The organism is Maricaulis sp., assembly GCF_048268525.1.
Classification (GTDB): domain Bacteria; phylum Pseudomonadota; class Alphaproteobacteria; order Caulobacterales; family Maricaulaceae; genus Maricaulis.
Genome location: NZ_JBLWVH010000007.1, coordinates 1 through 57,206, shown reverse-complemented (window position 1 = coordinate 57,206; position 57,206 = coordinate 1). Strand labels below are relative to the sequence as shown.

52 protein-coding genes and 1 tRNA gene (1 of these 53 running past the window's edge) are annotated in these 57,206 nt (G+C 62.8%); 29 read left to right on the top strand and 24 right to left on the bottom strand.

Annotation, left to right across the window (positions count from 1 at the left end; all coding sequences use genetic code 11):
* Together lipA and ACN0X9_RS05680 are read left to right on the top strand one after the other, a co-directional pair.
* Window positions 1-589, top strand: the 3' portion of a protein-coding gene (gene lipA / locus ACN0X9_RS05685; RefSeq protein WP_417486702.1) for a lipoyl synthase. 398 nt of this gene lie to the left of the window's left edge; 589 of the gene's 987 nt are visible here — the last part of the coding sequence; its start codon lies off the left edge, out of view; its stop codon occupies window positions 587-589.
* A 34-nt stretch (window positions 590-623) separates the two neighbouring features.
* A complete protein-coding gene (locus ACN0X9_RS05680) occupies window positions 624-1,124 on the top strand; it encodes a type II toxin-antitoxin system RatA family toxin (protein WP_417486645.1) in 501 nt (166 codons plus the stop codon).
* On the opposite strand, the gene ACN0X9_RS05675 is transcribed toward ACN0X9_RS05680, so the two are convergent.
* Window positions 1,095-1,595, bottom strand: coding sequence for a CinA family protein (locus ACN0X9_RS05675; RefSeq protein WP_417486644.1), 501 nt, complete (start codon window positions 1,593-1,595; stop codon window positions 1,095-1,097). The two genes, ACN0X9_RS05680 and ACN0X9_RS05675, sit on opposite strands and share 30 nt — an antisense overlap.
* Window positions 1,592-2,746, bottom strand: a complete 1,155-nt coding sequence (locus ACN0X9_RS05670) for a bifunctional 2-C-methyl-D-erythritol 4-phosphate cytidylyltransferase/2-C-methyl-D-erythritol 2,4-cyclodiphosphate synthase (RefSeq protein ID WP_417486701.1) — start codon at window positions 2,744-2,746, stop codon at window positions 1,592-1,594. Before ACN0X9_RS05670 ends, ACN0X9_RS05675 begins: the two co-directional genes overlap by 4 nt.
* Window positions 2,747-2,880: 134 nt before the next feature.
* Between ACN0X9_RS05670 and ACN0X9_RS05665 the strand changes: the two genes are divergently transcribed.
* From ACN0X9_RS05665 to hflX, 10 genes are all read left to right on the top strand, one after another.
* Entirely contained in the window at window positions 2,881-3,825 is a 945-nt protein-coding gene (locus tag ACN0X9_RS05665) for a tRNA dihydrouridine synthase (RefSeq protein WP_417486700.1), read from the top strand.
* Window positions 3,822-4,871: a two-component system sensor histidine kinase NtrB gene (locus ACN0X9_RS05660; RefSeq protein ID WP_417486643.1), complete on the top strand. Its 1,050-nt coding sequence runs from the start codon at window positions 3,822-3,824 to the stop codon at window positions 4,869-4,871. The genes ACN0X9_RS05665 and ACN0X9_RS05660 overlap by 4 nt, the downstream gene beginning before the upstream one ends.
* On the top strand, window positions 4,868-6,133 hold the full coding sequence (locus tag ACN0X9_RS05655) for a sigma-54-dependent transcriptional regulator (protein ID WP_417486642.1): 1,266 nt from the start codon (window positions 4,868-4,870) through the stop codon (window positions 6,131-6,133). Before ACN0X9_RS05660 ends, ACN0X9_RS05655 begins: the two co-directional genes overlap by 4 nt.
* A 73-nt stretch (window positions 6,134-6,206) precedes the next feature.
* Complete coding sequence (locus tag ACN0X9_RS05650; protein WP_417486641.1) at window positions 6,207-8,426, top strand: ATP-binding protein; 2,220 nt, start codon at window positions 6,207-6,209, stop codon at window positions 8,424-8,426.
* Between the two features lie 3 nt (window positions 8,427-8,429).
* Window positions 8,430-9,818: a sigma-54-dependent transcriptional regulator gene (locus ACN0X9_RS05645; RefSeq protein WP_417486640.1), complete on the top strand. Its 1,389-nt coding sequence runs from the start codon at window positions 8,430-8,432 to the stop codon at window positions 9,816-9,818.
* 21 nt (window positions 9,819-9,839) lie between these two features.
* Window positions 9,840-11,213, top strand: a complete 1,374-nt coding sequence (gene trkA / locus ACN0X9_RS05640; RefSeq protein WP_417486639.1) for a Trk system potassium transporter TrkA — start codon at window positions 9,840-9,842, stop codon at window positions 11,211-11,213.
* A 3-nt stretch (window positions 11,214-11,216) separates the two neighbouring features.
* Window positions 11,217-12,620 (top strand): TrkH family potassium uptake protein, encoded by a 1,404-nt coding sequence (locus tag ACN0X9_RS05635; protein WP_417486638.1) that lies wholly within the window; start codon window positions 11,217-11,219, stop codon window positions 12,618-12,620.
* Between the two features lie 6 nt (window positions 12,621-12,626).
* A complete protein-coding gene (locus ACN0X9_RS05630) occupies window positions 12,627-13,475 on the top strand; it encodes a D-amino-acid transaminase (protein ID WP_417486699.1) in 849 nt (282 codons plus the stop codon).
* Between the two features lie 106 nt (window positions 13,476-13,581).
* A complete protein-coding gene (hfq, locus tag ACN0X9_RS05625) occupies window positions 13,582-13,854 on the top strand; it encodes an RNA chaperone Hfq (protein ID WP_011643387.1) in 273 nt (90 codons plus the stop codon).
* Window positions 13,851-15,203 carry a GTPase HflX gene (hflX, locus tag ACN0X9_RS05620; protein WP_417486637.1) on the top strand — a complete coding sequence of 451 codons (1,353 nt, stop codon included), beginning with the start codon at window positions 13,851-13,853 and terminating at the stop codon, window positions 15,201-15,203. Before hfq ends, hflX begins: the two co-directional genes overlap by 4 nt.
* Here the strand turns inward: hflX and mazG are convergent, their stop codons facing one another.
* The 7 genes from mazG to ACN0X9_RS05585 all read right to left on the bottom strand — a co-directional run bounded on the left by mazG (window position 15,204) and on the right by ACN0X9_RS05585 (window position 21,921).
* The gene (gene mazG, locus ACN0X9_RS05615) at window positions 15,204-16,025 is read right to left on the bottom strand and encodes a nucleoside triphosphate pyrophosphohydrolase (protein ID WP_417486636.1); all 822 of its coding nucleotides are present in this window, start codon (window positions 16,023-16,025) and stop codon (window positions 15,204-15,206) included. It abuts the gene before it with no gap.
* Between the two features lie 324 nt (window positions 16,026-16,349).
* Complete coding sequence (locus tag ACN0X9_RS05610; protein ID WP_417486635.1) at window positions 16,350-17,204, bottom strand: MBL fold metallo-hydrolase; 855 nt, start codon at window positions 17,202-17,204, stop codon at window positions 16,350-16,352.
* On the bottom strand, window positions 17,201-17,983 hold the full coding sequence (locus ACN0X9_RS05605; RefSeq protein ID WP_417486634.1) for a TatD family hydrolase: 783 nt from the start codon (window positions 17,981-17,983) through the stop codon (window positions 17,201-17,203). Before ACN0X9_RS05605 ends, ACN0X9_RS05610 begins: the two co-directional genes overlap by 4 nt.
* A gap of 2 nt (window positions 17,984-17,985) precedes the next feature.
* Window positions 17,986-19,035 (bottom strand): DNA polymerase III subunit delta', encoded by a 1,050-nt coding sequence (locus ACN0X9_RS05600; RefSeq protein ID WP_417486633.1) that lies wholly within the window; start codon window positions 19,033-19,035, stop codon window positions 17,986-17,988.
* Entirely contained in the window at window positions 19,032-19,667 is a 636-nt protein-coding gene (tmk, locus tag ACN0X9_RS05595; protein ID WP_417486632.1) for a dTMP kinase, read from the bottom strand. The genes ACN0X9_RS05600 and tmk overlap by 4 nt, the downstream gene beginning before the upstream one ends.
* 4 nt (window positions 19,668-19,671) lie before the next feature.
* Window positions 19,672-20,817 carry a D-alanyl-D-alanine carboxypeptidase family protein gene (locus ACN0X9_RS05590; RefSeq protein WP_417486631.1) on the bottom strand — a complete coding sequence of 382 codons (1,146 nt, stop codon included), beginning with the start codon at window positions 20,815-20,817 and terminating at the stop codon, window positions 19,672-19,674.
* A 111-nt stretch (window positions 20,818-20,928) separates the two neighbouring features.
* Entirely contained in the window at window positions 20,929-21,921 is a 993-nt protein-coding gene (locus tag ACN0X9_RS05585; RefSeq protein WP_417486630.1) for a septal ring lytic transglycosylase RlpA family protein, read from the bottom strand.
* Window positions 21,922-22,043: 122 nt separating this feature from the next.
* On the opposite strand from ACN0X9_RS05585, the gene ACN0X9_RS05580 reads away from it, so the two are divergent.
* Both ACN0X9_RS05580 and ACN0X9_RS05575 read left to right on the top strand, forming a co-directional pair.
* Window positions 22,044-22,131 (top strand) — tRNA-Ser (locus tag ACN0X9_RS05580).
* Between the two features lie 143 nt (window positions 22,132-22,274).
* On the top strand, window positions 22,275-22,403 hold the full coding sequence (locus ACN0X9_RS05575; RefSeq protein WP_417486629.1) for an entericidin A/B family lipoprotein: 129 nt from the start codon (window positions 22,275-22,277) through the stop codon (window positions 22,401-22,403).
* Here the strand turns inward: ACN0X9_RS05575 and ACN0X9_RS05570 are convergent, their stop codons facing one another.
* From ACN0X9_RS05570 to ACN0X9_RS05560, 3 genes are read right to left on the bottom strand one after another with little or no spacing between them, the layout of a single operon-like run.
* The gene (locus tag ACN0X9_RS05570; RefSeq protein ID WP_417486628.1) at window positions 22,404-23,924 is read right to left on the bottom strand and encodes a RimK family protein; all 1,521 of its coding nucleotides are present in this window, start codon (window positions 23,922-23,924) and stop codon (window positions 22,404-22,406) included.
* Window positions 23,924-24,409 (bottom strand): GNAT family N-acetyltransferase, encoded by a 486-nt coding sequence (locus ACN0X9_RS05565; RefSeq protein WP_417486627.1) that lies wholly within the window; start codon window positions 24,407-24,409, stop codon window positions 23,924-23,926. Before ACN0X9_RS05565 ends, ACN0X9_RS05570 begins: the two co-directional genes overlap by 1 nt.
* Window positions 24,409-25,953, bottom strand: coding sequence for a GNAT family N-acetyltransferase (locus ACN0X9_RS05560; RefSeq protein ID WP_417486626.1), 1,545 nt, complete (start codon window positions 25,951-25,953; stop codon window positions 24,409-24,411). The genes ACN0X9_RS05565 and ACN0X9_RS05560 overlap by 1 nt, the downstream gene beginning before the upstream one ends.
* A gap of 407 nt (window positions 25,954-26,360) precedes the next feature.
* On the opposite strand from ACN0X9_RS05560, the gene msrP reads away from it, so the two are divergent.
* On the top strand, window positions 26,361-27,347 hold the full coding sequence (gene msrP, locus ACN0X9_RS05555; protein ID WP_417486625.1) for a protein-methionine-sulfoxide reductase catalytic subunit MsrP: 987 nt from the start codon (window positions 26,361-26,363) through the stop codon (window positions 27,345-27,347).
* A 22-nt stretch (window positions 27,348-27,369) separates the two neighbouring features.
* Window positions 27,370-28,047 (top strand): sulfite oxidase heme-binding subunit YedZ, encoded by a 678-nt coding sequence (locus ACN0X9_RS05550; RefSeq protein WP_417486624.1) that lies wholly within the window; start codon window positions 27,370-27,372, stop codon window positions 28,045-28,047.
* Here the strand turns inward: ACN0X9_RS05550 and ACN0X9_RS05545 are convergent.
* Window positions 27,987-28,472, bottom strand: coding sequence for a hypothetical protein (locus tag ACN0X9_RS05545; protein ID WP_417486623.1), 486 nt, complete (start codon window positions 28,470-28,472; stop codon window positions 27,987-27,989). The genes ACN0X9_RS05550 and ACN0X9_RS05545 overlap by 61 nt on opposite strands.
* 107 nt (window positions 28,473-28,579) lie before the next feature.
* Between ACN0X9_RS05545 and ACN0X9_RS05540 the strand changes: the two genes are divergently transcribed.
* From ACN0X9_RS05540 to ACN0X9_RS05530, 3 genes are all read left to right on the top strand, one after another.
* Entirely contained in the window at window positions 28,580-29,710 is a 1,131-nt protein-coding gene (locus tag ACN0X9_RS05540; protein WP_417486622.1) for a M14-type cytosolic carboxypeptidase, read from the top strand.
* A gap of 3 nt (window positions 29,711-29,713) precedes the next feature.
* Window positions 29,714-30,166, top strand: coding sequence for a YaiI/YqxD family protein (locus ACN0X9_RS05535; protein WP_417486621.1), 453 nt, complete (start codon window positions 29,714-29,716; stop codon window positions 30,164-30,166).
* Between the two features lie 114 nt (window positions 30,167-30,280).
* Window positions 30,281-32,134: a M2 family metallopeptidase gene (locus ACN0X9_RS05530; RefSeq protein WP_417486620.1), complete on the top strand. Its 1,854-nt coding sequence runs from the start codon at window positions 30,281-30,283 to the stop codon at window positions 32,132-32,134.
* A 56-nt stretch (window positions 32,135-32,190) separates the two neighbouring features.
* Here the strand turns inward: ACN0X9_RS05530 and ACN0X9_RS05525 are convergent, their stop codons facing one another.
* Window positions 32,191-32,775, bottom strand: coding sequence for a HupE/UreJ family protein (locus tag ACN0X9_RS05525; RefSeq protein ID WP_417486619.1), 585 nt, complete (start codon window positions 32,773-32,775; stop codon window positions 32,191-32,193).
* Between the two features lie 162 nt (window positions 32,776-32,937).
* Here ACN0X9_RS05525 and kynA point away from each other — a divergent pair, with 162 nt between their 5' ends.
* The 5 genes from kynA (at window position 32,938) to ACN0X9_RS05500 (ending at window position 37,415) form a co-directional block, all read left to right on the top strand.
* On the top strand, window positions 32,938-33,786 hold the full coding sequence (gene kynA / locus ACN0X9_RS05520; RefSeq protein ID WP_417486618.1) for a tryptophan 2,3-dioxygenase: 849 nt from the start codon (window positions 32,938-32,940) through the stop codon (window positions 33,784-33,786).
* A 3-nt stretch (window positions 33,787-33,789) separates the two neighbouring features.
* The gene (gene kynB, locus ACN0X9_RS05515; protein WP_417486617.1) at window positions 33,790-34,419 is read left to right on the top strand and encodes an arylformamidase; all 630 of its coding nucleotides are present in this window, start codon (window positions 33,790-33,792) and stop codon (window positions 34,417-34,419) included.
* A complete protein-coding gene (kynU, locus tag ACN0X9_RS05510) occupies window positions 34,416-35,645 on the top strand; it encodes a kynureninase (RefSeq protein WP_417486616.1) in 1,230 nt (409 codons plus the stop codon). The genes kynB and kynU overlap by 4 nt, the downstream gene beginning before the upstream one ends.
* 70 nt (window positions 35,646-35,715) lie before the next feature.
* Window positions 35,716-35,982 (top strand): Lrp/AsnC ligand binding domain-containing protein, encoded by a 267-nt coding sequence (locus ACN0X9_RS05505; protein ID WP_323761223.1) that lies wholly within the window; start codon window positions 35,716-35,718, stop codon window positions 35,980-35,982.
* 47 nt (window positions 35,983-36,029) lie between these two features.
* A complete protein-coding gene (locus tag ACN0X9_RS05500) occupies window positions 36,030-37,415 on the top strand; it encodes an L-serine ammonia-lyase (protein ID WP_417486615.1) in 1,386 nt (461 codons plus the stop codon).
* Window positions 37,416-37,417: 2 nt separating this feature from the next.
* Here ACN0X9_RS05500 and ACN0X9_RS05495 read toward each other — a convergent pair whose 3' ends face one another.
* From ACN0X9_RS05495 to ACN0X9_RS05475, 5 genes are all read right to left on the bottom strand, one after another.
* Window positions 37,418-38,482 carry an efflux RND transporter periplasmic adaptor subunit gene (locus ACN0X9_RS05495; RefSeq protein WP_417486614.1) on the bottom strand — a complete coding sequence of 355 codons (1,065 nt, stop codon included), beginning with the start codon at window positions 38,480-38,482 and terminating at the stop codon, window positions 37,418-37,420.
* Between the two features lie 20 nt (window positions 38,483-38,502).
* Entirely contained in the window at window positions 38,503-41,586 is a 3,084-nt protein-coding gene (locus ACN0X9_RS05490) for an efflux RND transporter permease subunit (protein WP_417479519.1), read from the bottom strand.
* 142 nt (window positions 41,587-41,728) lie between these two features.
* Window positions 41,729-42,388, bottom strand: coding sequence for a CoA transferase subunit B (locus ACN0X9_RS05485; protein ID WP_417486613.1), 660 nt, complete (start codon window positions 42,386-42,388; stop codon window positions 41,729-41,731).
* Complete coding sequence (locus ACN0X9_RS05480) at window positions 42,388-43,092, bottom strand: CoA transferase subunit A (RefSeq protein WP_417486612.1); 705 nt, start codon at window positions 43,090-43,092, stop codon at window positions 42,388-42,390. Before ACN0X9_RS05480 ends, ACN0X9_RS05485 begins: the two co-directional genes overlap by 1 nt.
* A gap of 60 nt (window positions 43,093-43,152) precedes the next feature.
* Window positions 43,153-44,067 carry a YihY/virulence factor BrkB family protein gene (locus tag ACN0X9_RS05475; RefSeq protein WP_417479522.1) on the bottom strand — a complete coding sequence of 305 codons (915 nt, stop codon included), beginning with the start codon at window positions 44,065-44,067 and terminating at the stop codon, window positions 43,153-43,155.
* Window positions 44,068-44,146: 79 nt separating this feature from the next.
* Here ACN0X9_RS05475 and ACN0X9_RS05470 point away from each other — a divergent pair, with 79 nt between their 5' ends.
* Complete coding sequence (locus ACN0X9_RS05470; protein ID WP_417486611.1) at window positions 44,147-45,139, top strand: helix-turn-helix transcriptional regulator; 993 nt, start codon at window positions 44,147-44,149, stop codon at window positions 45,137-45,139.
* Window positions 45,140-45,164: 25 nt separating this feature from the next.
* Here the strand turns inward: ACN0X9_RS05470 and ACN0X9_RS05465 are convergent, their stop codons facing one another.
* A complete protein-coding gene (locus ACN0X9_RS05465; RefSeq protein WP_417486610.1) occupies window positions 45,165-45,413 on the bottom strand; it encodes a hypothetical protein in 249 nt (82 codons plus the stop codon).
* Between the two features lie 331 nt (window positions 45,414-45,744).
* Here ACN0X9_RS05465 and ACN0X9_RS05460 point away from each other — a divergent pair, with 331 nt between their 5' ends.
* The gene (locus ACN0X9_RS05460; RefSeq protein ID WP_417486609.1) at window positions 45,745-46,920 is read left to right on the top strand and encodes a pentapeptide repeat-containing protein; all 1,176 of its coding nucleotides are present in this window, start codon (window positions 45,745-45,747) and stop codon (window positions 46,918-46,920) included.
* On the opposite strand, the gene ACN0X9_RS05455 is transcribed toward ACN0X9_RS05460, so the two are convergent.
* Complete coding sequence (locus tag ACN0X9_RS05455; RefSeq protein WP_417486608.1) at window positions 46,921-48,015, bottom strand: CaiB/BaiF CoA transferase family protein; 1,095 nt, start codon at window positions 48,013-48,015, stop codon at window positions 46,921-46,923. It lies immediately after the preceding gene.
* Window positions 48,016-48,110: 95 nt separating this feature from the next.
* Here ACN0X9_RS05455 and ACN0X9_RS05450 point away from each other — a divergent pair, with 95 nt between their 5' ends.
* Window positions 48,111-49,427 (top strand): hypothetical protein, encoded by a 1,317-nt coding sequence (locus ACN0X9_RS05450; protein WP_417486607.1) that lies wholly within the window; start codon window positions 48,111-48,113, stop codon window positions 49,425-49,427.
* Between the two features lie 45 nt (window positions 49,428-49,472).
* Here ACN0X9_RS05450 and mfd read toward each other — a convergent pair whose 3' ends face one another.
* Window positions 49,473-52,952, bottom strand: a complete 3,480-nt coding sequence (gene mfd / locus ACN0X9_RS05445; protein WP_417486698.1) for a transcription-repair coupling factor — start codon at window positions 52,950-52,952, stop codon at window positions 49,473-49,475.
* A 44-nt stretch (window positions 52,953-52,996) separates the two neighbouring features.
* Window positions 52,997-53,290: a succinate dehydrogenase assembly factor 2 gene (locus ACN0X9_RS05440; RefSeq protein WP_417486606.1), complete on the bottom strand. Its 294-nt coding sequence runs from the start codon at window positions 53,288-53,290 to the stop codon at window positions 52,997-52,999.
* Window positions 53,291-53,365: 75 nt separating this feature from the next.
* Between ACN0X9_RS05440 and recG the strand changes: the two genes are divergently transcribed.
* Window positions 53,366-55,450 (top strand): ATP-dependent DNA helicase RecG, encoded by a 2,085-nt coding sequence (recG, locus tag ACN0X9_RS05435; protein ID WP_417486605.1) that lies wholly within the window; start codon window positions 53,366-53,368, stop codon window positions 55,448-55,450.
* Here the strand turns inward: recG and ACN0X9_RS05430 are convergent.
* Window positions 55,447-56,118, bottom strand: coding sequence for a DUF502 domain-containing protein (locus tag ACN0X9_RS05430; RefSeq protein ID WP_417486604.1), 672 nt, complete (start codon window positions 56,116-56,118; stop codon window positions 55,447-55,449). The genes recG and ACN0X9_RS05430 overlap by 4 nt on opposite strands.
* 142 nt (window positions 56,119-56,260) lie before the next feature.
* Between ACN0X9_RS05430 and ACN0X9_RS05425 the strand changes: the two genes are divergently transcribed.
* A partial coding sequence (locus ACN0X9_RS05425; protein ID WP_417486603.1) for a DUF3089 domain-containing protein occupies window positions 56,261-57,206 on the top strand: 946 nt, incomplete at its 3' end.

Below are 57,206 nucleotides of genomic sequence, written 5' to 3'. Positions count from 1 at the left end.
CACCTCGGTGGACCGGGATGATCTCGATGATGGAGGGGCGCAGCATTTTGTTGATGTGATCGAGGCGATCCGCGCCGCGACGCCGACCACGACGATTGAAATTCTCACGCCGGACTTCCTGCGCAAGCCGGGCGCCGCCGAAGCCGTGATCGATGCCAGGCCGGACGTGTTCAACCACAATCTGGAAACCGTGCCGCGCTTGTATCTGTCGATCCGCCCGGGCGCGCGCTATTTCCATTCCCTGCGATTGCTGGAGAGCGTGAAGGATCGCGATCCGGCGCAATTCACCAAGTCGGGCATCATGGTCGGGCTGGGCGAGAGCAAGGAAGAAGTCATGCAGGTGATGGACGATATGCGTTCTGCCGGCATCGATTTTCTCACCATCGGCCAGTATCTGCAGCCGACCCGCAAGCATGCCGCCGTTGACCGCTTCGTGCACCCTGACGAGTTCAAGGCCTATGAGACGATCGCCCGCGCCAAGGGTTTCCTGATGGTCTCGGCGACGCCGCTGACCCGCTCGAGCCACCATGCCGGTGATGATTTCGCCAAGCTGCGCGCGGCGCGTGAGCAGATGATGGCACGCGGTTAGACCCGGCGGGCAGGATCAGGGGCAGGGGGCTAAGATGGTTGTTGAAGTCCGCGAACGCCTGCGCCTCTTTCATGCCGCCGATGATCTTTATGACCTGGTCAGCGATGTCCGTCGCTACCCCGAATTCATCCCCCAGATCACGGCCATGCGGGTGATCCGCGAAGACCGGGATGGTGAACGGCTGGACATGACCGCCGAAGCGCGCGTGCGCTATAAATTCGTCACCGAGCGTTTCACCTCCAGGGTCGAGGCCGACCGGGCCGAGCGGCGGATCGATGTCGGCTTTGTCGCCGGGCCCTTCCGGGTGCTGGAAAACCATTGGCGCTTTCACGCCCTGACCGACGGGTCCTGCCTGGTCGATTTTTCGATCCGTGCTGCCTTTAAGAATGCCATCCTGCAAATGCTGCTGGAGAGCAATCGCGAGCGTGCCGGCCGGGTCCTGATCGGGAAATTCTCGGCCGAGGCCGAGCGTCGCTATCAAACCTGCGGTGATCCCGCCCTCGACCTAGCCGAAGAGATCAACGCCATCGGCTAGCAGGTCCAGCGCCATGGCCACGCTGGCCAGGCGGACCGCGTCACGGCCCCGGTCGCCGAAGCGGCAGACCTCGGTACGGGTCGGCTTGTCGCGGCAGGCGAGGCCGAAATGCACCAGGCCAGCCGGTTTGTGCTCGGAGCCACCCGGTCCGGCAATGCCGGTGATCGAGACGGCGATGTCGGCGTTCGAGCGCAAAAGGGCTTCATCGGCCATCCGCCGGGCGACTTCGCTGGAGACCGCGCCATTGGCCGTGATCACCCGCGCCGGAATGCCCAGCATCTCGGTCTTGGCTGCGTCGGAATAGGTGACGAATCCGCGGTCGACCACGTCTGACGAGCCGGGGATTTCGGTCAAAAGGCCGGCGACCAGCCCGCCGGTGCAGCTTTCCGCTGTGGCGACCATCACGCCGGCGGTGCGGGCGCGGTCAATCAGGGTTTCGGCCTGCTCGATCAGGGCGTGGTTGAACATCATGATGTCAGTCTCGCTGTCACAATGGCCTGGGCAGCCAGGCCTTCGCCGCGCCCCGTAAAGCCGAGTTTTTCCGTCGTGGTCGCCTTTATATTGACTCGCGCCTCCGGCAGGCCGGTCAGCTCCGCGACCCGTGCCCGCATGGCGTCGCGATGGGGGCCGATCTTGGGCCGTTCGGCGATCAGGGTGATGTCGGCATGGACGAGCTCGCCGCCCGCGGCTTGCAGGAGTTTGATGGCGTGCAAGAGGAAGGCGTCTGACGCTGCGCCCTTCCATTGCGGATCCGAAGGCGGGAAATGCTGACCGATATCGCCCGCGCCTGCCGCGCCCAGTATGGCGTCGGTAAGCGCATGCAAGCCGGCATCGGCGTCGGAATGCCCGACAAGGCCCAGCCCGGCCCGGATCTCGATCCCGCACAGCCACATCACGTCGGCGGGCTCGAGCCGGTGTACGTCATAGCCCTGGCCAGTGACGGTGATCGTCTCGCTCATGATCTGTCTTTCTGCGCGGATGAAATCCTCCGGCGTGGTGAGTTTGAAATTCTCCGCCTCACCGGCCACCAGCGCCACCTCACCCCCCGCCGCGCGGATCACCGCGGCATCATCGGGCAGGGCAGTGTCACCCAGTTGCGCATAGGCTTTGAGTAACGGCGCGAGATGGAAGGCTTGCGGCGTTTGAGCGGCGTAGAGACCATCGCGGGAGACCGGCTCACCCATGGTCACGTCTTCGCCACGAAACAGGGCATCGGCAACCGGCAGGGCCGGGATCACGGCCGGATGCTCGTCGAGGGCCTTCACGAGACGGTCGATCAGCGCGTCGCCGAGGAATGGCCGGGCCGCATCATGGATCATCACCGCGTCGAGACACAGATCACGGGCCCGGTCCAGACCGGCGCGGACCGAGGCGGTCCGGGTCGCGCCGCCGGGCACTGTGTCCAATTTAATGCCGAGTTCGGTCTCAACGGCGGCGATGTGGTCGGCATCGGCCGGATTGACCACCACGATGATGCTGTCGAACACCTCACGATGAAGCAGACGAAGAAGCGTATGGGTGAGAATGAAGAAGCCACCCAGTCGCCGATACTGTTTGGGCACCCCGCCACCGGCCCGCTCACCGCGTCCGGCGGCCACAATCACAGCACCGATCTTCATCAACAGGCCTCGTGCATTGCCGCAGCGCAGCATAATCGCTAGCCTTTGGCCTTACGACGCACACCGAGGATTTGTCCAGCCGCATGCGCTTTTCAATCGACAGCCACGCCATTGAAATACCGACGGTCCTGGCGCCGATGTCGGGTGTGACAGACTTGCCGTTCCGGCGCCAGGCGCAGCGTTTCGGAGCCGGCATGGTGGTCTCCGAAATGGTCGCTTCGGACGCGCTGGCCGCCGGTCGCCGCGACATGATCCGCAAGGCGGCACTCGACGCCTCGTTGAAGCCTTGCGTTATCCAGCTCGCCGGACGGCAGGCCCACTGGATGTCGGAAGGGGCCCGGATTGCCGAGGATGCAGGCGCAGAAATCATTGATATCAATATGGGTTGCCCGGCTCGCCAGGTAACAAAGGGCCTGTCCGGCTCGGCCCTGATGCGCGATCTCGACCACGCCCTGACCCTGATCGAAGCCACCGTCGGCGCGACCAGCAAGCCGGTCACCTTGAAGATGCGGCTCGGCTGGGACCATGCCAGTCTCAACGCGCCCGACCTCGCCAGACGGGCCCGCGATGCCGGTGTGAAACTGTTCACCGTGCATGGGCGGACCCGGCAGCAATTCTACAAGGGTGAGGCCGATTGGGCTGCCGTGCGAAAGGTGGTCGAGGCCGTCGACCTGCCGGTCATCGTCAATGGCGATATTCACACCACCGCCGATGCCCGCACAGCGTTGAGCCAGTCCGGAGCGGCGGCTGTCATGGTCGGCCGCGCCGCCCAGGGGCGGCCCTGGCTGCTGGGCGAGATTGGCCGCGAACTACTGGGACAGCCATCGGTCGAAACGCCCTGGAACGACAAGATCGACGCGCTGGGCCAGCAGTTCGAGGACAGTCTTGTGCACTATGGCGAAGGACTGGGTATCCGCATGATGCGCAAGCATTTCGCCAGTTTTTGCGATGTCGAGTGCGTCAGCGAGGATGTTGACTGGGTTCGCGCCCAGCGGGCCAGCCTGTGCCGGTCGGATGTGCCGCGCGATGTGCACGCCGCGCTCAACGCCCTGCGCAATCTCAAGGGCCGGTTGGTCGCATGACGACGGTCAGCGCACCCAGCCCGGCCAGCTTGGGCGCCGACCAGGCTGCGATCCCGATACTGGTTTTTTCCGCCGGCGCGCAGTGTGAATGGGCCAATACCCGGGCCGAGGAATGGTTGGGGCTGTCGATCCGGCACATGCGCAAGGGGCGGTTCGGTGGTCTGTCGGCCACCTGTTCGCACCTGGCCGACATTATCGATCAGGCCTGCGGCGCCCGCCGTACACTGGTTGCGCTCGGGCGCATGCTCGGCGGGACAGGTCCCTATGATGTACACGCCCGCTGGTCGGACCAACATGATCAACTGGTCCTGTCCGTCCTGCCACATCAGTCCATGGGAGCGAAGGCGTCCGAAGCGCCGGCGCTCGGTTTCGGCCGCATGCTCGCACACGAGTTGAAAAACCCGCTCGCCAGCGTTCGTGGAGCCGCGCAGCTGATCCGGCGTGAAAACGAGATCGATGGAGCCCGCGACCTGGCCCGGCTGATCATCCAGGATGTCGACCGGATCACCCGGCTTGCCGATCATTGGAGCCGGGTCGGCGATATTCGCCTGGGTGACAGGTCCGAGATAAACCTCAACCTGCTGGCCGTCAGCGCGATGGAAAGCCTCAATCGTGCGGATCCGGACACGGTGGGCGTGCTGCGCGAAAACTTCGACCCGTCCTTGCCAACCATTGATGGCGATCCGGACCTGTTGATGCAGGCTGTCCTGAACCTGCTGCAAAACGCCCATGATGCCGTCCGATCAGACAGCGCCGCCGCGATTATTGTGGAAACCCGGTTCGATGCCGGCCCCAAAAGCCGGTCCAGCGGGCATCCGACGCCCCTGGTCCTGTCGGTTCGCGACAATGGTCCGGGCATTCCCGAAGCGCTTGGTCCGGGCATTTTCACGCCCTTCGTGACAACCAAGCCGGCAGGCGAGGGGTTGGGTCTGGCTTTCGCTGCCCGTATCGCCGCCTTGCATGATGGCCAGATCGACTTCGAGAGCCGCCCGGGCTCGACCACATTCAATATCCGCCTGCCGATTTCCACGAAGGACATGCCGTGACCGCCCGCATCCTGTTGCTTGAAGATGATGAAAGCCTGAAACTGATCCTGTCCCGCGCGCTCGGGTCGGCGGGATACCAGGTCCGGGCCACGGCTTCGCCGGACACCGCCTTGTCGTGGATTCGCAATGGTGAGGGCGATCTGCTGCTTGCCGATGTCCTGTTGGACGGCACCAATTTCCTCGAAAACCTCGGCCTTGTTTCACGCCTGCGGCCACAAATGCCGGTCATTGTCATGAGCGCCCAGGCGACCGCGTCGACGGCCATCAACGCCGCAAAGGGCGGGGTCTTCGAATACCTGCCCAAGCCATTTGACCTCGACGACATGATCGCCGCTGTCGCCGCCGCCCTGGGCGAGGAGGCCAGGACCGGCAGCCGCAAGACATCGGAGGAGCCGACGGGCTTCATCGGCCAGTCGACGGCCATGCAATCGGCGTTCAAGGCCATTGCCCGGGCAGCGACCAGCCAGGCCCACGTCATGATCATGGGAGAGCCCGGTGTCGGCAAGCGCCAGGCCGCCGAGGCGTTGTTGCGGGCGCGCGGGATTTCGTCTGACGATGCAGTCGTGATCACACCGTCCAACCCCGTCGCCGAGATATTCGGATCGACCCAGTCCGCCAAGCAGGTCGTGTGGTTGCGCTTGGAGGAATGGAGTTCCGGGCAACAGCGTGCGGCCCGGGACGCACTGGACGCCGGTGTCGGGCGGGTGATCGCCACGGCCTCCCAATCGCCCGATGTGGGCCTGGATCCGCGACTGCTCGGACGTTTGTCAGAGTGCGTCATCGCGGTCCCGCCACTGCGTGAGAGGCGCAGCGACATTCCGGCTTTGTGCGACGCCTTCCTCGGCCAGTTCGCGCGTCGTGACAATCAGGACCGCGTCCGGCTCGACAAGGATGCGGTGAAGTATCTGGAAGGTTCCGCCTGGACCGGCAATGTCGTGGAGCTCCGTTCGGTCCTGTCTCGGATATCACTGGCGACTCGCGGCCGGGTGGCCGGGCTGGACGACGTGATGGCGGCCATCATGGCGGATGCCGGTGACACCCGGGAATCACTCGATGTCCACGCCAATGCCATCGCCGCCCTGTCGCTTGGCTTTGACAATGCTCGAACGGTTGCGCTCAACGCGGTCGACACGGCGTTGTTCAGGCAAGCGCTCGACCGCTGCAGCGGCAATCGTTCGCGGGCTGCAGACCTGCTCGGGCTGAACCGGAATACACTGGCACGCCGGTTGGCAGAACTGGATCCTGACAACGACGACATGTGACCTGTGCGGCACGGGTGTTGATTGTGTGCAACAACAGAGTAATGATGCGCTTCTGCAACACGCGAGATCACACTTGCCGAACGCCGACACGAAGCCATTGATCCGCAACATCTCCCCGCGCTCTGCGGCGCTGTTCGGGATTGGCTTTGTCGCGTCCGCGATATTCCTGACTATCGCCGCAACCGGGCTGCTGGGTGATAATGGCCTGATGCGCCTGAGCGATCGCACCGCCATGGCGATGCTGATCGGCAATGCTGTCCTGATCGCAGGACTGGCGTGCGTTGTCATCGTGCGGTTTGTCCGGCGGGTACGGGCACGCCGTTTCGGTGAACCGACGCCACGTCTACACCTGCGCTTCGTCGCGCTTTTTTCCCTGGCCGCCGCGGCGCCGGCCGTTCTTGCGGCTCTGTTCCTCGGCGCAGTCCTCAATCGCGGCGTCGATTACTGGTTCGGTGAGCGCATCGCCACCGTGGTCGACGGCACCGCCATTGTTGCCGGCGAAATCTATGAGCGAGAAACGCACGCGGCCGGCAACCGCTTGAGCACAATGGTTGAGGCCCTGAACCAGCCCGACGCGGTTGAAGCCTTCAGCGCCAGCCGCATCCAGTATGTCTGGGGCCTGAGCGCCCTTGCCGCGCAGCAGAGCTTCTCGGCGGCCTATGTCGTCGATGGACGTGGCAACTTGTTGGCACGCACACGGTTCCAGGAAAATGAGCCCTATGTCGCGCCGTCAACACGGCTCTATGAGCTGGCCGATGAAGGTGAGGGCGGGGTCGCGGTGTCGACACCGGAGTTTTCCCCGGTCGGAACCGATGTTGTCCGCTTGCTGACCCAGCTGACAGCCTATGAAGACGCCTATCTCTATGCCTCCATTCCGATGAATGTCGACCTGTTCCGGCAAATGGAAGAGGCTCGCGTGGCGTTGCGCCGGGCCGATGAACAGGAAAGCTCGATCCGCCAGACATTTTTCCTGCTTTATTTTGAAGTCGCGTCGCTGATCCTGATCGGCTCGGTCTGGCTTGGGCTGAGCGCCGCGACCCGCGTCGTCACGCCGATCTCCCGTCTCGTCGCGGCTGCCGAGCGTGTGCGGCGCGGCGATCTTGAAGCCCGAGTGCAGATGGGCCGGGATGATGACGAGATCGCTGCCCTGGCCCGGGCTTTCAACCGGATGACCCGGCAGTTGCGCAGCCAGCGGCGCGAGCTGATCGAGAGTCATGCCGAAAGTGAACAGAGGCGCGCTTTCATCGAGGCCATCCTGGCAGGCGTGCGCGCTGGCGTTATCGGTCTGGATCGGGATGACCGGGTGACGCTGATCAATCGCTCGGCCATCGGCATGTTGTCACCCGGCTCGGAAGATCGGATCGGCGCCAAGCTGGACGACATCACCCCGGCGCTCAATGGCCTTGTTGCCGATGCGCGGCGACGTCCCGGTGCCGTCGCCGAAGCGCAGATCGACCTGGAGACCCCCGACGAGCAGATCCGCTACATCACCGCGCGCGCGTCGATGGACGAAGAAGCCGGATTGGTCATCACATTCGACGATGTCACCCGTCTGGTCACCGCGCAGCGCAATGCCGCCTGGCGCGAAGTCGCACGCCGGATCGCGCACGAGATCAAGAACCCACTGACACCGATCCAACTGTCCGCAGAGCGGATCAAGCGCAAGTACCGGGCGGAGATATCCAGCGATCTTGAGACCTTTGACCGCTGCACTGAAACCATCATCCGGCAGGTCAGTGATATCGGTCGCATGGTGGACGAATTCTCGTCATTCGCCCGCATGCCGCAGCCGAAAGTGGAAGTGGTCGAGCTTGGCGAACTGACCAAGTCGGCAGTGTTCGCCCGCCGCGTGGCTTCCGCGGCGATCGAGGTGACCTTTGACAAGCCCGAGCATCCGGTCCTCGGACTGTGCGACTCCCGCCTGTCCGGCCAAGCGCTTGCCAACATCCTCAAGAATGCGTCGGAAAGCGTTGAAAGCCGGATGGAAAAAGACGGTGAGAGTGGTCAGATTTCTGTCCAGCTGACCGAGCAGGACGGGTTTGCCGTCATCCAGGTGACGGATAATGGCCTGGGATGGCCGACGCCGAACCGGGAGCGCCTGACCGAGCCCTATATGACGACGCGGGAAAAAGGCACCGGCCTTGGCCTCGCCATCGTCAAGCGGGTGATGGAAGACCACAAGGGCCGGCTCGAACTGGACCTGCCGGCGACCGGCACCGGAGCGGTGGTCCGATTGATCTTCCCGCTCGCAGAACCAACAGACCAAGAACTTCAAAGCATACAGGAGGCCTGATCAATGGCTCGCGACATACTGATCGTGGATGATGAGGCGGATATCCGTGAGTTGATCGGCGGCTTGCTGGAAGACGATGGATACGAGACCCGGGAAGCCGCCGACGCGGATGGGGCATTGGCCGAAATCCGGGCCCGCAAGCCATCGTTGGTGATCCTCGACGTGTGGCTGCAAGGCAGCCGCCTGGACGGGATCGAGTTGCTGGACGAGTTCCGGTCGATCGACGCCAACATGCCGGTCATCGTGATTTCGGGTCATGGCACGATCGAGACGGCGGTCGCGGCGATCCGCAAGGGTGCCTATGACTTCCTCGAAAAGCCATTCAAGAGCGACAAGCTGCTTTTGACCGTGACCCGTGCCCTGGAGACCAGCCGCCTGCGCCAGGAAAACGCGCAATTGCGCGCAAGGAGCGAGGCGCAAAGCTCCCTGATCGGCGAATCGAGCGGAATTGTGCAGGTCCGCCAATTGATTGACCGCGTCGCCCCGACCAACAGCCGGGTCCTCATTCGTGGCCCATCGGGCGCCGGCAAGGAGCTGGTCGCCCGCCTCATCCATGAGAGTTCACCGCGGGCACAGGCCGACTTTGTGGCCGTCAGCGCGCCGGGCATGTCGCCGGATGGTGTCGAGGAGGAGTTGTTCGGTCGCGAAAACGAGGATGGCAGCGTCAAGCATATCGGCCTGCTCGAGCGGGCGCATGGCGGCACCCTCTATCTCGACGAAATCGCCGATATGCCACGCGATACCCAGAGCAAGCTCTTGCGCTTGCTGGTGGAACAGCGCTTTCGCCGGATCGGCGGGGCAGCCGATGTCCAGGTCAATGTCCGGGTGATTTCATCGACGGCCCAGGATCTGGCAAGCCGGATCCAGGGAGGGCTGTTCCGGGAGGACCTCTACCATCGCCTCGCTGTTGTTCCCGTTCAGGTGCCACCACTGGCTGACCGCCGTGAGGATATTCCGCCGCTGGTCGCACACTTTGTCGAGCGCCTGACAGCCTCGGCCGGATTGCCGCGTCGCAAGTTTGGTGAAGACGTGATGGCGGCGCTCCAGGCCCATGGCTGGCCCGGCAATGTCCGGCAATTGCGTAACAATATCGAGCGCTTGCTGATTCTTGCCACCGGCGCTCTGGACGAGCCGATTACGCTGGACTCCCTGCCGTCTGAAGTGGTGACCCGCGATAATCAGGATGTTGGCTATGATGCCGAGAAAATGATTGCCTTGTCCTTGCGCGAAGCGCGTGAAAACTTCGAGCGTGAATATCTGAAGGCACAGATTGACCGGTTCGGTGGCAATATCTCGCGCACGGCGGCCTTCATCGGAATGGAACGCTCCGCCCTGCATCGCAAACTCAAATCGCTAGGGGTCGGCAGTCCCCAACGCGAAGGCGCCGCCTAACGCTGAACGGATGGATCGAAGATGAAAGCGATAGTCTGCGGAGCAGGGCAGGTCGGCGTCGGAATCGCACGCGCATTGGCACGCGAGGGCAATGCGGTCACGGTCGTCGACTGGTCGACCGAGCTGATCGACAATGTTGTGACCGATCTCGACGTTCAGGGCGTTGTCGGCCACGGCTCGCATCCAGACGTGCTGGAACGCGCCGGCGCGCGGCAGGCTGACCTGCTGGTCGCGGTGACGCATTCGGACGAGACCAACATGGTCGCCTGCCAGGTCGCCCATTCGCTGTTCCACACGCCGACCCGGATCGCGCGGGTGAGGGCGCAGAACTATCTTGATCCGGCCTGGGGCGACCTCTTTTCGACCGGAAACATGCCGGTCGATGTCGTGATTTCACCGGAACTCGAGGTCGGACGCGCCATCCTGCAAAGGGTCGAGACGCCGGGCGCTTTCAATACCGCAGTGTTCTCCGGCGGGCGGGTCCAGCTGCTGGGCCTGCGGCTCGACGAGAATTCGCCGGTCGCCGGCTCGACAACCGAGCAGGTGATGGAGTTGTTTCCTGACCTGAGACTGGCCGTGGTGGGTGTCCAGCGCGAACAGACGCTCTTCATACCGAAAATGCATGATCCGCTGCTGGCCGGGGATGACGTCTATGTCGTCACCGAGAGCCGGCAGGTCCGGCGTATCCTCGATATTTTCGGGCGGAGCTCGGAGCAGATCCGTCGCGTTGTCGTGGTCGGAGCCGGCAATATCGGTGTCTATGTCGCACGGGCGCTGGAACGCGCTGGCGGGGTCAAGGTGCGCCTGATCGAGGCCGACAAGGCCCGGGCGGAGGCCGCCGCTGAAAGCCTGAAGAAGACGGTTGTCCTGCATGGTGACGGGCTCGATGCCAAATTGATGCACGAGGCTGGCGTCCGCGAGGCGGAGCTCGTCGTCTGCGTGACCAATGACGACAAGGTCAACATGCTGTCCGCGGTCATGGCCAAGCGGGAAGGGGCGGAACGCGCGCTTTCGCTGATCAATGACCGTGGCTTTGAAGGCCTGCGGGATGCCTTGGGCATCGATGTCCTGATCGATCCCCGGGCCACCACGGTCTCCACGATCCTCCAGCACATACGCCGTGGCCGCATCACCGGGTTGCAAAGCCTGGGGGGCGGGCAGGCCGAAGCCCTGGAGGGTATCGCGCTTTCCACATCGCCGCTGGTCGGCAAGACGCTCGATGAACTGGAGCTGCCCGATGGTGTCGCTCTGGGTGCGGTGGTGCGTGGGGACAAGGTGATCCTGCCCTGCGACGAGGGTCGCATTCGGGAGAATGATCGCGTCCTGTTATTCTGCAACACCGCTCTGATACCGAAGGTGGAACACCTCTTCCGGGTCAGTCTTGAATACTTCTGATCGATGACGCCTGTCGCCTTCCTCCGGCCGCTTGGCGCCTTGTGGGTCCTTCTGGCCGGCGTCGCCTTGATCGCCGCCCTGGTCGCGGCCGCGCTCGGTGAGCCCCATCTGGCGCCTTTATTCGGTACAACGGCTCTTGTCGCCTTCATTCCGGGCATATTCATTCTCGCCGCCACCCGGAGCTTGCGCTCGAAGGCGAGTGCCCTGGACGCGCTCGGCCTCGCCCTGCTGTCCTGGATCACGGCGCCGGCAATGGCCGCGATGCCATTCTGGCTGACCGGCTATTTCGACCCCATGGATGCTGTGTTCGAAGCTTATTCCGCCGTTACAACGACCGGCGCGACCCTGCTGCGGGCCGATGACCTGCCGCGCTCATTGATCTTCTGGCGTGCCAGCCTCGCCTGGCTGGGCGGATACGCGACTCTGCTACTGGCCATTGGCATTTTTGCGGCACTGGACCGGGACGTGCCGGCAATCCGCAAATCGGCGCTTTTGACCCTTCAGTCCGACGATGTGTTTTCCCACCTGCCCCTGGCGGCCAGACGGGTCGGGATCATCTACGCGACACTCACCTCGCTGATCTGGCTTGGACTCCTGTTCGCCGGCAACGGACTGTTCGCGTCAACTGTCCTGTCGATGAGTGCGATTTCGACCAGTGGCTACACGGTGACCGATGGCGGTCTGCTCGAGACCGTCGGACCGATTTCCACGCTCTGGATCGTCGTGGGTTGCCTGATCGGTTCACTGAATATCGCATTGTTCTGGGACGTGCTGCGGGATCGGTCAGTGTTCCGGGACCCCGACATCGCCGGGATTGGCGCACTGATCGTCGGACTGACCGCTTTTTTTGTCCTGGGACGTCCCGGCACACCGTTCTCGGATGCGATCGACGCCGTCTTCATCGTTTCGACCAGCGGGTTTTCGGCGGGCGGCGGCGTGATCCCGGCTCTGGCAGCAACCATCTTTGTCGCCCTGATCGGCGGCTCGGCCGCATCCACCACCGGCGGGATCAAGGTGTCCCGGATCCTGTTGCTGTGGAAACGCATGGGCGCGGAACTGGCAGTCCTCTCGGATCCCCGTAGCGTGGTTCCGGTCAGTTTTCGTGGCCGCCGAGTTCGCGAGTCCGCATTGGTGGGCGTCTGGTCCTACGTCCTGGCCTTCGTCGCGGCTATCGGATTTGGAACCATGGCCCTGACGGCTACCGGGCTGGACTTTGAAACGGCGTTTCTGGCGATGGCAGCCTCGCTGGCCAATATCGGCCCCTTGCTGGACCAGTCAGCGCCGCTGGCCAGCTGGACCCAAATGCCCGACCAGTCGAAGCCCATTCTTATTTCGGCCATGATATTGGGGCGATTGGAGGTCCTGGCGGCGGTCGCGGCCGTCTGGGCTCTCTTTATCAGGAAGTAACCAGCCATCATGCGCTATGCCTATGTAAACGGTCAGTATTGCCGGCACGGTGACGCCACCATCCATGTCGAGGATCGCGGCTTCCAGTTTGCCGACGCGGTCTATGAAGTCTGGAGTGTGCGGAACGGAGTCCTGCTGGACGCGGATGGCCATTTCCAACGCCTTTCCCGCTCTCTCGGCGAGTTGCGTATCCCCATGCCACGCTCGCGAGCGGCACTGATGCGCGTGATCAAGGAGCTGCTGCGCCGTAACCGGGTGCGCGACGGCCTTGTCTACCTCCAGGTCTCCCGAGGGCAGGCGAAGCGCGATCATGCCTTTCCCAGACATCCGATTGAACCGACCATCGTGCTGACCTGCAAGCGACTCGATTTCACCGCCGCAGACGCTCGTGCCGAGGACGGAATCGCGGTCATCACCGTTCCGGACCAGCGTTGGGCGCGCTGTGATATCAAAACCGTCAACCTGTTGCCCAATGTCCTCGCCAAGCAGGCCGCCCACGAGGCGGGCGCGACAGAGGCCTGGCTGGTTGATGGCGCCGGCCATGTCACAGAAGGCAGCTCAACCAATGCCTGGATCGTCACCAAAGCCGGCAAACTGATTACCAGGCAAGCCGATAACGGCATCCTGCACGGCATCACGCGGTCCAGAATTTTGCAGTGTGCACAGACACTTGGCTTCGATGTGGAACAGCGTTCCTTCACGCCGCAGGAGGCGATTGACGCGCGTGAGGCCTTCCTGACCTCCGCCACCTCTTTTGTCACCCCGGTTGTCTCCATTGACAACCACCCGATCGCCAACGGCAAGCCGGGATCACTCGCGCTGGCCCTGCGACAGGCCTACCTCTCGGAGGCCTGAGTACCCGGACCAGCTTCCGACGCAAAATGAAGAGGTTGCAGGGCGTGGCCGGGCCTGTATACCCTACCGACGAATCGCTGATCAAAGCGACGCATGCGGAGCCAACATGTCGCACGATAAAAAACAAAATCTCCAGGATGTCTTCCTGAACTCTGTGCGTAAGACCAAGACGCCCCTGACCATCTTCCTCGTCAACGGGGTCAAGCTGCAGGGCGTTGTGACCTGGTTCGACAATTTCTGTGTCCTGCTACGCCGCGACGGGCTGTCCCAGCTCGTCTACAAACATGCCATCTCGACCATCATGCCGGCCGCGCCGGTTTCGCTGTTCGAAGATGACAAGGCGGATGACGACGCAGCGGAAGAGAGCGCCACCGATTGATCGAGCGCGAGGCGCCGGTATCGCGCGCCCTTGTCATTCATCCCGCCAGTCGTTCCGAACTGAGCCGCGCTGACGCACGTCTCGAGGAAGCGGCAGGTCTGGCCGAGGCCCTCGACCTTGAGGTCGCGGACGCCTTTATCCTGCAAACCCGCAAGATCGACAGCGGTCGCTATTTCGGCCGCGGAAAGCTGGACGAGCTGGGCGCGCTGATGGGTGAGCTGGAGGTCAATGTCGCCGTGGTCGACACCTCCTTGTCACCGATCCAGCAACGCAATCTGGAAAAAGCCTGGAATGTGAAGGTGATCGACCGGACCGGTCTGATCCTGGAGATTTTCGGGCAGCGGGCACGAACCAAGGAAGGCGTATTGCAGGTCGAACTCGCCCGGCTCGCCTATGAGCGCTCACGACTCGTGCGAACCTGGACCCACCTCGAGCGTCAGCGCGGCGGTGGTGGCTTTCTGGCCGGTCCGGGCGAGACCCAGATCGAGACCGACCGCCGCCTGCTCAACGAAAAAATGTCCAAGCTGCGCCGCCAGCTCGACGAAGTCCGCCGGACCAGGGCGCTGCATCGCTCCCAGCGCCAGGATGTCCCGTTTCCGACGGTCGCCCTCGTTGGCTACACCAATGCCGGAAAGTCTACGCTGTTCAACAAGTTGACAGGCGCCGGCGTGTTCGCCCAGGACATGCCGTTCGCGACGCTTGATCCGACGGTGAGGGCAGTCGACCTGCCTGGTGGCACGCGCATCCTATTGTCTGACACGGTCGGCTTCATAACCGACCTGCCGACCGAGCTCATCGCCGCCTTCCGGGCCACGCTCGAGGAAGTCCGCGAGGCCGACTTGCTGGTCCATGTCATCGACGCGTCAGATCCGGACCGTGAGGGCCGCATCCAGGACGTTGAAAGCGTCCTGGACGCGATCGAGGCCGGTCCGTCCCACGAGCAGGCCATGATCGAGGCCTGGAACAAGTCGGACCGGTTGGACGAGGAGGGCGCCGAAGACCTCGCAATCACCGTCCAGATGGCCAATCTGAAAGCCGGAAAGCCGGTCAAGCTGACGGTCTCCGCGGTAACCGGGCAGGGCGTTGATATCCTGATCGACGCCGTTGAACGGGCGCTGTCGAGCGAAAATGAGCGCCTGGAGATCAATGTACCGCCGCAGGATGCGCGGGCATTGGCCTGGTTGCACGCTCATGGTGACGTCCTCGCCAGCAATATCGATACGGAAACCGGCGCGACAACGATGCAGGTCCGGCTTCACCCCGTCGAAGCGGGTCGATTCCGGTCCCAGTTTCCCGAGCTTGCCATCCCGCAGGGGATTGGCGAGGTCGACGATCCGGACGATTTCTGATCAGACCGGGGCGCGTCCCGCTTTTTCAAGCGTCTTGGCTTCGGTCCACAAGGCTTCCATCTCCTCGAGCGAGCTATCCTCGAATTTGCGTCCACTGGACGCGAGCGCGTCCTCTATATGTCTGAACCGGCGTTCGAATTTGGCGTTGGCACTGCGCGTCGCTGCCTCGACATCAACTTTCATCTTGCGTCCAAGATTGGTGCAGACAAACACGAGATCACCAATCTCCTCGGCCACAGCCTCCGGATCTCCAGCCGCCATGGCTTCGCGAACCTCGGCCAGCTCTTCATCCACTTTCTCGAGCACGCGCTCGGCTGTTGGCCAGTCGAAACCGACCGTCGCAGCGCGTTTTTGAAGCTTCTGGGCGCGTTTGACGGCGGGCAGGGCGACCGGGACATCGTCCAGCAGGCTCTCGCCCTTGTCAGACGCCTTTCGCTCAGCGGCCTTGATCGCTTCCCACTCGACTGTCTGCGTGTCCGCATCGCGGGTTGATGCCCCACCGAAAACGTGGGGATGACGCCGGATCATCTTGTCATTGATCGACCTGACCACATCATCGAAGTCGAACAGATCCTGTTCTTCCGCCATCCGGCTGTGAAAGATCACCTGGAGCAAGAGGTCGCCGAGTTCGTCCTTCAGCTCGTCATAGCGGTCGCGCTCGATCGCATCGGCGACCTCATAGGCTTCCTCGATCGTGTACGGCGCGATGCTTCGGAAATCCTGCTCAAGGTCCCACGGACAGCCGCCATCAGGATTGCGGAGCTGCGCCATGATCGCGCGCAGTCGCTCGATCGGGGCGGCATTTTCGGACGGAACAGACATGACAACTCCACGAGATCGGTAAAACGGATTCGCTGCGACCATAATCCAATTTTTTGGACCAGGAGGCGCGCTCCGATACTTAAAGCAGGAAGAAATCCGGAGCCTCTCATACCACGCGAACTAAACTCGCATTGTGATGATACTTGAAGGGGGCATCGCAACGAATTGAAACTGAAGAACTTAATGGATAGGCGGGTTTGAGGGGGCCTCATCGAGATCGCCGACTGACCGCATCAGATTCGCGCATAATAAATATTATGAGAAATAAAATTGATCGGACAAGACAAGGGAACGGGTCGGGCCAATCCGCCAAAACAAGCAGTTTCAGCCGAACAGCTCGACCGCCCCGTCGCCGGACGCGATGATTTGAAGACCGTCATGTCCCGCCCGGACGCCGTCCGGCAATCGTGCGGACAATTCGGCATGATCGAGCGTGATGTGGAGATTGGTCAAAACACCGCTGACGGCCCCGACCCTCTCAATGGCTTCGAGCGCGTCGTCAACATTGTAGTGAGTTGGATGCGGTTCATCCCGCAACGCATCGACGACCCAGCACGTCACACCGGCCAGGATCTCGGCGCTGTGGTCCGGCAAACCGTTGATGTCCGCCGAGTACGCCAGATCGCCAATCCGGAAGCCGACTGACCGGATTCGGCCATGCTCCTGGTCGAAGGGCGTGATGGCGACACAACCGCCTGGTCCATCGATCCTGATCGCGTCACCAAATTGCGGTATCGCCCGTTGATCAAGGATCGGCGGGTAACCCGATCCCGGCGGAGCCGCAAAGGTGTAGCCAAAGCGAACCGTCAGGGTTTCCCGCGTGGCATCATCCATCCAGACCGGTATCCGCTGCCGCTGGAGATAGGCAAACGCCCTGAGATCATCAATTCCGTGGGTCTGGTCAGCATGATCATGCGTGAGCAGGACAGCGTCGATCCGCCGGACTTCGGCGGCCAGCATCTGTTCGCGAAAATCAGGCGATGTATCAATCACGACGCGCGTTACGGCATCACCGTCATTCAGCGCCTCCTGCGACTGCGCATGCTCGATCAGCGCCGAACAGCGACGACGGCGGTTCTTCGGATTTTCCGGATCGCAATCACCCCAATCGCCATTGGCCCTGGGGACTCCGCCGGAGGACCCGGTTCCCAACAAGGTCAAACGGGTGACACCGGTCACGGCTGCGGAACCTTGTCGAACAGGCGGAAGAAGTTCCGCGTGGTGATTTGCGCGCATTCCTCATCGGTCCAGCCTTTGACCGTCGCCAGGCCTCGCGCGACATCTGGCAGGAAGGATGGCTCACAGCGGCGGCCGCGGTGCGGAACCGGCGCCAGATAAGGACAATCTGTCTCCACAATGACGCGGTCGTCGGCCACGTCATCGCGAAAGACGGCGCGAACCTCTTCGGCTTTCTTGAAGGTGATGATGCCGGACGCCGCGAAATAGGCACCGAGTTTCGAAGCGCGACGCGCCAACGTCGAACCGCCCGTATAGCAATGCAAAAGCGGGCGAAATGCCCCCTTCCCCATTTCCTCCTCGAGCAGGTCCGCCATCGCCTCATCGGCGTCCCGTGTGTGAAGGATCAACGGCAAATCGGTCCGGCGAGCAGCTTCGACATGCGAGGCCAGTGATTGAAACTGCTCTTCTTTCGGGGAGTATCCGTAGTGAAAATCGAGTCCCGTTTCACCGATGCCGACGACTTTGGGGTGACGGGCAATCTCCACCAGTTCATCGGCGGTGATGTCCGGACGGTCCTTGGCGTGGTGCGGATGGGCTCCGATCGTGCACCAGATGTCGTCATGACGCTCAGCGATCGCGGAAACGGCTTCAAAATCAGATAGCTGGCAGCATATCGTGATCATGCGACCAACCCCGGCATCGCGGGCACGCTGGATAACCTGGTCGAGATCTTCGGCGAATTGTTCGCCATGCAGATTGACGTGACTGTCGACGAACATGATCAGGCAGTCGCCTTTTCCCTGCGAGCCACATCCCGGACCTGTCCGAGCGCACTCAAGATGGTTTGCTTGGGATCGAGGTAAAGCCCGTTGGCATCACGGACAAGGGCGTTGATGCTGTGCCAGCAGTCGATCCAGCCGGTGGTCTCGCGACCCGACTCGGCACGGTCACGCGCCTGGAGGCGGATCGCGTTCGACAGGACCTCGTAAAAGAGGTCGCGCATTTCTTCCTGGCCCTTCAGGCTCAACCGGTCGGCCAGCTTTCGAATGTCGGCATCGCTGGCCGAGGCACCTCGATCGACAAGCAGATTGACGTCGGCGGCCAGATCGACCCCGCCACCGGCGATCAGCGCCAGCGCACGTCCCGGCGCACCGGCCGCCAAACGGGCCGCGGCCATGGCGGCCCCGGCATCAGGCGCTCCGCCAGTTTGTTCGAGCCAGCCGGCCGTCGCCTCAATCCCCGGCGCGCGCAGGGCAAGGCGCCGGCAGCGCGAGCGGATGGTGGCGGGCAGACGCCCCGGTGTATGGGTGACCAGGAACAGGACGCCTCGCCGGGGTGGTTCCTCGAGCGTCTTGAGCAGGGCATTGGCGGCATTGTTATTCATGTCGTCGGCGCAATCGACAATGCAGACCCGCCAGCCGCCACCGCCCGAACTCATTTCAAAGAAATGGGGGGCGCGCCGTGCCTCGTCGACCGTGATCTCGCCGCGCCAGCGCTTGCGCTTGTCATTCCATGGACGGCGCAGGAGCAGAAGATCCGGCGTGGCCTGGGCCTCGATCACCTTGCAAACCGGGTCCTGCGCCGAAGTCCCCAATGGGCCGGCTTCCGGCATTGGCCGAGCACCCAGCACCCGCCGCGCTGCCCGCCAGGCGAAGGTCGCCTTGCCGACGCCGCGCGGGCCGGTAATCATCCAGGCGTGGTGCAGACGACCCGAGTCCCAGGCTGAGGCGAAAGCGGATTCAGCGGCACTGTGTCCAAACAGGTCGTAACGCTCGCGCGGCGGTAGGCAGCCCGGTTGGACATCAGAGCCAATATCCGGGTCAGTGCTCATGCGGCGTGGGCCAGGCGTTCATCAACCGCCTCGATTGCGGCACGCAGCACTTGCTCTTGCGACTGCGATCCATCGAGGATGACGCAACGCTCCGGCTCCTCGAGCGCAATCTCCAGAAAGGCCCGCCGCAATCGCTTGTGGTAGTCGATATCGAACTTCTCGAAACGGGTGATCTTCTCGCCTCGCTCGATGGTCCGTTGACGCCCGGCCACAGGATCAAGATCGACGATGAGCGTCATGTCCGCCCGGAAGTCGCCCAGCGCAAAGCTTTCGAGCTTCGCCAGTTCGGGCCCGCTCAAACCACCCGCCACGCCCTGATAGGCGCGCGTGGAATCGGCAAACCTGTCACACAGAACCCAAGCGCCCCGCTCCAGCGCCGGCTTGATACAACGCTCCACATGATCGACCCGGGCCGCATACATCAGCAAGGCCTCCGTTCGCGCAGACCAGCGTTCCACTTCGCCGTTCAACAGCAAATCGCGCAGCAATTCCGCGCCGGCTGTCCCTCCAGGTTCGCGCGTGACGACGACATCAATATTGCGGTCGGCGAGTTCATGGGTCAGTCCCTGGACCAGCGTGGTCTTGCCAACCCCCTCGCCGCCTTCCAGCGTAATGAATTTCCCCCTCGCCATCGGCTCACCCCCTCAACATGTGCGCGAGCGCTGCGCCGATCCGGCCCATCAGGCCCTTCTCGGCAACAGATTCAGCTGCAACCAGGTCATAGGATCGCGGCTCATAATCCGGCGCTTCGACAATCAGGCTGCCGACGACATCGCCCTCCTGGATCGGGGCGACCAATGGGCCGTCATAACTGACGATGACGGTCAGGTCACGACGGGCGCGCCGGTGCAATCCGGCCGTGACGTCAGAGCCGACACGCAAGGCGACGGTCTCGTTCTCGCCCATGAAGACTTCGGCGCGGTGATCGACTTCGTCACCGGCTTCGAACAGGCGGTAGAGGCTGTAATCACTCAAGGCGGAGCGCATCATGCGTTCAGCTTCGCTGGCACGGTCGGCATTCGATTCCATACCGTTGAACACGATGATCCGGCGTTCGCCATCACGTTCGGCCGAACCAACCAGCCCGTAGCCGCTTTCTTCGGTATGTCCGGTCTTGAGACCGTCAGCTCCACTGAACACACCCAGAAGCGGATTCCGGTTGTACTGGCGGATGCCGTTATAGGTGAACTCACGCTCGGCCCAGATGCCGTAATAATCGGGATACTCCTCGATCAGGATCCGCGCCAGGCGGGCCAGGTCGAGAGCGCTGATGCGATGATCAGGGTGCGGCCAGCCGGTGGCATTCGCAAAGCTGGCACTTGTCAGTCCAAGTTCATGGGCCCGGTCAGTCATCATGTCGGCAAAGGCGGCTTCACTTCCACCAATGGCCTCGGCAACCACGATACAGGCATCATTGCCCGACTGGATCACGATACCCCGCAGCAGGTCTTCAACCCGTGCGCGGGAATTGACCTCGAGAAACATGGTCGACGAGCCTGATGCGGCGCCACCGGTACGCCAGGCATGTTCCGATACCGGCAGTTCGTCATCCAGCGACAGCGAGCCGGCCTCGATGGCCTCGATCAGCATGAGCACGGTCATCATCTTGCTCATCGACGCAGGGGGCATTGGCTCGTCGGCATTCCGGGAGAACAGGACTTCACCCGTTTCCGCATCAAGGATGACCGCATGGCTGGCATCGGTCTGATAGCTGGTTTGCGCCAGTCCCGGCGCACAGATCACAAGCGAAAAAAGAAAGGCTATTGCTGGATAAACGCGCACGTCGATACGCTCCCTGGCCGGAATCGGTACTGCTTCGAGGCGAGATAGGCATTGAAGCGCGGCAGGACGATGGCGTCCAGCGTTCCGATCACGACCGCGACAGCGGCTTGCTCAGCGAGTGGAGACAATCCGGGAGTCGTAGACCCCCCAATCGGCCAGCGAATTGCGCGCGGCCTGGGCAGCGGTCCGGTCGGCCCAGCGACCAAAGAAGACCCGCCATACCTGGCCCCGTTGAGACTGGCCTGCCTCAACCCAGACATCCCCGGCTCCGTCGAGACGACTGGCGAACGCTTGTGCATTGCCCGCGTCGGAGAACGCCCCAAGCTGGAGCGAGTATTGGCCGGACACCGGCACCCCGGAAGGTGTCGGAGCCGATGCAACGGGCAGGACGCGCGTTTGCATCACCGGATCGGCAATTACGGGGGCTGGCACAGGCGCTGGCACGCGCGTCGATTCCGCAACCTGCACCGGTGCAGGACGTTGCGCTGGCGCCCGATCGGTATTGGCATGGTAGACCCGGTTCGGTGGCGCGCCGTTTTCGTGCGCCGGACCGAGATAGCGCACCCGCACATGCGCCAGGCCGGTACCGATATAGTCGAGCTCAGTCGCGGCCGCCCGGCTCAGATCAATAAGCCGGTTATCGACAAAGGGACCGCGATCATTCAGACGCACAATCACCGACCGACCGTTTTCCAGATTGGTGACTTCCACTATCGAGGGAATTGGCAGCGTTGTATGCGCTGCCGTCATTGCGTGTTGGTCAAAGGTCTCACCATTGGCGGTCGGGCGACCATGAAAGTTGGGACCGTACCAGGACGCAATTCCGGTTTCGTCATAGCCATCATTGCGTTGCGGCCGATAGGTGCGACCGGCTACCGTGTAGGCGCGCCCGACTTTCTGGTGGGCGCTTGACGCCGCGATCAGCCCTGACGGGTCGGTTGCGCCCGAGGCCCGCGTTGCTCCGCCGGACGACGGTGTCCAGCCGGATCCGGCGCTGCCGCCTGACCGGCCATCGGAATAGTGCCGAAGATTGCCCGGGGTCGACGAGCAGGCTGCGACCAAACTCAGCGCTGCCGCCAGAACGAAAAACCGCCAGATGAGCATGTCCGGAGCACTCCATTGCCGAAAACCGGTCCTTGCCCTGTTTAACGCAGAATGGTGAAAGGAGCGTAAGCTGCATCTGGAGAGTTGCGCACCACCGGCCAAGGCGTCTAATTGAAGCGACCGGAGGGGTGGCAGAGTGGTCGATTGCGGCGGTCTTGAAAACCGTTGAACCGCGAGGTTCCGGGGGTTCGAATCCCTCCCCCTCCGCCACTGGGCGCCAGCAAAGCCATCATCTGCGCTGCGGAAATATGTCGGTTTTCGGCGCTGGCGTGGTTCATCCTGAAAACTTGGCCCCATTGCTAGCAACCGCACGCCGATGCATGCTGGTGTTTTCAAACAAGAAAGGCTCAGCCATGAAACGAACAGTCTCATATGCCGTGATCGCTCTTGTTGGCATCAGCCTTGCCGGCTGCAACACGATCCGTGGTGCCGGTCAGGATATCGAGCGGGCCGGCGAGGCCGTCCAGGACTCGACCAACTGATCAATCCGCCGCGTCGCGTCGGTTGCCGGCTGGGCTGGCGCTCACCGCAACCGGCGTGGCCGGTGAACTGATGCGGGCCTCCAGTCGGCGCGCGAACCATCCGATGATCGCTTCCCACAGACCGTCTTTCAGCACCAGACCTTCCACATCGCTCTCCAGATTGGGATTGTCGTTGATCTCGATGACGAAGACACCGTCCGGGGTTTCCTTCAGGTCGATGCCGTAGAGCCCGCGGCCGATCAGGCGGGCGGCGGCCAGCGCGGTCTCGATCACGGCCACCGGTGCCTCCTCAACCGCAAAGCTGGCAAAACCGCCTTCGCGCGACTTGCCACCCTCCACATGCTTGATGATCTGCCAATGGCCCCTGGCCATCTTGTACTGGCAGGCGAACAGCGCTTCGCCATCAAGAACGCCGACCCGCCAGTCAAAACTGGTGGGCAGATATTCCTGCGCGATGATCAGTGCCGTGTCGTCAAACAATTGCCGGGCCCGGTCGCGCAATTCGGGGTCGGTCGACACCTTGTGGACCGAGCGGGAAAACGAGCCATCGGGTGCCTTCAGCACCACCGGCGTTCCCAACCGCTCTATCAAGCCCTCGAGCGACTGGGTCTCGTCGATGATCTCGGTTTTCGGAGCCGGAACGCCGCCCAGTTCCAGCAATTCCTTCAGGAACACCTTGTTGGTGCAGCGGATCATCGAAGCCGTATCGTCGATGACCGGCATGCCCTCCTGCTCGGCGCGGCGGGCGAAACGATAGCTGACATTGTCGATCGCCGTGGTCATCCGGATGAACAGTGCATCGTACTCGGCCAGGCTGGCGAGATCGTTCGGACCGATCGGGGTCACCTCAACGCCCATCCGCGCCGCGACTGTCGCCAATCGCTTCAACGAGGATGGTTTGGAGGGTGGCATCTCTTCGGCAGGATCAGTCAGCACTGCCAGCGACCAGCGAGCCGGTGCCTTCTCCTTGCGATCCGCCCAACCGCGCTGGGTGTGACGCGCCATCGCGTCGAGAAAGAAGGCCCTCGCCTCACCCTTGAGCGCGTTGGGCGCCAGCGGGCGGATCCGGTCAATGGTCAGTCCGGATTTGGTCAGCGTGACTTCCAGAACCGGCACACGGAACCAGTCAAACAGCAGCTTTCCAAATCGCCCGAGCCCGAACTGATCCACTCGGCCGAAAGCGACGGTCATCGGGCTGGGCATCGACGCCCCGTCCGCATGCGCCCGCGCCAGGGCGGCGTTCAACTCGGGCAGGGCCTGAGCGTAGAGGGATTTGCGCGACAGCTCGACCATCGTCTGCGCCGTCGGTGCGATCCGGTGGCCCCGGGCTTCGGCCAGCAAAGAGGCATAATAGCCTTCTGTCTGATAGCCGTAGGACCGGGCCAGATTGAGAATATTCGGCCGCCGCTGCGTAAAAAGCCCCGGATTGGCGAGATAGTCGCGAATGCGCAGGACCTTGTGAGGGGTCTCGTGTTGGGCGAGGTCGTTGGGAAATTCAACGAGGATGAGCCAGTCGCTCACTAGGGGTCATGCTCCGCGATGACAGGACAGGACGGCAACTCGAGAAGGGCCTCCAGAACCAAGCCTGTTTCACCGTCCTCGTAATAGGCAATTCGCGTGTCATGCAAGCGAAATCCGTAACGGTCATAAAGTTTGCGGGCGGCGCCGTTCGAGGCGCGAACTTCCAGTCTGAGCACATGGCAATTCCGTGCCGTTGCGAGCTCTACCGCCGCTTCGAGCAGGGCCTCCGCGAGACCCTGTCGCCGCGATGCCGGATCGACCGCGACGGAATAGATCCGGGCGACCCGGCTGCCCGTCCTGAAACTCAATGCGAGATAACCGCCCTGCCCGGTCGAGGCTTCAGCAAGCAGGAAACGGGTTCGCCGTCCCGCCAGCATCCGCGCAAGATTCCGACGCGGAAACCGGTCCGCGTCGAAGCTCGCCGCCTCGATCCGGTCGATACGGTCAAGGTCATCCGGGTCCGCCAGGCGGATGGATGGTTTCATCACCCCTTCCAGTCGACCTTGTACAGGTCGAAGCGACGATCGCGCAGATTGCGGACCGTGCCTTCCTGGCGGGCCCAGTCCAGATCGGTCAGATCGAGATCGGCGATGGCGACGGTCTCCACATTCTCGGTGCATTCGGCGGCGATGCCGTCGCGGGCGAAGCGAAAGTCACAGGGCGTCAGGATGCAGGACTGGGCATACTGGATGTCCATGTTTTCCACGCCTGGCAGGTTTCCGACATTGCCGGACATCACGACATAGCACTGGTTCTCGATGGCCCGCGCCTGGGCGCAATATCGTACCCGCAGATAGCCCTGGCGATTGTCGGTACAGAACGGCACGAACAGGAGCTTCGCGCCGGCATCGACCAGCTTGCGCGCCAGCTCCGGGAATTCGCTGTCATAGCAGATCAGCACTCCGATCGGACCGCAATCGGTCGGGATGGTGATGATCTCGTCGCCGCCCAGAATATTCCACCAATGGCGTTCTGACGGGGTCGGGTGAATCTTCTCCTGGGCATGAACCGAGCCGTCCCGCAGGAAGACATAGGCGACATTCTGGATGTCGCCATCATCCGTGCGTGTGGGATGGGAGCCGCCGATGATGTTGATGTTGTAGCTGATCGCCAGCTCACGCATTTTCTCGACGAAGTGGGGCGTGTACTCGGTCAGGCGTTCAATCGACTGCGCCGGCGTCAGGCGCGTTTCCTCAAGCGCGAGGAGCTGCAGGGTGAACAGCTCGGGGAAGACCACGAAATCACAGCGATAGTCCGACGTCACATCGACGAAGTACTCGATATTGCTGATGAATTCGTCAAAACTCTCGACCCGGCGCTGCTGGAACTGGACCGTGGCGACACGCACGATCTCTTTCTGCCCCGGAGGCGCATTGGCGCTGAGCTTCTGTTCCACAGCATAGGGGTTGCGCCAGACCATGTGACTGGCCCATCCGCGCGATGCCGCGTCGGACGGAAGATAATCCTTGAGAACACCGATCGGCTCAAACCCCATTCGTGACTGGAAGCGGATGACCGGGTCGGCCACTTCCTGCGCCATGACGGCATCGAGATAGGATTTCGCCGTCGGATATTGCTTGCGTTTGCGCTGCCAGTTCGGCATCCGTCCGCCAAACACAATGCCTTCCAGTTCATAGCGTTCGGCCAGTTCCTTGCGGGCGTCATAGAGGCGCTGACCGATCCGCAGGCGACGGCGGTCCGGGTCAACACAGACTTCCATCCCGTAGAGCCATTCGCCCTTGGGGTTGTGCCGCGAGGCGTATCCGCCACCGGTGATCGAGTCCCAAGTGTGAGGCTTGAGCGCCGTTTCACCATCAATGATGAAGCTCGCGGCATAGCCGACGATCTCGCCATCATACTCAACCACGACCTGACCATCGGAAAAAATGGTGATCTGTCCCTGCAGCATGGCCACAGAGTATGTGTCCATCGAGGGATAGACCTTGCCGACCAGCGCATTGATGCGTGGAATGTCCTCAATCGTGGCATTGCGGACATTGAGGGAGGAGCGACCGGGTTGGCTGGGCAAGGATGACCTCTGTGAACTGGCTGCTTGGTGATCCTTGTGGAGCACCGATTTCAATTGGAGTCGGGGCACGGATTCAGTGACGCCGTCCACGCCGAACTTGTTGTGCCGCTACTGCTATTCAAGGCCCGGATGGACGCGGCCTGCAGCACCGTGGTGCGCGCCTATATCCCACAATAATCGGGGAACCAATAACTGATTTGGAGCGCGATTGCCTTCGACTCCGGGCGCGCGGGTGATGATGAGGAACTCACTCAGACAGGACAGGCGCATACGCGACATGGTGACCGCCTCGACGACCTGACGAATGGTAACAAGCTCTCCCGCAATCATCACGAAACCGTTGAGGGGGAAGACGCAGGCGTGAAATGCCCTAGGTTCTGTATGATCACAGGCACGGATACGAGACCATGTTCATTCGCAAACACCGCCGCTGGCAAAGCCCGGAGGCCGACGTCACACCCAAAAAGCTGTACCTGGACCGACGCGCCATCATGGCCGGTGGCGGTGCGCTGGCCCTGACCGGCCTCACCGGCTGCGAGGCCCAGTCAGGTCAAGTGGCGGCGAGACAGACGGGCGCCGGGCAACGCCCGGTCAGCGGTGCGCTCGACTTTGCTGCCACCGATTACACCGTCGCGGATCCGCAAACGCCCTATCCGGCCGTCACCGGCTACAATAATTTCTACGAGTTCGGCATCGGCAAGGACGACCCCGCCCGCCATGCCGGCGCGATGACCACCGATCCCTGGTCGATCGACATCGAGGGCCATGCCGGCCGCACCGGCCGTTTCGCGCTGGAGGATGTCGTCGACTTCTCAACGCTGGAAGAACGCATCTATCGCCTGCGATGTGTCGAGGCCTGGTCGATGGTCATTCCCTGGGTCGGTGTCCCGCTGTCACAGGTACTGGCCGCCTTCGAACCGACCAGCGACGCCCGCTATGTCCAGTTCGAAACCCATCTCGACCGTGAAGAGATGCGCGGAACCCGTTTCCCGGTGCTGGACTGGCCCTATGTGGAAGGCCTGCGCATGGACGAGGCGATGAACGAGCTCGCCTTCCTCGCCGTCGGTCTCTACGGCGAGGTCCTCCCCAACCAGAACGGTGCGCCGGTGCGCCTCGTCGTTCCGTGGAAATACGGCTACAAGTCAATCAAGTCGATTTCGGCGATCCGCTTTGTCAGCGAGCAGCCGGAAACCAGCTGGAACCGCTCGGCTCCGCGCGAGTACGGCTTTTATTCCAACGTCAATCCGAACCGGGCCCATCCACGCTGGAGCCAGAGTTCGGAACGGGTCATCGGCGGCAATGTCTTTGCCCGTCGCGACACGGAAATGTTCAATGGTTATGCCGAACAGGTCGCCCACATGTATGCGGGCATGGACCTGATCGAGAACCACTAGGCCGTCGGACACCCATCAGACCATGGTACGCAACCCACTTCTCAGGACGTTCAGCCGTCATTGGCTGAAGCCCCTTGCCTTCTGGCTGCTGGCCCTGCCCGGCCTGTGGCTGGGCTGGCAATGGATTTTGCTGCTGGGCGGCCAGGCGCATGGTCTGGGCTTCAATCCGATCGAGACCACGCACCGCTTTCTGGGCGACACTGCGATCCGTATCCTCCTCGCCTCGCTCGCAGTCACGCCGATCCGTGACCTGACGCGATGGGGACCGATCATGATGATCCGGCGCCGGATCGGCCTCGCGGCCTTCTGGTATGCTCTCCTCCACATCCTCGCCTATCTCGGCTTGGACCTCTTCCTGGCTGCCGGGATGAGCGCCTCCGGTGCGCTCGCCGGCCTGTGGCGGGATGTCGCCGAGCGAATTTACATCACGCTCGGCATGAGCGCCTTCATCCTGCTCATCCCGCTCGCCCTCACCTCATTCAATCGCGTGCAGCGCCGGTTGGGCGCTCGCCGCTGGCAGGGCCTGCACCGGCTGGTCTATCCACTCGCCATCCTCGCCGTCCTGCATCACGGCTATATGGTCAAGGGGCAGCAATTGGGCCCGTGGATCCATGGAGGCATCCTGGCACTGCTGCTGGCCTATCGCCTGCTCGGAACAATCGCCCGCAAGAAGTCGCAGGCCAAAGCCAGCGCTTCCTGACGCTTTATGACCAAGAGGGTCACGCAGGACAGCCAAACGAGACAAGCCGCGACGAAGAGGCCACCGCCATCGGCATTGGGATCAATGCCAAGCGGTGTGAACAGGTGAAAGCTGATGGCGCCGCTCATGATGGCCACGCCGAGGGCACTGCCCAGAACCTGAAAGCGCGACAAGGCGGGTATAAATCCAATCAATAGCAGCGCAGAAGCAATGAGTTCTGCTGATCCGATCACGTACTGGCTGAAGAGCCCGCTGTGATCGAACAGGCCCGCCGCGCCCAGGCTGGCGGCCCAGCCATCGAGCCGACCGAAGATTTCCTGCGTTTCCGGGGCATCCGTAAACTTGTAGCGAAGCGAATCGAGAAAGATCGCTGCGATGAAAAGCGGCAGTCCAAAGCGAACCACGCGTGAAAGCCAGACCATCATGTCGTCATCTCCCGGACAGGACGCAGGCGCGCCGTCGATTGACCGTGCGATATGGTCTATCACGCTCACAAGCGAGTCACCCTTTTGCGAGAATAGCGGAGCGAACCATGGGCCTTAACATCACCGACGCCTTTGACAGCGGCAATATCGAGGTCCTCGACGCGGCCGACCCGGGTCGTATCCGATTGGAAATCCGCAAGGATAACGGCTCGGACTTCTACCAATGGTTCCATTTCCGGGTTACCGGCGCGATGGGCGAACAGCTTTCCATGGCGATCGAGAATGCCGGTGGCGCGGCCTATCTTGAAGGCTGGCCCGGCTATCAGGCCTGCGCCTCCTATGACCGCGAGACCTGGTTCCGCGTCGACACCGAGTATGCAGACGGCACACTGACCATCCACCACATGCCGGAAGCCGACACAGTCTGGTTTGCCTATTTCGCGCCCTTCTCGATGGAGCGCCACCAGGACCTGATCGCCTGGGCCCAGCTGCACCACGCGGTCGAGCTGGAAGTGCTCGGCGAGACCCTGGACGGGCAGACGATGGACCTTCTCACCATTGGTGAGCAGGACAGCGCCACGCGCACCATCTGGGTCACCGCCCGCCAGCATCCTGGTGAGACCATGGCGGAATGGTGGATGGAGGGTTTTCTCGGCCGGCTGCTCGATGATGATGATCCCGTCGCCCGCAAGCTGCGCGAAAAGGCCGTTTTCCATATCGTGCCGAACATGAACCCGGATGGCTCAAAGCGCGGCCATCTGCGCACCAATGCCAACGGCGTCAATCTCAACCGCGAATGGGACAAGGCCACACCGGAGAACTCCCCGGAAGTCTTCCATGTCCTGACCCGCATGCGCGAAACCGGGATCGATCTCGCCCTCGATGTGCATGGCGATGAGGCCCTTCCTTATAATTTCATCGCCGGCGGCGAAGGCGCGCCCAATTTCGATGAGCGCGGCCAGGCATTGCTGGATGGCTACAAGGACGCGCTCTGCCTCGCCAGCCCGGACTTCCAGACCGAGCACGGCTATGATGTCGATGCACCGGGCACCGCCAATCTCTCGGTCTGCACCAATTACCTCGCCAATGAATTCAAATGCCTGGCGATGACGCTGGAAATGCCCTTCAAGGACAATGCCGACCTGCCCGATCCGGAATTCGGCTGGTCGCCGGAGCGTTGCCGCAAGCTGGGCGCCGCCAATCTCGACGCCATGCTGGCCATGGTCAGCGAGCTCTAGACGATGACCATCTATGTCGATGCCGATGCCTGCCCGGTGAAGGATGAGATCATCCGCGTTGGTGAGCGTCATCAATGGGAAATGCTGTTCGTTTGCGATGGCGGGCTGAGACGTCCGAACTCGCAATGGGCGCGGCTGGTCATCGTTGAGGGCAAGCTGGATGCGGCCGATGACTGGATCGCGGACCATATCGGCGCTGGCGACGTCTTCGTGACGGCCGATATTCCGCTCGCCGACCGGTGCATCAAGGCTGGCGCGATCGGCATTGATCCGCGCGGCAAGCTGTGGACCCAGGACAATATCGGCGCCTCTCTCGCGACCCGTAACCTGATGACCGACTTGCGGGAAACCGGGGCGGTCACCTCAGGCGCCAAGCCGTTTGGTCCCAAGGACCGCTCGGCCTTCCTCGATGGCATGGAGCGGGTGATGCGCGCCGCGGCAGCGAAAAAGGCCTGATTGCGAACGGTACCAGAACGAAATCACGCAATGTCGTCTTGACGCGCACGACGAGCGCATCAGGATGGAGACAGTTAGCCAATCCTGCCCTGTGGGCAGACGGGGAGAATGACCATGAAACGTTTGATGACCGGGGTTGCTTCGGGTGCCCTTCTGGCAGTTCTTGCGGGCTGTAGCGCCCCCGAAGAGCCTTCTGCTGGCACACAAGCCGCCACAAACCAAGCCGAAGCACCGGTCACGGTGGCCGATGCCGAACAATTCCTTGCTGATGCAACCGCCGAGCTGCGTGAGTTCAGCGAGTTTGGCGCCCGCACGGCCTGGGTCCAGAACAACTTCATCACCTATGACACCAATTGGCTGCTCGAGCGCATGTCGACTCAAGGCACCGAGATGGCTGTCCGTCTGGCGACCGAAACAGCGCGCTACAACGATCTTGAGATGACCACCGAAATGGCGCGGCAGATGAACGTGCTGCGCGCCGGCATCACCCTGCCCGCCCCGGCTGATAGCGCCGCTGCGGCGCGCCTGTCCGAACTGACGACCCGCATGGGCTCGGCCTATTCGACCGGTCTGATGGAGATCGACGGCGAGATGGTCGACCATAACGAGCTGGAAAACATCATGCGGACCAGCCGTGACCCGGAATTCCTGGCGCATGTCTGGGCCGGCTGGCGAGACAGCTACAACCCCGAGCAGATGTCGGCGGACTATGCCGAGATGGTCGAGATCGCCAATGCCGGCGCCCGCGATCTCGGTTTCTCCGATCTCGCCGAGATGTGGCTGTCCAATTACGACATGCCGGCCGACGAGATGGAAGCCGAAGTCGAACGCCTTTGGGGCCAGGTCGAGCCGCTGTATGAGCAACTCCACTGCTATGTTCGCGATGACCTGAACGACCTTTATGGCGATGAGGTCCAGGCTGCGGAAGGTCCGATCCGGGCCGACTTGCTGGGCAATATGTGGGCCCAGTCCTGGGCCGCGCTCAGCGATGTGGCTTCGGTCAGCGATGCCGGCCCGGCCTATGACCTGACCCAGCTTCTGGTCGATGCGGATTATGATCCGATCCGGATGACGGAGACCGCGGAAAGCTTCTTCACCTCCCTGGGCATGGAAGAACTGCCGGATACGTTCTGGGAGCGCTCCCTGATCACGCAGCCGCGTGACCGCCAGGTTGCCTGTCACGCCTCGGCTTGGAATCTCGACAGTGTCGATGATTTGCGGATCAAGATGTGTACCCGCGTCAATGCCGATGACTTCGTCACCGTGCACCACGAGCTGGGCCACAATTTCTACCAGCGCGCCTACAACCAGCAGGACTTCCTGTTCCAGGGCGGCGCCCATGACGGCTTCCACGAGGCGATCGGTGATTTCATCGCCCTCTCGGTGACGCCGGACTATCTGGTCCAGATCGGCTTGCTCGACCAAGCCGACGTGCCGGACGCCTCGGCTGACCTTGGCTTGCTGATGGATACCGCCCTCGACAAGATTTCCTTCCTGCCCTTCGCCATCATGATGGATCAATGGCGCTGGCGCGTGCTGCGCGGCGAGATCCAGCCGGAAAATTACAATGACGCCTGGTGGGAGCTGCGCGAGAGCTACCAGGGCATTGTGCCGCCGGTCGAGCGCGGTGAAAACGCCTTCGATCCAGGCTCGAAATACCACATCGCCAACAACGTCCCCTATCTGCGCTATTTCCTCAGCTTCATCATGCAGTTCCAATTCCATGAAGCGGCCTGCGAGATGGCTGGCTGGGAAGGTCCGCTGCACCGTTGCTCGATCTACGGCAATGAGGAAGTCGGTGCCCGCTTCAACGCGATGATGGAAATGGGCGCCTCGCAGCCCTGGCCGGACGCGCTGGAAGCCTTCACCGGTACCCGCGAAATGGATGGCTCAGCCATCATCGCCTATTTCCAGCCGCTGATGACGCATCTGGAAGCAGAAAACGCCGACCGCGATTGCGGCTGGTAATCAGTCCATCGGATTGAATGAAGGGCGGCTCCACACCGGGGCCGCCTTTTTCATGTCTACCCGCCAAGGAAAATGCGCTCGAAAGTCCACCACAGGGCCATCAGGGCAATGGCGCCGGAGGCAAACCGGACCAGCCATGGATACCAGTTCGCCTCGGCGAAGCGGTGCAGCACCAGCCAGCAGGCCGCCACGATGGTCAGCTGCCCGGCTTCAACACCGATATTGAAGCTCAACAACGAGGCCAGCAATTGGTCCTCCGGCAGGCCGTAATCGCTGAGCACGCCGGCAAATCCCAGACCGTGGAACAGACCGAAGGCAAACACGATCGCCGGACGCCAGCGGGTCATGTCCCTGAAGATCAGGTTCTCGATGGCCACGAAGGCAATCGACAGTGCGATGATTGGTTCGACGATGGCCGGATCCAGATCGACATAGCCCAGCACCGCGAGCGCCAGCGTCAGCGTGTGGGCCAGGGTGAAGGCAGAGATCTGCCAGATCAGTGGCTTGAGACGCGTGGAAGCGAAAAACAACGCCAGCACAAACAGGATGTGATCCAGGCCGCGCGGCAGGATGTGGATATAACCCTGCTGGAGATAAAGACCGATCACGTCCCAGACGCTTTGTTCTACGGCTGCTTCCATGGTCCACTCCCCTGACTGGCGGCGAAAACTAGGCAAGGCGCGGCTTGCCATCAAGCGTCCGCTACGGTTGCCAGTCGACCCGCTTAACCCCTACACCTCAACGCAACGACGACGGTGATTGTGAGTCGCTCGGCTCACGACCGGAGAACGGGGAGTGACAGGATGAGCGAGACATTCTCATCCCGTGTGGATGTGTCCGGCGAGGACATCCACTGGGACTTCAAGGACGAGATGTCCTATGGCGGCTATCTGGCCCTGGACGTCCTGCTTGCCGCGCAAAAACCGTTGACCGACGAGCATGACGAAATGCTGTTCGTCGTCATCCATCACGTCGCCGAATTGTGGATGAAGCTTCTCCTGCACGAGACCGATGCCGCACTGGCGGATCTCCGCTCCGACAATGCCGGTCCGGCACTGAAGAAATTCGCCCGCGTCAGCCGTATCCAGGAACAATTGATCCAGGCCTGGGAAGTGCTCGCCACGATGACGCCGGCCGATTATCTGGCCTTCCGCGACAAGCTCGGCGCCTCGTCCGGCTTCCAGTCTTTCCAGTACCGGACGCTTGAATACCGGCTCGGCAACAAGAATGCCGCTCTCGCCCGGGTCCATGCCAGCAATCCGCCCGCTTTCAAGATGGTCGACGAGGCGTTGCAAAATCCCAGCCTGTGGGACGAGACGCTGCGCTGGTTGGCCCGCAAGGGCTATGACATTCCCGCCGACCGCCTCGATCGCGACTGGTCGCAATCCTATGAAGCCAGCCCCGCCGTGGAAGATGTCTGGCGGGCTATCTATCGCGATAGCGAGACCCATTGGGAAGCCTATGAGTTGGGCGAGAAACTGGTCGATCTCGAGCACAAATTCCAGCAATGGCGCTTCAACCACATGAAGACCGTTGAGCGGATCATCGGCTTTCGTCGCGGCACCGGTGGAACCGGCGGCGTGTCCTATCTGGTGAAGGCGCTGGACCTGCGCTTCTTCCCGGAAATCTGGACCGTGCGGACCTCGCTCTGAGCCATGGCGAAGATGTGGGACATATCGCAGACCCTGCGCCCGGATTTGCCGGTCTGGCCTGGCGACACCGCCTTTGCCTGCGACGAGGTCTGGACCATCGGGCCGGACTGTCCGGTCAAGGTGTCGCGCCTGACCCTGTCCACCCATAGCGGTGCCCATGCCGACGCGCCCAGTCATTACGATCGGGCCGGCGATGACATCGCCGCAACGCCCCTGGATCTGTATATCGGCCCTTGCACCCTCGTGACGGCTACCGGCTCCGATCCGCACGTGACGCCAGCCGATCTGGACTGGTCGGTGATTGACGGGGCAAGCCGCGTTCTGGTCCGCACCTATGCCTCATTTCCAACCGACACCTGGGATCCGGACTTCCGCGCGCTACACGCAGACACCATCGACCGCCTGGCGGCGTCCGGTTGCCGGTTGATCGGGGTCGACGCGGCGTCACTGGACCCGCAGACATCCAAGACCATGGACGCCCATCACGCGGTGCAGCGGCACGATATGCGAATCCTCGAAGGCCTCGTGTTCGATGGCATTCCCGATGGGCGCTACGAACTCATTGCCCTGCCGCTCAAGATTGCCGGCGCCGATGCCGCACCACTGCGCGCCGTACTGAGAGAACTGCCATGACAACACGCGATGACGTTCGCCGTCTCGACGCAGCCGACCCGCTGGCCGGGTTTCGCGAGCGTTTTTCCATCCCTGACGGGGTGATCTATCTCGACGGCAACTCGCTCGGCGCCCTGCCCAAATCCACGCCCGACCGTGTCGAGTCAGTTGTGAAGCGCGAATGGGGTGAAGACCTCATCCGTGCCTGGAACAGCCATGACTGGATCAGCGCCCCGCGGCGATTGGGCGACAAGATTGCCCGACTGATCGGCGCAGACCCGGGTGAAGTGATCGCGGGCGAGTCAACATCGGTCAATATTTTCAAAGGCCTGTGCGCCTGTCTGCAATTGGCACCTGAGCGCTCCGTGATCCTGTCGGAAACCGGAAACTTTCCAACCGACGCGTATATGATGGAGGGCCTGGCGGCCCTCTCCGGCGGGCGCATCCGGCAGGTCCTGGTCGACCGGGACGCCATTGATGCGTCGCTGACCGAAGACGTTGCGGCGCTGCTCCTCACCCATACCCACTACAAGTCCGGCCAATTGCACGACATGAAGGCGGTGACGGCCCGCGCCCAGGCCCTGGGCATTCCTGTGATCTGGGACCTCAGTCACAGCGCCGGTGCCATGCCGGTGACGCTCAATGACTGCAAAGCCGATTTCGCGGTGGGCTGTGGCTATAAATATCTCAATGGCGGTCCCGGTGCTCCGGCCTTCCTGTTCGTCGCCAAACGTCATCACGACAGGGTGTTTCCGGTCCTGTCCGGGTGGCTGGGTCATGCCCGGCCCTTTGACTTTGATGACCGGTACGAACCGGCTCCCGGCATTGACCGCTTCCAGTGCGGGACCCCGGCCATCATTGGCATGGCGGCGCTGGAATGCGGCCTCGACATCATGCTCGACGCCGACATGTCGGCGATCCGGGCGAAGTCGGAGGCTCTGGGTGATCTGTTCATCGACCTGGTCGAGGACCGGCTCGACGGGTTCGAACTGCGCAGCCCCCGCGATGCCGGCATACGTGGCTCACAGGTCTCCTTCGCCCACAAGCACGGCTATGCCATCATGCAGGCCCTGATCGAGCGGGGCGTGATCGGGGATTTCCGTGCGCCGGATATCCTGCGCTTCGGCTTCACGCCGCTCTATGTCGGGTATGAGGATGTCTGGAACGCCGTCGACATCCTCGCCGATGTCATGCAAAGCGGCGTCTGGCAGGAGCCGCGGTTCAACATCCGGTCGGCCGTGACCTGACACCCACATTGCACGCCGGGTAGCCGGCAGTCCCCCCCGCCGGGTAGCCGGCAGTCCCAAGGAGTTTGCCATGCGTCAATTCTACGTCTTCATCAAATGCGAGCTGGGCCACACCTATGACGTGGCTGCCAAGCTGGTCGACAATCTCGACGAGGCGCCGATGGTGCATTCGATCTCCGGCGCCTTCGACCTGCTGGCCCGCTTCACCCTGCAGGACGACACCGATATCGGCCGTTTCGTGAACCAGAAGGTCCAGACGATTGCCGGGATCAAGGACACGCAGACCATCATCTGTTTCAATGCCTTCACCCGTGACCAGGGCCTTGGCGACGGCTGAGCCTGACCCATCGCCACCTGACCACCTCCGACCAGCGAGCCTGATCCATGCATTTCGGTGTTTTCGACCTTTTCAAGATCGGCGTCGGCCCGTCCAGCTCCCACACCGTGGGGCCAATGAAGGCGGCCAAGGTGTTCGTCGAGCGCGTGCTCGAGGACAAGACCGGCACAAGGGTCGCGCAGTTGCAGACCGAATTGTACGGCTCGCTCGCCCTGACCGGACTGGGTCACGGCACAGATACGGCGGTACTCCTCGGCCTGGAGGGCAGCGATCCCGCGCGCATCAATCCGGACACGATACCGACCCGCCTCGCCCGGATACGCGAGGCGCAGACGCTGAAGCTGGCCAACGGCCGTGAAATTCCATTCGACGAGCGCCGGGACCTGGACTTCCGGGGGGATATCCGCCTGCCCTTCCACTCCAACGCACTGAAATTCCGCGCACTGGACGAAAGCGGCGACATCATTCGCGAGGAAATCTGGTATTCGATCGGCGGCGGCTTCGTGATCGATGAACACGAGGCAGGCCGCAATTCCGCCGCCGATGTGAAGGACGGTGAACCCTATCCCTTCAACTCGGCCGCCGAACTGCTTGAGATTGGCGAACGCACGGGCCTGTCCATCTATCGCATCATGCTGGCCAATGAGCGCACCTTCCTTCCCGACGACACGATCCGGGCGGGTATCGAGGGCCTGTGGCGCGCCATGGAGGATTGCATCGATCGCGGCCTGAAGCAGGATGGTGTCCTGCCTGGTGGTCTCAATGTGAAGCGCCGCGCGCCCAAAATGAATCGCGACCTGATCGCCGAGCCCGTCGATCCCAAGAAAGACCCGCTCGCCGCGATGGACTGGATCAATCTGTGGGCGATGGCGGTCAATGAGGAGAATGCCGCCGGTGGCCGCGTCGTGACCGCGCCAACCAATGGCGCCGCCGGCATCATCCCGGCGGTGGCGCGCTATTTCGACAAATACCATCGCGACCAGGATGACGAGGAAGCCCTGCAACGCTTCTTTCTGACAGCGGCGGCGATCGGCTCCCTGTACAAGAAAAACGCCTCGATTTCCGGCGCCGAGGCTGGATGTCAGGGTGAAGTCGGGGTCGCCTGTTCCATGGCCGCCGCCGCCCTCGCCGCCGCCATGGGCGCCAATAACGCCCAGATCGAGGACGCCGCCGAGATCGGCATGGAACACAATCTGGGCCTGACCTGCGACCCGGTCGGCGGGCTGGTTCAGATCCCCTGCATCGAGCGCAATGCCATCGGCGCCATCAAGGCGATCGACGCGGCCCGCCTGGCACTGCGCGCGACGTCGGTCGACATGAAGGTCTCACTGGATCAGGTGATCGAAACCATGCGTCAGACCGGCGTCGACATGCAGGAAAAATACAAGGAAACCAGCCAGGGTGGCCTGGCTGTCAATGTGGTCGCCTGCTGAGATCAGGCGTCTTCGCCCAGCTCGGTGACCGAGCGCCCGTCAGACAGGGTTTCGGCACCGGAAACGACAACCCGCTGACCGGGCTCGATCTCGCCGGAAATAGCGACATAGCCATCGGTCCGCACCCCTGGCACGACCGCGACCTGGTGGGCCACGTCTTCGTCATCGACAACGAAGACGAAATTGCCGTTGGCGCGCAAGATCACGGCGTCATAGGGCGCAGCGAGCTGGGTCCGCGGTGTTTCGGTGGGCAAGGCCACACGTGCCGCCGAGCCGACAATCCAGTCCGACCCCTCCAGATCGATGCGAACTTCGAAGGTGCGGGAGACAGCGTCGCCGACCGGAATGATGGCACGGATCGGCGCGCGCACGGTCTGCTCATTGCCGAGTGACAGCGACACGTCCATGCCGACACGCAGGAAAGGCGCGACAGCCACGGGGACCTGGGCCACCGCTTCCTTGTGCTCGATATCAACCAGCCGGGCGATGTCACGCCCCGGTGAAGACAGCTCCCCGACCTGGATCAGTCGCACGGCAACGCGCCCGGAAAAGGGGGCACGGATCTGGGTCCGCTCGAGCGCCAGTTCCGCGCGGTCGAGCGCCGAGCGGGCCTCTCGCGCGTCCTGCACCGCAAGATCACGGGCGAGTTCCACTTCCCGGCGGCGCGTCGCCGGGACCGTGCCGTTTTCTGCCAGCTGTTGATAACGGGTCGCCTCGGCATTCTGGTAGCTGGCATTGGCGGCTGCGCGCGCATGACGGGCGCGGGCCTCTTCCAGCTGGATGCGGGCCTGCCGGTCATCCATTTGCGCAATCAGCCCGCCCTCGGCGATCTCGTCCCCCGGCTCGGCGATGAAGGTGATGCGACCGGACGCTTCAGCGGCAATCTGGGCATCATTGCGGGACATCACACTGGCCGGTGTCGTCAGCGTCCGGGCCATGTCGAGCGAAATGATCTCGGACGTCCTGACAACGGCAGGCGGCGGAGGCCCCGGTTGCACGGCCAGAGCCGCTCCTGTCAGGCCGGGGAGGATGAAGGCAGTCGCCAGTTTGAAAAGTCGAGCCAGCATGAGGGTCTCCGAAGTCAGGTCTATTCGGCCGAAACGGCTGAGGATGTGTGCGCAATACGCTGACGGGCTCCCTCGCCCAGCCGCAGCAGGCAGGGAATGAGGACGAGGGTGAAGACCAGGCTGATGCTCATGCCCCCAACGATCGCCGCCGCGAGGCCGCGATAGATCGCACTGCCCACACCCGGAACAAGCAGGAGCGGCAACATGCCCAGCAGGCTGGTCATGGTCGACATGAAAATCGGCCGGAGACGCATGTGCAGCGCCTGCTCCACCGCTTCGCGGCGACCCAGGCCCTCGCGCTCGCCCTGACGGGTCTGGTCGACCAGCAGGATAGCGTTGTTGATGACCAGGCCGAGCAGGATGACGAAGCCCATCATGGTCAAGAGGTCGAGCGGCTGGGTCACGAACAGGTTGAGAATCTGCAACATGGCGACCCCGCCGACCCCGGCCAGCGGGATCGAGACCAGCACCAGCACCGCATCACGCAGCGAGCGGAACATGCCGGCGAGGATCAGGAACAGGATTACCATCGCCATGCCCATATTCATCAGCATGGTGTTGACCGCCCGGTCGAGACTGTCGGCGCTGCCGCCATAGACCACTGTCCCGTCCGGCGGGAGTTCCGCGCGGATGGCCGGCTCGACCTCGTCCTGGACGACGGTCAGGATCTCTTCCAGAGATACGCCTTCAGGCTGGTTGATATTGATGGTCACCGTGCGGCGGCGGTTGAGACGCTGGATGCCCCCGACACCGACCTCTTCGCGCACCTGGACAAGATCGCCAAGGGGCACGACAGCGCCACTCGGCGTGGCGATGGGAAGCCCGGCCAGTTGGTCGGGTGTATCCCAGCCCTCCGACCTGAGGATGATGTTCATCCGGCTTTCGCCGTCGAAATACTCGCCAATGAACTGGCCATCGCCCAGCATGGCGATCATGCCGGCCACATTGCGGCGGGCCCAGCCGGCTTCCTGGATGCGCCGGTCATTGGGCACAAGAGTCAACCGCGGCTGGGTCGATTGCGGCGGCGGATTGGCATTGATGTTCACGCCCGGGAAGCGCTCGCGCAACATCTGCAGGCCGACCTGGGTGGCGCGCGCCCGTGCGCCCTCGTCAGAGGACTGGATATTGACCTGGATATTGCCGCCCTGGGCAAAGCCGCCGAACAAATTGCCCTGTTGGGCAAAGCCGACCACATCGGGAATACCGGTGATGATCTCCTCTCGGACGATCCGTTCCAGCTCGCCCACGCGTGACTGGTCCTGCACCCGGATGCCCGCCGTTGCGCCGCCACCGCCCGGGAAAGTCCCGAAATAATAATTACGCAGGGCCGGCTCGCGTTCGCCGCTCATATAGGGTTCGAGCCGCTCGACAATGGTCGCCGCGACCTCCTCTTCGATCCAGTCGAGATTGGATCCCGGCGGGAACATGAAGAAGGCATCCACCGCATCGCGCTTGACGGGCGGCAGGTAGTCCATCGCCGGACGCGAGAACCAGGTGAAGGCCAGTGGCAGGGCAATCAACAGGGCTGCAACACCGATCCGTCGGCGCGGGCTGTCGCTGACCGTCATCACCCAACCGGCGATACGGTTGAGGACGGGTTGTCGGGTGACGGTCGACCGGTCGCGGATCCAGTACTTTGCAGCGACCGGCAGGATGGTCACCGCCACGATCATCGAGATCGCCACCCCGACCGCGATGGTCACGGCAAGGTCAGCGAATATCTGCCCCTCGGCATTCCGCGTGAAGATGATCGGCAGGAAGATGGCGACAGTGGTTGTCGTCGAGGCCAGGAGCGCGCCCCAGACCTGTTGCGCGCCCTTGTCGGAGGCGGTGTCGGCGTCCTCGCCCGCCTCCCTTCGTCGGATGATATTCTCCAGCACGATAATCGCCGCGTCCATCACCATGCCGGTGGCAAAGGCCAAGCCCGCGAGGGAGATCACGTTCAGCGAGCGGCCCAGCAGGAACAGCACGATCAGGGTCGATAGCAAGGACACCGGAATGGCGAGCGAGATGATCAGCGTCGCCCGCGCCCGGCGCAGGAAGAGCCACAGGCCGAAGATCGCCAGGGCCACGCCCAACAGCAGATTGGTCCGAAGCAGGTCGATCGCCCGCATGATGAAGACCGACGCGTCGAAGGATGGCGCCATGATGAGCTGGCGCTCTTCCAGCAGCGTGGCATTGATCTCCGCGACCTCCGCCTTCACGGCGTCCAGGGCCGACAGGACATTGGCGCCCGGCTGGCGACGCACTTCGATGCCCATGGCCGGATTGCCGTTCTGATAGGTGAAGTTGTTGCGCTCGCCATAATTGACCGAGACCGTGGCAACATCGCCCAGCCGCACCGGCGTACCGTCGCGCCAGACAATCACCAGCTCGTCCAGTTCTTCCGGCTCGAACTCGCCCTCGAAGCGCATCTGGTAGGAACGCCGACCTATCTCGGCATTGCCGCCGGAGACGTCGGAATTATTGACGATGGCGCCGGATATCTGCGGCAGGGTGACGCCCAGCGCAGCAGCGCGATAGGGGTCAATGGTGACCTGCAATTCTTCCGGCCTCTGACCCCAGCCGATCTGCACGCTGGCAACGCCCGGGATCGCTTCCAGGCGCGGTATCACCGTATCTTCCACAAAGGCCGAGTAGTCGTGGATTTCGTTCGGATTATCCGGCAGGGCCTGCAAGAAGAACCAGATCAGGCTTTGCTGCGCATCACCGCCAAAACCGCCGATATTCGGACCGACCGCATCGCGGGGCAGAGGCGGCAATTGGGACAGGCGGTTCGATATGTCGATCGCCGTCTGGGTCATGTCGGTTTCGAGCGCGAAGGTCAGATTGATAAAGGCCGAGCCCTCACCCACAAACACCCGCATTTCCTCGAGACCGGGCAGACCCGTGAGCAATTGCTCCTGCGGCTCGATAATCTCGCTTTCCATTTCCAGCGGCGAGGCCGAGCGCCAGAATGTGGCGATATTGACCTGTGGTCGCTCGGTATCCGGGAATAGCTGGATCGGCAGACGCGTGAAGGCGACCACACCCATCAGCACGATCAACGCAATGCCGACAAAAACGGCAGCCGGATTGTTCAATGACAGACGTGTCAGTGGCATGTGAATCTCCCTCGCCCGCCTGTCTTAACCGGACACGCCCGTGTGCGAAGGTGAAACCCGGATTAAACAATGCTAAGGCGGCTCACGCTTTGGTGAACCGCCCTTGCCATTTCCGGTAATCGTGCTGGGTCAAACTGCGGTGTCAGGCCGCTTCGTGCTCAACCAGCTTGGCCGCAACCGTGTATTTCGCTTCGGTCTGCTCGGCGACCAGATCGAGCGAAACGCCCGGGGCCAACTCGATCAGTTCCAGACCGTCCTCGACCACATCGAACACGCCCAGCGTGGTGATGATGCGGTGGACACAGGCCTGACCGGTCAGCGGAAGGGTGCATTCCTTGAGCAGCTTCGGCTCACCCTTCTTGTTGGCGTGATCCATGATCACCACGACGCGCTTGACGCCGGCGACCAGATCCATCGCGCCGCCCATACCCTTGACCAGCTTGCCGGGGATCATCCAGTTGGCGATATCGCCGCGCTCGGAGATTTCCATCGCGCCCAGGATCGACAGGTCGATATGGCCGCCACGGATCATGCCAAAACTGTCGGCTGAAGAGAAATAGGAGGTCCGGCGCAGCTCGGTGATGGTCTGCTTGCCGGCATTGATCAGGTCCGGATCAACCTCGTCGTCATAGGGAAAGGGCCCCATGCCCAGCATGCCGTTTTCCGACTGCAGGGTGACGTCGATATCCTCGGCGATGTGGTTGGCGACCAGGGTCGGGATGCCGATGCCGAGATTGACGTAGAAACCGTCTTCCAGTTCCTGTGCGGCACGGGCCGCCATATCATCACGTGTCCAGGCCATTATGCGACCTCCCTTTCACGAATGGTGCGTTGTTCGATCCGCTTTTCGAAACTGCCGACGAACAGGCGCTGGACGAAGATGCCCGGCGTGTGAATTTCGTCGGGATCGAGCGAGCCGAGCTCGACGATTTCCTCGACCTCGGCCACGGTGACCTTTCCGGCCGTTGCCATCATCGGATTGAAGTTACGGGCGGTCTTGCGGAAGACCAGATTGCCCTGCGGGTCGGCCTTCCAGGCTTTCACGATCGAGACATCAGCCTTCAGACCGGTTTCCATGATGAAGGTCTCGCCGTCGAACTCGCGATGTTCCTTGCCCTCGGCGATCAGCGTGCCGACCCCGGTCTTGGTGAAGAAGCCGGGAATGCCGGCGCCGCCGGCGCGGATGCGCTCGGCGAGTGTGCCTTGCGGGTTGAATTCCAGTTCCAGCTCGCCGGACAGGAATTGGCGCTCGAACTCCTTGTTCTCACCGACATAGGAGGAGACCATTTTCTTGATCTGCTTGGCGTCCAGAAGGACACCGAGACCAAAGCCGTCGACGCCGCAATTGTTGGATATCACGGTCAGATCGCGGACGCCGGACTTGTGCAGGGCGGCGATCGAATTTTCCGGAATGCCACACAGGCCGAACCCGCCGGCCATGATCGTCATCCCGTCGAAGACCAGCCCGTCAAGCGCGGCCTGGGCGTCGGCAAATATCTTTTTCATGCGAACCCCGTCTCGAAGTTGATATTCGGTTCATGTTTATATCGCAGTCGCAGCAAATAGCTAGCCCGAGCCTGCCATCGTCTCACCTTCATCGCGCGATGCACGCACCCGATTGTCGACTTCCATGGCCAGGGCACCACCAAAAAACACGGCATAGGCTGACCAATAAATCCACAGCAGGAAGACGACAAGTGCACCAAGTGAGCCATAGACGCTAAAATCGATCACTTCGCCGACATAGGTCGAAAATCCCTTCGAAAGCCCCAGCCACAGTGCGGTAGCGACAAGCGCGGCGGCAGTCGAGGCACGCCAGCTGACCGCCTCCTTCCGCTTCTTCATTGTCACCCGGTAGAGGAGCTCCAGGGCAATGAACATGAAACCGCCCGCCACGGTCCATTCATTGACGATAGCCCCCAGATCAAGCGCCTCCACACCCAACGCCTGGGCGAGGCGGGCCAGCAGAACCGGGATCAGAAGCACGGCGAGATTGGCAGCCGTCAGCAAGGCTCCGCCGACCAGAACACTCATCATTGCGAGGATGTTGAACTGGACGATATTGCGAATATCGCGATCTTCCGCGAGATGATTGAGCCCGGCGATGATCGCCTTGACGCCGCGGGATGCCGCAAACAGGGCAATCATCAGGGCGATGAAGCCGTTCAGCGACAGGGCGGCAATCGGGGCGTCGGCCAGCCGGCCCATCTGGCCGAGCACAAAATCCTGGGCGCCAGGCGGCATGATCTCGGCGAAACGCGCGATCTGCTGCTCGGCATCCGAAACCGAGAAGATGAGACCATAGACCGACATCGCCAGGGCGATGGCCGGAAACAAAGCCAGCATGCCGAAGAAGGAGGCACCGCCGGCAAACAGCATCACATCGCGCGCCATCGAGCGGCTGATCGCCGCAATGATGACGCTGAGAACGCGGACCAGCAGATGAGACTGGCGCGGGGTCGGGTTGAGTGGTTCGTCCATGTCCTGTCGAATGCAATTCACACGCCGGTGAGTCTATCAGATCGCCCGGCAATACAGCAGCGCAATTCAGGAAGACACCATGTCCTTTGGCAAAGCGGTTGATCTGTTGCAGCTGGCCCGCATGGCCAGCAATTACAGCGGTGTGTCACTGACCGAGATCGAACGTGAGTTCGGCTGTGTCCGCCGGACCGCCCAGCGCATGACCCAGGCGCTTGAACAGGTCTTTGCCGATACGGAAGACCATGTTGATGACGAAGGCATAAAGCGATGGCGTGTCCCGAGGCGCCGGGTCGGTGAATTCTTTGCCCCACAGGCCGACGAGGTCGCGGCTCTGGAACTGGCGCTGTCCACCCTCGAACGCGAAGGGCTTGCCCGCGAGGCCGGGCAATTACGCAGCCTGCGCTCGAAGATCGACCTTTTGATGCCGGACCGCGGCCGGGCCCGGGTCGAAGCCGACGAGGAAGCCTTGCTGGAAGCCATGGGGCATGCCGCCCGCCCCGGCCCGCAGCCAGCCTCCGACCCCGAGGTCGACGCCGCCATCGCGCAAGCGCTCAAGGGGCCCTTTGTCTTGAAAATCCGGTATCGGGGGCGGCGCGACGAGACCGCTCGCGAGCGCTGGATCGAGCCCTACGGCCTGCTGTTGGGCGCGCGGCGCTATCTGGTCGGTCGCGACCGGGACCGTGAGGACGGCCATATGCGGCACTTCCGCGTCGAGGACATCGAGGTCGCCGAAGCCACTGAAGACTGGTTTGCCCGTCTCGACGGGTTTGACTTTGATGCCTACGCCAACCGCGCCTTCGGGGTGTTCCAGGATGACCGGGAGTTTGGCGAGGTGGTCTGGCGTTTCACCGCCCGGGCAGCCCCTCATGCGGCGCGCTACCGCTTCCATCCCGGCCAGACTAGCGAGACCGGAGACGACGGCTCACTGACTATTCGGTTCGAAGCCTGTGGCTGGCTGGAAATGTGCTGGCACCTCTACGCCTGGGGTGATCAGGTAGAGGTGCTCGCTCCAACAGAGCTCGCCGAGATGGTCAACGACCACCGACGCAGTGATTTTCCCGGTCTACCCTGAGCCGGGTTCAGGAACTGAACCGTCCTCAGCGGATTGCGATCCGAACGGTTTCGGCCGGCAGCCAGGACGGCATGGAATGGCCTTCCGATGTGCTCATCGCCAACTGATAGCCCTTGTTGAGATAGCGACAGACCGAGCGCAGGTCCTCGACATGCAGGCAGTCGATCTCGTCTCCCGGACGCTGCATGCGATAAAAACCGTCGCGGAACCGGTGCGGGACCATGTTGCGCAGTCCGCTGACGCCATCGACATATGCATTGATTGCGATTGCCATTGTGATCTCTCCATCGCGCTTTCGCTTCGTTGAGGATCACTATGACGGCGACGCGAGACAAAAACTGTCATCCCTCGATCGCGTGCGCAGCAAGGCGCCCACAAAAAAGAAACGCCGGTCATTGGGGGTGACCGGCGTTTCGGGGGCTATCTTTACGATATCGAGCTCAACGAACGAGCGAGGGACTGAAAAGGGTGTCCGCTGATCTCGATACTGAAAATGGCGCATGGCCCCTGAACCCGACATGAACACTTTCTTGAACAAAATGGGTTGGTCTATCCTGAGACATCCATTCGCCTCCGCCCCCGCTGCCTGACCGGACTTCCCCGCCTTGCCCAGCACAGCCCCCTCCCCGATCAACCAGCAACAGCTGGACCGGATTTGCGATGCCCACAAGCGTTTGCTTCAAGGCAAGCCGGACGGCTGTCTGGCGAGCTTGCGGGATACCGACCTGCAGGGACTGTCCCTCGCGCGGCGGGACCTGCGTGATGCGGACCTGCGCGGCAGTATTCTGACGGGATGCGATCTGGAAGGCGCAGATCTCCGCGGCGCACGATTGGCCGGCGCCAGCCTGGAACAGGCTCGACTGACCGCCGCCCGGCTCGACCGCGCCGATTTGCGCGGTTGTGACCTGACTGGCGCCAACCTCACCGCAGCCCGTTGCGCCGGCGCGGATTTTCGCGAGCTCGCCGCTCCGTCCGGCGATGGCAGCCCGGCCGCTTCGAAGTCACGGGCAACCAAGCTGAATGCTGCCGTCCTGTCCGGCGCCGTGCTCGACCAGGCACGCCTCGCCGGTGCCAGTGCGGTCGGTGCCCGATTCGAAGAAACCCGCCTGGCCGGCGCACGGTTTAATAGGGCCGACCTGACCGGGGCGGTGTTCGCCAACGCGCTGTTCAACAGCACATCATTTGCCAGCGCCAACCTGACCGATGCCGATTTCCGCAATACCAGCGAGGAACACGGGGATCGGTCGATGGCAACAACCAAGGGGCTGCTTGTCGGTCGGCTGCCGGATGAACCGGAGCTGCCGGACCTGCCTCCGGATACCGACGATCGCTCGGCCCAGCAACGAATCGATGACCACGTCCTGAGGGTGAGGACCGGCGGTCAGCAGGGCGATCCCGCCCGCCTCGACGGCATTGACCTGCGCGGCGTGACCGGTACGGCAGGCGCTATGCTGACAGCCTTGCAGGCGGTGCGAGCCAACATGTCCGGCCTCGATTTGAGGGGCGCCGAATTGCAGGGTGCGCGTCTCAGTCAGGCTGATCTGCGCGGCTGTGACCTGCGTGACAGCGATTTGCGCGGCGCCGACCTGTCGGGCGCCAATCTCTCGCATGCCGATCTGCGCGGTGCCCGCCTGGACCCTCTGGCGCTCGGCGGTGGCCGGTCTGTTCCCACTAATCTGCGGGGCGCGCGATTGCGCTTTGCCGATCTGCGTGATTGCCGACTGGCCGGTGCAAATACCGACCACGCGGACTTCGGACACGCCCGGGGCGCACCGGCCTGATCAATCAGTCGGAAGCCAGTCGGCCAGAACCGTTTCGCGGTCCGCGCCCGGTTTTCCGGCGCTGCCCTGGATAGCCCCCGGAGTGCGCGAGAAACGCGGTGCCGGCGCCGCTTGTCGCACACCCTCGACCTCGACATAGACGCCCCGTTCTTTCATGTGCGGATGGCGGGCCGATTCCTCGTAGGTCAGGACCGGCGCGAAACAGGCGTCTGTGCCTTCCAGCAGATCGCACCAATGCTGGCGTGGCTGCGACCTGAAGAGGGCAGCGAGCGCTTCCTTGGCTTCGCTCCACCCTTTCCCCGTCCAGTCAGCCGGCCAGGCCTGCCCGTCAAACCCGGTTTTTTCGCACAGCAAGGCGTAGAACTCCGGTTCCAGGGGCCCCACCGAAACGAACGCGCCATCAGCGCATTCATAGACCGAATAGAAATGTGCGGCCCCGTCGAGCAGATTGGTCCCCCGTTCCGGCGACCACAGGCCGAGGGCGGCGAGCTGGTGCTGCGAGGCCATGAGAGAGGTTGCACCGTCAACAATGGCCGCATCAACGACCTGCCCCTCGCCGGTTGCGCGGGCATGGTGCAATGCCGCCAGGACACCGAAACCGAGATACATGGCTCCGCCTCCAAAATCTCCAACGAGATTGAGCGGGATGGCGGGCTTGTCCCGGTCACCGATCGCCCCCAACGCGCCTGTCAGGGCGACATAATTGAGGTCATGCCCGGCGGCGTGGGCGAGCGGGCCATACTGCCCCCATCCGGTCATGCGGCCGTAGACAAGCGCCGGGTTGCGCTCGAGCGCGACATCGGGACCCAGGCCCAGACGCTCCATGACGCCGGGCCGGTAGCCTTCCAGGAGGATGTCCGCCGCCCCGATCAGGCGCCGCGCCGTTTCGAGCTCGCCCTCGTCCTTGAGATCCAGCCCGACCGAACGGCGACCGCGGGCGAGGACATCGGCCGGGCCAAGCCCGTGTGCACCAGGCCGGTCGATGCGCACGACGTCCGCCCCCATGTCCGACAACATCATGGCGCAGAACGGGGCCGGTCCCAGACCGACAAATTCCAGCACCTTAACGCCTTTTAGAGGACCTTGCGCTTTCATGGGGGTTCACCTCGCGAATCATTCGTTTTGAAAGCGTGGCACTTGTGACAAACTCGCGAAACACCGGAGGACCGGGGACGATGGCAGGGGGACGAATGGGACGCACATTGGACGTCCTTGTTTTTGGCATGTCCGACGGCGTTGAAGCCTTGTCCGAAAAGCTCGGACGGCTCGCGCTGAACTGTCGCCTCGTCCGTGCGGACAGCCCGCCAGCCCGCCGACATCATTATTGGGCCGTCGGCGTCATCCTCGCCGAATGCGACCGTGATGTTGAGGATGGCCTCAAGGCGTTCGAACGTTTTGCGCCAGGTGATCGCCCGACCCTCGTGGTCGGACCGGACAGTTACGGAACAGACGAACAGGTTGATGCCTGGATCCGGGAACCGGCAACACCGGTCCAGATCGCCGCCCGCGTCCGCGCCCTGTTCCGCCTGCACACGATGGAAATCATCGCCCGTCGCCGCACCGAAGTCAGCGCGCTCTACGGTCAGAAGGCAGGCCTTGTGGAACGCCAGGACCAGCCGCCCTGCATCCTCTATGTCGGCGATGCCTCACCCCGTTTCATGGCGCTCCAGCACACACTCGCATCCGTGGATGCCGATGTGGTTGCCGCCTTTTCCTCCTACTCGGCTTTCGACTATCTGCATGAGCGCGCGTTCGACGCTGTTGTGCTCAATGCGGAAGGCAAGCGCGATATCGCCTTCACAATTTCCTCGGCCATGCGACGCAATGCCCGGCTCTATCACACACCGGTCCTGCTCCTGACCGACGATGTCGACCCCGATGCCTCGGAAGAAGCCTTCGCACGGGGTGTGTCCGATCTCCTGCCACGAGGCACGGATGATGCCGAATTGCGTGAACGAGTCCTGACACTCACCTCTGAACGGCGCCGCCGCCGCGAAGCCAAGGCGACGCTGGAATCCTGTCGGGACACTCGCTCCCTCGACATTGAAACAGGGCTGTTCCACCCCTCATTCCTGACGTCCCACGTTGAGGACCTGCTCCAGGCCAGCGCCAGCGACACACTGCATTTCTCGATGATTGCGCTTCAGGTCCTTTTGCCGGACGGCTCGGAGCGTCCGGATGACATTTCGTCGGAAAAGGCGCGGCGCCAGTTTGCAGCCATGCTGCGACACCTGCTGCGCACCGAAGACGCGGCTGCCCGGTTCGACGAGGACATCTTCCTCGCTGTCCTGCCTTTCACCGATACGGTCGGGATTGATTGCGTAGCATCACGCGTCGCGGCGATTGCCGAGTGTACGGCCTTTGAAAGCGACGATCCGCTGCGGCCGTTCAGGCTCAGCGTCCGGGCCGCACCGGTTCCAACGCGTCCCGGAGAGACAGCCGACATGATGATCGACCGGGCGCGCCGCAGCCTGATACGGCCAAATCCGGTCATCGCCAGCGCCTGACCCCACGGATCGCCCGCCAAAGCAACCGAACGCCAAGAACAGGCGTCAGGCGTCCGTCTGCCTTGCCTTGACGGCCATGTCGGCCAGCGGGGCGATAGCCCGCTCGATCGCCCGCAACCGGTCCTCCGGCTCATCCCATTCAGCCCGCAAAACAAGTTTCAGATCGGGCCTGACCTTGAACAGGGCCGGATTGGCCGAAATGTGCGCTACCAGACCGGCAGGATCGGCAAAGCGATCATTGCGCAGATGAATGACGGCCCCCTTGGGACCGGCATCGACCTTCTCGATCCCGGCCTTCTTGCACAGTGCCTTGACGGCCACGACGCGCAGCAGGGTTTCGACTTCCTTGGGAAGCGGACCGAAGCGATCAATCAGCTCAGCGGCATAGCCTTCACGCTCGGTCTTGTTGTCGAGCGAGGACAGGCGTCGGTACAGCTGCAGGCGGACGTCCAGATCAGGAACATAATGGTCCGGAATCAACACGGCACCACCGGCATTGATCTGCGGTGACCAATCGCCCTCCTCCAGCTCGTCACCACCGGATCGCAGGGAGGCGACCGCTTCTTCCAGCATGGATTGATAGAGCTCGACGCCAACATCGCGGATATGGCCGGACTGTTCCTCGCCCAGCAGATTGCCCCCGCCGCGCAGATCGAGATCGTGGGAGGCCAGCGTGAAACCGGCACCCAGAGAATCGAGGGATTGCATCACCTTCAGGCGCTTTTCGGCACTCTCGGTGATCTTCTGGCGCATCGGCGTTGTCAGATAGGCATAGGCCCGCGTCTTGGAGCGACCGACCCGGCCGCGCAGCTGATAGAGTTGCGACAGGCCGAAACGATCGGCCCGGTGGATGATCAGCGTGTTGGCGGTCGGGATGTCGATGCCGGACTCCACGATCGTCGTCGACAGGAGGACGTCATAGCGGCCCTCATAGAAGGCGGTCATGATGTCCTCGAGCTGGGACGCCGCCATCTGGCCATGAGCCGCCACGAAGCTCACCTCCGGCACGCTCTCGCGCAGGAAGCGGGTAGTCTCTTCCAGATCGGTGATCCGCGGCACGACAAAGAAGGCCTGCCCGCCCCGGTATTTCTCCCGCAAGAGCGCTTCTCGGACACTCACCGGATCAAACGGCGCGACATAGGTGCGCACGGCCAGGCGATCGACCGGCGGTGTGGCGATGATCGACAGGTCACGAATGCCGGTCAGGGCCAGTTGCAGCGTGCGCGGAATGGGTGTCGCGGTCAGGGTGAGCACATGCACGTCGGAGCGCAGCTCCTTGAGGCGCTCCTTGTGTTTGACCCCGAAATGCTGCTCCTCATCGACGACCAGCAGCCCGAGATCGCGGAATTTCACGGTCTTGGCCAATAACGCATGGGTGCCAATCACGATCTCGACCTGGCCGGCGGCCAGCTCGTCGCGCGTCGCCTTGGCTTCCTTGGCTGTCACCAGGCGCGACAGGAGCCGGGCTTTCACCGGCCAGCCGCGGAAACGGTCGCTGAACGTCTTGAAATGCTGCCGCGCCAGAAGGGTTGTCGGCGCCACCACCGCGACCTGCTGGCCACTGAGCGCCACCACAAAGGCGGCCCGCAGCGCGACCTCGGTCTTGCCGAAACCGACATCGCCGCAGATGAGACGATCCATCGGGCGGCCGCGGCCCAGGTCGGTCAGCACGTCGTCGATGGCGTTCAGCTGGTCATCCGTCTCCGGATAGGGAAAGGCTGAACAGAATTCGTCGAAGGCGCCGCTGGACGTCTCGATCGGCTCGGCCTTTCGGGCCAGCCGTTCCGCCGCGATCTTGATCAACTGATCGGCCATGTCGCGCAGGCGCTTCTTGGCCTTGGCCTTGCGCGCCTGCCAGGCCACGCCGCCGAGCTTGTCGAGCTGGGCGGTTTCCGACTCGGCACCATAGCGGGACAAAAGCTCGATATTCTCGACCGGCAGGTAGAGCTTGGCCTGGCCGGAATATTCCAGCTCGATACAATCGTGCGGCGCGTCCTGCACGGGCAAGGTCTTCAGGCCGATGAAACGGCCAAGACCGTGATCGGCATGGATGACCAGATCACCCGGCGACAGCGACCCGGCCTCGACGATGATATCGGCGGATTTGCGCTTCTTGCGCGGACGGGCCAGGCGGTCACCGAGAATGTCCTGTTCCGACAGAACCGCCAGAGTCTCGGTTTCAAAACCCCGCTCGAGCGGCAGCACGGCGCGGCACACGCCGCCCTTGCCGCCTGCGGGCACATCCGACCATTTGTCGAGCAACGGGATACGGGAGATGCCGTGATCGCCCAGCACGCTGGCCAGGCGTTCCGACGCGCCGCCGGTCCAGGAGGCCAGCATGACGGTCTTGCCCGACGACGACAGCGCCTTGATATGCGTCGCGACCGCGTCGAACACATTGGTATTTTCGGCTGCCCGCTCAGCGGCAAAGCCGCGCCCCTGCTTGCCGGCAACATCAATAGTTTGCGGGCCCGGTTCGCGGAAGGCGGTGTAGCGTCGTACAGGCCGGTCCGCCAAAGCCGTGTCCCATTCGCCGTCGGCGAAATAAAGTGCGTCGGCCGGCAAGGCCCGATAGGTCGGCGCCGACAGGGCTGATTCATGGCGGGTCTCGCCCGCCGCGATCCGCGAGTCGTAATAGTCGGCAATCTGGCTCAGACGCTCATCGAGGGCTTCATGGGCAAGGTGGTCGACGGCGATCAGGCTGCCATTCGGCAAATAGTCGAACGGCGTGTCGAGACGCTCATAAAAGAGCGGCATCCAGTGCTCGACGCCCGCCGGCCGGGCGCCGGCGCTGACGGCTTCATAAACCGGGTCACTGCCGCGAGAGGCGCCGAATGTCTTCACGAATCCGGCCCGGAAACGCGAAACACTGGCCTCGTCCAGCAGGACTTCGCTGACCGGCGTGAATTCGATCGACTTGATCTGTCGCAGGGATCGCTGGGTTTCCGGGTCGAAGGCCCGGACCGATTCCAGCGTGTCACCAAAAAAGTCGAGGCGAACCGGTTCAGCCGCGCCCGGCGGGTAGACATCAACGACGCCGCCGCGGACCGCGAAATCCCCCGGCTCCATCACGGTTGCGGCGCGTGAATAGCCATTCGCGGTGAAGTGGCGGACCAGCACATCCACATCGAGGCTGGCGCCGGGCCGGATCGACAGGCCGGACCCCTCCAGCACCGATCGCGGCGGACAGCGTTGCGCCATGGCATTGACGGTGGTGACGACCAGGGTCGCCTGACCCGACTGCCCCGACGCCAGCCTGGCCAGCGTTGCAGCGCGACGGGCTGCCACCCGCGGGCTTGGCGAGATCCGGTCATAGGGCTGACAGTCCCAGGCCGGCAGGCGCAACAATTCGATATCAGGCGCAAAGAATTGCAGGGCCGAGACGAAAGCCGCAGCCCGCGAATCGTCGCGTGCGATGAACACATTGACGCCGCCGCGCAGCCTGGCCGTGTCGGCAAACACCAGAGCGTCCAGGCCTTCCGGCGCACCACAGACGGTCGCCGTCCCGTGAACGGCGGCAATCATCTCGAGCTCAGACACTCCGCTTGTCGTCTCAGTCGCCACCGCGTCTATTCCTTGGGCCCGTCGCCAAAGGCGGCGTCCGCATCGACGCGAAAGGTCTTGAGCGCGTCCATAACCGGGCCGTCAAATTGGTCCGGAGTTGGTTCCTTGCCAATGATCCAGGCGTAGATATCAGCGTCATTTTCATCGAGCAGACGTTCAAAGTCGTCGACTTCGGCAGGCGTCAGCCCATCAAGCCGGGCATCTGCAAAACGGCCCAGGATGAGGTCGGCTTCCTTGAACCCGCGCCGCCAGGCCCGGATCCGCAGCTTCTTGCGCTGGATCTCAGTGTCATCGGTCATGCCCGCGCATATAGTCTGCCGGATCGCCGCCGTCGACCGGTGGCAGCGGCGCAACTTGCCGATAAGGTGCACAACATGCGCCCCGAGATTCTCTTTCCCCTGTTCCAGGACGTCACCAAACTTCCCGGCATCGGCCCGCGACTGGCGACGCTGGTCGAGAAAGTGTGTGGCGGGCGGATCCGCGATGTGCTGTTCACACCACCGACCGGTCTGGTCGACCGGACCCGACGGGTCACCATTACCGACGCGCCGACGGGCGAGATCGTCACCCTCACCGCGACGGTTGAGACCCATATCCCGGCGCAGCGCCAGGGCCAGCCCTACAAAGTCCGATTGCGCGACGAGACCGGGTTTCTTCACCTCATATTTTTCCACGCGCGGCGTGACTATCTGACCAAGCTTCTGCCCGAAGGGGAGACCCGCGTGATCTCCGGCAAGGCAGAACGCTTCGGTTCCGAAATCCAGATCGTGCACCCCGACCTGGTGATCACCGAGGACGAAGCGTCCGAGATGGCGCTGGTCGAACCCGTCTATCCCCTGACCGCCGGCCTGACCGCGAAGGTCATGCGCAAGGCCGTTGCCGGCTCGCTGACCTTTGTTCCTCAATTGCCCGAATGGATCCCCGGCGACCTCCGCGGCACGCACGCCTGGCCAGCCTTCAAGCCGGCCCTCAAAGCCATCCACACCCCACAAAGCTCCAGCGCGCTGGACGCTGGAGCGCCGGAACGCGAACGTCTGGCCTTTGACGAGATCTTCGCCCGTCAACTCGCCCTGCAGATCGTCCGCGCCCATCGTCGGGCGCAATCCGGGCGGGCTCTGAACGGCTCGGATGAAGCCGCCAGTGCCGTGCTGAAGGCAGCCCCCTTCCAGCCGACGAGGGCACAGATGCGAGCCTTCGAGGAAATACGGACCGACATGCAATCCGACGCCCGGATGACCCGCCTGCTGCACGGGGATGTCGGCGCCGGCAAGACCTTTGTCGCCGCCCTCGCCGCCGCCCATGCCGCCGGTGCCGGCGTTCAGACGGCAATCATGGCGCCGACCGAAATTCTGGCCAGGCAACACGAGAAGACACTCTCGCAAATGCTTGAACCGGCGGGACTATCGGTCGTCGCGCTGACGGGCCGGGACAAGGGCAAGGCACGGGCGGCCATCCTCGAGCGCATGGCCAACGGCGATGTCGATGTGGTGTGCGGCACACATGCCCTGTTCCAGGACGGGATCGAGTTTTCCGATCTGGGGCTTGTCGTCATTGATGAGCAGCATCGGTTCGGCGTGTCCGACCGGATGCGCCTGACATCCAAGGGGCAGCGCCCGGACACGCTGGTGATGACCGCGACTCCGATCCCGCGCACGCTGTCGCTGGCGGTCTACGGCGATCTGGATGTGTCGCGCCTCGACGAAAAACCCGCTGGCCGTATTCCGCCGGACACGCGCCTGGTGTCGATGGACCGGCTCGACGAGGTGGTCGAGGGCGTTCGCCGGGCAATCGGGCGGGGTGATCGGGTCTATTGGGTCTGTCCGCTGGTCGAAGAAAGCGAGATGTCCGAGCTCTCCGCCGCCGATGATCGCTGGCGTCATCTGCGCGCGGCGCTGGGCGATGACCGCGTCGGCCTTCTGCACGGCCGCATGAAGCCGGCGGAGAAGGAAGACATCGCCACCCGCTTCCGGGCAGGCGAAATGGATGTGCTGGTTGCCACCACGGTGATCGAGGTCGGCGTTGATGCGCCCGATGCCACGGTGATGATCATCGAACATGCCGAACGCTTTGGCCTGGCCCAATTACACCAGTTGCGCGGCCGCGTCGGTCGCGGCGACAAGCCTTCCTCCTGCCTGCTGCTCTACAAGGCGCCGCTGGGCGAGACCGCTCGCGCCCGTCTGGAAATGATGCGCGAGACCGATGACGGTTTCCAGATCGCCGAAGAAGACTGGCGATTGCGCGGTGCCGGCGATCCGCTAGGCCTGCGCCAGAGCGGTCTGCCGCAATTCCGTCTGGCCGACCTGGAGCAACATGCCGAGCTGATCGAGCTGGCCAATGACCACGCCCGTCTGATCGTTCACCAGGATCCGGATCTGAAGGGCGACACCGGCGACGCCCTGCGCACCCTGCTCTACCTGTTCGATCACGATCAGGGCGTACGCTTCCTGCGCTCCGGCTAGTCGGGTTGGACCGGGTCAAAGATCTCACGTGGCAGGGTCGCCTTGACCTCGTCCGGAAGCTTGTCCGGCGTGACCATGCCGAACGAGATGATCAGCTTGGCGGCCTCCTCGACAGTCATGTCGACATGGATTGTGTTCGAGCGCGGGGTGTACAGCAAGAAACCGGACGTCGGATTGGGTGTTGTCGGCACAAACAGCGCGACGACATCCTCACTGATCTTGTGTTTGAGGTCGCCCCGCCCCTCGGCCGAGACAAAGGCGACAACATACAGTCCCTTCATCGGGTATTCGATCAGCACCACTTCCTTGAAGGAATTGGCTTTTCCGGAAAACACCGTTTCCATGATCTGCTTCAGGGCGCCATAGACATTGCGGACCAATGGAACGCCATTGAGGATGCGGTCACCGATCCCGATCAAGGTTCTGCCGAAAATATTCGCCGCCAGGGCACCCAGCGCCGTCAACAGCAGGACGGCGATCAACACGCCCAGGCCGGGAATGGTGAAGTCGGCCGGCAGATAGGTCTCGGGATTGTAGCGGGCCGGGATCAGGGGCTTGACCACATTGTCGACGAAGCCGACGAATGTGACAATCAGATAGAGGGTCACGCCGAGGGGGGTGGCAATGACGATACCGGTCAGGAAACTGTTGCGAAGCCAGCGAAACATGGTGTTCCCATTCAATTGACGCCGGACAGGCGTAAGCACTACCCCCCGGCAGCCGTGTCAGCATAGGGTAAGGCAAATCGGTCGCCAATCGCCTCGCCGGACAACTTGCAGGCCAATAGACAAACAAGGGTTGAAAAGTCAGATGCTCGCAAATCCGATCACGATCGCGCGCTGGATGATCGTCACCGGGATTGCCGGACTGCTGGTGATCGCGGCTCTGGCCAGCTGGTTCCTGCGTGACCAGATCTACCAGACCTTCCAGGACCCTGGCGAACCTTTCCAGACCTATACGCCGCCCGATGGTGCCGATTACGCGCGAGCGGATGCCTGGTACGCGACCGGCACGTTTGCCGAGGCGGATGAACCGGCTGTCTTTTTCATCCATCCGACGACGTATTCCGGTGGGTCGAACTGGAATGCGGACCTGGACAAGGAAAGCGCCAATCGCGCCGTCGTCGAGATCGCCCTGCCAAACTACGCCGCACCGTTTGCCCGATCCGGCGTCCTGTTCGCCCCCCGCTACCGCCAGGCAGCGCTGTATGCCTTCATGAACAATCGCGAGGACAGCGTGCAGGCACGCCTGTTTGCCCATCAGGATATCGAGCGGGCCTTCGCGCAATTCCTCGCCGAAACCGGCGACACCCGCCCGATCATCCTGGCCGGGGTCGGCCAGGGCGGATTCCATGCCTTGGGCCTGCTGCTCAACCAGGTCGCCGACGCCCCCGACATTCATTCCCGTCTGGTCGCCGCCTACATCATCGACTCACCGGTTCCCCTCGACCTGTTCGAAAACGCCTTGGTCACGATTCCGCCGTGTGAAACAGCGGAGGATGTGCGGTGCGTTCACGCCTACTCCCACGCCCGACCCGACGAGGCAGACCGGATCCGCATTCTCACTGAACGCACAATGAGCTGGCGCCCGGATGGCGATCTGTCTTTCGTCGAAGGGCGCGGACTGCTTTGCGTCAATCCAGTGCTGGGCGCTCGGACCAGTGAATACGCCTCGGCCCGCCAGCATCGCGGCGGCGTGGCGGCGGAAGGCCTGCCCCTGGACACCACACCGGCGCCGATCCCCGGCCAGACCGGGG

Excerpts from the sequence above, each read along its gene's own strand:
- ACN0X9_RS05535 (WP_417486621.1), top strand. The coding sequence starts at position 29,714 with ATGACCATCTATGTCGATGCCGATGCCTGCCCGGTGAAGGATGAGATC.
- recG (WP_417486605.1), top strand. The coding sequence starts at position 53,366 with ATGCGCCCCGAGATTCTCTTTCCCCTGTTCCAGGACGTCACCAAACTT.
- kynA (WP_417486618.1), top strand. The coding sequence starts at position 32,938 with ATGAGCGAGACATTCTCATCCCGTGTGGATGTGTCCGGCGAGGACATC.
- ACN0X9_RS05500 (WP_417486615.1), top strand. The coding sequence starts at position 36,030 with ATGCATTTCGGTGTTTTCGACCTTTTCAAGATCGGCGTCGGCCCGTCC.
- mazG (WP_417486636.1), bottom strand. The coding sequence starts at position 16,025 with ATGTCTGTTCCGTCCGAAAATGCCGCCCCGATCGAGCGACTGCGCGCG.
- ACN0X9_RS05605 (WP_417486634.1), bottom strand. The coding sequence starts at position 17,983 with ATGTTCGTCGACAGTCACGTCAATCTGCATGGCGAACAATTCGCCGAA.
- ACN0X9_RS05585 (WP_417486630.1), bottom strand. The coding sequence starts at position 21,921 with ATGCTCATCTGGCGGTTTTTCGTTCTGGCGGCAGCGCTGAGTTTGGTC.
- ACN0X9_RS05660 (WP_417486643.1), top strand. The coding sequence starts at position 3,822 with ATGACGACGGTCAGCGCACCCAGCCCGGCCAGCTTGGGCGCCGACCAG.
- ACN0X9_RS05545 (WP_417486623.1), bottom strand. The coding sequence starts at position 28,472 with ATGATGGTCTGGCTTTCACGCGTGGTTCGCTTTGGACTGCCGCTTTTC.
- tmk (WP_417486632.1), bottom strand. The coding sequence starts at position 19,667 with ATGGCGAGGGGGAAATTCATTACGCTGGAAGGCGGCGAGGGGGTTGGC.
- ACN0X9_RS05480 (WP_417486612.1), bottom strand. The coding sequence starts at position 43,092 with ATGAAAAAGATATTTGCCGACGCCCAGGCCGCGCTTGACGGGCTGGTC.
- ACN0X9_RS05450 (WP_417486607.1), top strand. The coding sequence starts at position 48,111 with ATGGGACGCACATTGGACGTCCTTGTTTTTGGCATGTCCGACGGCGTT.
- ACN0X9_RS05665 (WP_417486700.1), top strand. The coding sequence starts at position 2,881 with ATGTCGGGTGTGACAGACTTGCCGTTCCGGCGCCAGGCGCAGCGTTTC.
- ACN0X9_RS05440 (WP_417486606.1), bottom strand. The coding sequence starts at position 53,290 with ATGACCGATGACACTGAGATCCAGCGCAAGAAGCTGCGGATCCGGGCC.
- ACN0X9_RS05505 (WP_323761223.1), top strand. The coding sequence starts at position 35,716 with ATGCGTCAATTCTACGTCTTCATCAAATGCGAGCTGGGCCACACCTAT.
- trkA (WP_417486639.1), top strand. The coding sequence starts at position 9,840 with ATGAAAGCGATAGTCTGCGGAGCAGGGCAGGTCGGCGTCGGAATCGCA.
- ACN0X9_RS05475 (WP_417479522.1), bottom strand. The coding sequence starts at position 44,067 with ATGGACGAACCACTCAACCCGACCCCGCGCCAGTCTCATCTGCTGGTC.
- ACN0X9_RS05465 (WP_417486610.1), bottom strand. The coding sequence starts at position 45,413 with ATGGCAATCGCAATCAATGCATATGTCGATGGCGTCAGCGGACTGCGC.
- hfq (WP_011643387.1), top strand. The coding sequence starts at position 13,582 with ATGTCGCACGATAAAAAACAAAATCTCCAGGATGTCTTCCTGAACTCT.
- ACN0X9_RS05600 (WP_417486633.1), bottom strand. The coding sequence starts at position 19,035 with ATGAGCACTGACCCGGATATTGGCTCTGATGTCCAACCGGGCTGCCTA.
- mfd (WP_417486698.1), bottom strand. The coding sequence starts at position 52,952 with ATGATTGCCGCCGTTCACGGGACGGCGACCGTCTGTGGTGCGCCGGAA.
- ACN0X9_RS05430 (WP_417486604.1), bottom strand. The coding sequence starts at position 56,118 with ATGTTTCGCTGGCTTCGCAACAGTTTCCTGACCGGTATCGTCATTGCC.
- ACN0X9_RS05530 (WP_417486620.1), top strand. The coding sequence starts at position 30,281 with ATGAAACGTTTGATGACCGGGGTTGCTTCGGGTGCCCTTCTGGCAGTT.
- msrP (WP_417486625.1), top strand. The coding sequence starts at position 26,361 with ATGTTCATTCGCAAACACCGCCGCTGGCAAAGCCCGGAGGCCGACGTC.
- ACN0X9_RS05485 (WP_417486613.1), bottom strand. The coding sequence starts at position 42,388 with ATGGCCTGGACACGTGATGATATGGCGGCCCGTGCCGCACAGGAACTG.
- ACN0X9_RS05470 (WP_417486611.1), top strand. The coding sequence starts at position 44,147 with ATGTCCTTTGGCAAAGCGGTTGATCTGTTGCAGCTGGCCCGCATGGCC.
- ACN0X9_RS05490 (WP_417479519.1), bottom strand. The coding sequence starts at position 41,586 with ATGCCACTGACACGTCTGTCATTGAACAATCCGGCTGCCGTTTTTGTC.
- ACN0X9_RS05540 (WP_417486622.1), top strand. The coding sequence starts at position 28,580 with ATGGGCCTTAACATCACCGACGCCTTTGACAGCGGCAATATCGAGGTC.
- kynB (WP_417486617.1), top strand. The coding sequence starts at position 33,790 with ATGGCGAAGATGTGGGACATATCGCAGACCCTGCGCCCGGATTTGCCG.
- ACN0X9_RS05575 (WP_417486629.1), top strand. The coding sequence starts at position 22,275 with ATGAAACGAACAGTCTCATATGCCGTGATCGCTCTTGTTGGCATCAGC.
- ACN0X9_RS05550 (WP_417486624.1), top strand. The coding sequence starts at position 27,370 with ATGGTACGCAACCCACTTCTCAGGACGTTCAGCCGTCATTGGCTGAAG.
- ACN0X9_RS05680 (WP_417486645.1), top strand. The coding sequence starts at position 624 with ATGGTTGTTGAAGTCCGCGAACGCCTGCGCCTCTTTCATGCCGCCGAT.
- ACN0X9_RS05645 (WP_417486640.1), top strand. The coding sequence starts at position 8,430 with ATGGCTCGCGACATACTGATCGTGGATGATGAGGCGGATATCCGTGAG.
- ACN0X9_RS05675 (WP_417486644.1), bottom strand. The coding sequence starts at position 1,595 with ATGATGTTCAACCACGCCCTGATCGAGCAGGCCGAAACCCTGATTGAC.
- ACN0X9_RS05455 (WP_417486608.1), bottom strand. The coding sequence starts at position 48,015 with ATGAAAGCGCAAGGTCCTCTAAAAGGCGTTAAGGTGCTGGAATTTGTC.
- kynU (WP_417486616.1), top strand. The coding sequence starts at position 34,416 with ATGACAACACGCGATGACGTTCGCCGTCTCGACGCAGCCGACCCGCTG.
- ACN0X9_RS05635 (WP_417486638.1), top strand. The coding sequence starts at position 11,217 with ATGACGCCTGTCGCCTTCCTCCGGCCGCTTGGCGCCTTGTGGGTCCTT.
- ACN0X9_RS05525 (WP_417486619.1), bottom strand. The coding sequence starts at position 32,775 with ATGGAAGCAGCCGTAGAACAAAGCGTCTGGGACGTGATCGGTCTTTAT.
- ACN0X9_RS05565 (WP_417486627.1), bottom strand. The coding sequence starts at position 24,409 with ATGAAACCATCCATCCGCCTGGCGGACCCGGATGACCTTGACCGTATC.
- ACN0X9_RS05495 (WP_417486614.1), bottom strand. The coding sequence starts at position 38,482 with ATGCTGGCTCGACTTTTCAAACTGGCGACTGCCTTCATCCTCCCCGGC.